We start from the raw sequence: 55910 nt of genomic DNA, 5'->3' as shown, positions 1-55910 counted from the left end.
GGCGGAGGCGACGAAGCTGTAGACACCGATGGCCTTCGCCCGCTCCGCGGGCTCGGGGAACATGGTGACGATCATGCCGAGAACCACGGCCGAGGTCAGAGCGCCGCCCACGCCCTGCACGAACCGCGCGACGACCAGCATGGCCTGGCTCTGCGCCACGCCGCACAGGATCGACGCCACCGTGAACACCGCCAGGCCAATCTGGAACACGCCCCGTCGCGAGGTCAGATCACCGATCCGGCCGGCGAGCAGCAGCAGACCGCCGAAGGCGATCAGATAGGCGTTCACGACCCAGGCCAGGCTCGACTGGGTGAAGCCGAGGTCGTTCTGGATCGCCGGTAGCGCGACATTCACCACCGTGGCGTCCAGGACGATCATCAGTGTTCCGGTGCACAGCACGCCCAGGGCCAACCACCGGGACCGGTCCCGGGCCGAGCCGAATCCCTGGATCTTGCCGGTCGATGAAACGATCTCCTGTACCACGATGACCTCCGTTGTCGATGGTTCGTGGGTAGGACTGACCCCGCCCGGCCAACTCATCGGTCGAGTGACGGCGATCACCCTGCACCCGTGGTCGCGCTACTGCGCAACGATGTGGCGGGAGCCGAAGGGGTGGTCCGACGTGGACGCGCAACTGGGCGCCCGCCGGGCTCCGACCCGTTGCCCGGCGGATCAGTCTGACGCTTCATCCGCGCTGACCTGACCCGGCTCAGAGCACGACGCTGACGATCTTTCCGGGTACGACAATCACCGTGCATGGCTCCCGTTGGCCCACGACGGCGGCGACCGCAGCCAGCGCCCGGGCCCGCAGGTCCGCCTCGGACGCCTCGGCGCGAACGGCGCCACTCTCAGCGAGATGGTGCTCGCCAGCGTGCGGTCGACCTGCGGGTGACGCAGATCGCCAACAGGCTGTGGGCCCTGCTGCGACCCGGCGCGCTAGGAACTGGATGAGCTGGACCCGCACGACGAACTCGACGAACTCGACGAACTCGAGGAGCTGCACGAGCTGGAGGAGCTGCTGCACGAACTCGACGAGCACGAACTCGACGAGCTGCTACAGGAGCTGCTGGAGCCGCTCCAGTCCGGCGACGGGCTGTACCCGCCGCTGCCCGGGTCGTAGTACCAGGTGCCGCCGCCGTGGTGGGTCCCGCCGTGGTGGGTCCCGCCGTGCCCCGCCCCGCTGCGGACAGCGACCACCACCAGCACGACGACGAGCGCGAGCAGCACCACCGCGAACATCGCGCACATGAGCACCGCGAACAGCTCCATACCCGCACGATAGCCAGCGGACGCTACGACCTGTGGCTATGACGAACCGCCCGCCGTCGACACTGCCGATCCCGCCGACTCGCGGTCGGTGAATGGCGGCTGGGCGGGTCGGATGGCCTGCCACGCGTCGACAGCCTGGCCGAGGACCGGGTCGACGGGCTTGGTGAAGGCGGTGCCGGTCTTGTGGGTGGGCATGTCGAGCAGGCAGACGGCGTCGCGTCAGGTTGAGCCCGGCCCAGAGCAGCTTCGCCCAGATGTCATCGGCGATCACGCGTGGGTTCGGGCCGAGTAGAGCGGTGATGCTGCGCGGGACGGCCAGTGCGCGTTGCGGGTCGGTCGGAAACCCGGGCGGATCGCCCGCAGGTGCACCCGCTGAAAGCAATGTGGCATACGTGTGAAAGCGGTCGGCTCTAGCGTCGGTCGGCACTCGACAGGAAGGTACTTCACAATGCTCGGCCGTCTCAAGAAAGCTCTTGTGTGTGCCACGCTGACCGCTTCCGCGATCGGATGGTTCGCGGCCCCCGCGCAGGCCGCACCTGCTCGTCCCGAGTACTTCAAGAACCAGTGCGACAGCGGGCGCGCCTGCATCCTGCTACGGGGAGTCGCGTCGACCTGGTGGAACGCGGACCACTGCGGCGACAACGGGATCCACGACTATTACCAACTCGCGGTCGCCAACGGCAACCCCTTCAGGGTCTACTACGACAACGGCACGTCGGTCTACGTCCCGGCGTGGGAGCAGCGGGGTCTCGACCGGAACTACCTGGTCGTGGGGATGCGCGTGTACTGCTGAGCAGACCGAGGCTCAGACCAGGCCGGCCCGCACGGCGTGCAGGGCGGCCCGGGTGCGGTCGGCCACGCCGAGTTTGGTGAAGATCGCGCTCACGTGGGTCTTCACGGTCTTCACCGAGACGTTCAACACGCGGGCGATCTCGCGGTTCGAGCGCCCGCGCGCGATCTCGACCAGCACATCGCGTTCACGGCGGGTCAGGGCGGCGTGTGGGCGGCGCGCCGTCGCCGGCGGCACGGTCTCCGCACCGCGCAGGGTCTGGGAGTCCATCAGCGCCGCGGTCGGGTCGGGGGTGCGGAGTTGGCGTTCGCGTTGTCCGGTGGTCCGGAGCGGCCGAGTGCCCGCCGCGCCTACGCCGTGGCACGGCGGATTAGCCTGTACCCGCCGACCGCGAACGCGGCGGCCACCAGGACCGGCCAGCCGGCGAGCAGCGCCGTGGGGGACTGGTCGAGCAACCAGCGGCCGATCGCGTTCCATTGCCGGGTCCACGTGATCAACGCGGCGGCCAACCCGAGCGCTGTGATCGTCAGGGTGAGGCTGGCGAGGACGCCGGTGGTGCCCCAGCGCAGGTGCACCGTGCCGAGCAGGATCCCGAGGTGGATCACGACCAGCATGGGTACCGCGTACCCGAGCAGGAGCAGCACCGGGTTGGCGTCGTCCATGAACGGCAGGCTGAAGTAGCGCATCCCCACCCCCCAGTAGCCGGTGGCCTGTTCCACGGCGCGCAGCAGGCAGAGCACCAGCGCGTAGGCCATCGACTGGACGACCGCGAGCAGCGACCAGGCCAGGTAGAACTCCCGGCGGGTCACGCTCATGCCCAGCGCGTACGGGAAGATCTGGGTGACCGAGACGGTGGCCATCCCGATCGCGATGCCGTACACGCTGGCCACGCCGCCGGTGGTCGTCACGCCGTCGCCCGGGTCGTGGTTCGCCATGACGCTCAACAGGTTGATGCCGAATGTGACGGCCGTCATGCTCCACGTCCAGCCCAGGATGTGCGGCCAGGCCGGTATCTGGAGACGGGCCACCTCACGGATGCGTTTCATCGGGCGGCCTCCCGGTCCGCCGGCGCCGTTGTTGGCGGCGCCGTTGTCGTCGTCGGTGCGGTCAGGCGGACCACGAGTTGCTGCAACGACAGTGGCTCCAGCTCGACGTTCAGCGCCTGCGCGAGCGCCTTCGCGTGCGGTCCGAGCCCACCGACGATGGTCGACCGGACCAGGCCGCTCAACCGCTCGCGGTGCAACTCGGTGCGTCCGGCCGCGAACCCGTCCACGGCCTCCGCCCGACCGGTGGCCGCCACCGCCCGCCCGCGCAGGTCGTCGGCGTCCTCATCGAGCAGCAGCCGGCCACGGTCGATGAGCAGCACCCGCTCGATCAGATCGCTGACCTCGTCGATGAGGTGGGTGGACAGCACCACGGTGCGGGGATGTTCGGCGTAGTCGGCCAGCAGCCGGTCGTAGAAGAGCTGCCGGGCGGCCGGGTCGAGCCCGAGGTACGGCTCGTCGAAGAACGTCAGCGGCGCCCGCGCGGCCAGGCCGACGGTCACGCCGAGGGCAGACAGCATGCCCCGAGAGAGCTTGCGGACCAGCCGCCCGGCCGGCAGCTGGAAGTCCGCGGCGAGGCCGTGCGCGAACGTGTCGTCCCAGTTCGCAAACAGCCGGCGTGCGGTGCGAAAGACGTGGCGCACGGCGTAGAACTGGGGGTAGCGCTGGCTCTCCCGGACGAAACAGACCTTCGACAGGACGGCCGGGTTCTCCACCGGTGGCGCGTCGAAGACCGACACGTTCCCCGACGACGCGAACGCCTGCCCGGTGAGGATCTGCATCAGCGTGGTCTTGCCCGCCCCGTTACGCCCGAGCAGGCCGTAGATCGTGTGCTCGGCCAGCGCGAAGCTCACGTCGTCGAGCGCCGTGACGTCACCAAAGCGCTTGGTCACCCCGTGTGCGGTTACCACCGCCGTCATCCCAGGTCCCTCCCGACAACCGCACCAAATGAATCGATCATCTTCATCAGCTCGTCGTGGCCGATGCCGAGCTTGCGCGCCTCGGCGAGCAGGGGTTCCACGTACTGTTCGGTGAACCGTTCCCGTCGCCGCTCGCGCAGCCTGGCCCGGGCGCCACCGGCGACGAACATGCCGATGCCGCGTCGCTTGTAGAGCGTTCCCTCCGACACGAGCTGGTTGACGCCCTTGGCCGCGGTGGCCGGGTTGATCCGGTGAAAGGCGGCAAGCTCGTTGGTGGACGGGACCTGGGCCTCCTCCACCAGCGACCCGTCGATGATCGAGTTCTCGATCAGCTCGGCGATCTGAAGGAAGATCGGTCGGTCGTCGTCCATCGTTGGCTTAGCCGCCCAACTGGTTAGCTACATGTGTAACTAACCATGCAACCTTGCGCCGCGACTGTCAAGCCGCCCGGGCATCCCGCGACCTCGGCCGCCGATGCCGGCAACATCTTCGCCACCCGGGACCTCCGTCCCGAACTCCGCAACCCAGTCAGATGCCCTCCGCGCCGTGGAACCCGATCCACGACCTCGAGCATCGCCCAAGATCGAAGACCAGACGGCACAGGCACGCCCCGACCAGCACGAACCGGCCTGGACGCGTCCCGAACAGCCGATCACTCCCGGATCACAACATGTCCACAGTGGACAGACGACGAGAGGCGGCTGATCTACGTTTCCGCAGCTCAATCGCCTCTTGATGTTGAGCGCCCGAAGGGACTCGAACCCTAACCTGCTGATCCGTCGATAATCATGTAGATCGTCCGTCCACTGTGGATCGATTCGTATCTGGCAGATCAAGACGCGCCGATCGTGGCAGATATCCCAGGTTTGGTCTTCGAGGCGCCGTCAAAGCGGATCATCGTATTGGTGGCACCTCGTCGGCGAAGGTGCCGTAGGGAGCGCCGCCGGAGGTGTAGCCCGCAACGAAGAACGGCCTACCGTCCAGCACGATCCACCACTTGTCGTGGACCGGGAGGGTGGCGCGCTCGACGGTACGGCGGGGGATTGTTGATGGGCGATGCGCCCACTGCTGCGCCGAGTCGGTCAACGCGAACCCGACCGCGGTCAGGTCGTCGTAGGCCGTGTACCTGTCGACGCCGTACCGCTTGGCGTAGTGCTTCACCGTGACCGCCGACCCGGAGCGGATCCACACCCGTGCTGAGTCCCGGCATTGCCGCTGGCACATTCGGTGCCGACGCGGTTGCCTGCCGGGATGCTACCGGCGACCGTCAGATCACCCGGCACGGCGGCGACGGCGTCGATCACGGTTTCCGACGACGGTAGGCCACCCGGCTCGACGAACTGCGGGTCTTCGGCGGAGCGCAGGGGAGGTGCATCGGCGCGAAGCGCCGGTGCGGCGCGGGTCAGCACAGATTCCAGTGCGAGTTGAGCGCCAGGCGTCATAGGGTGTGGCGGTGCTCGCGCTCGCCAACGTCGCCATTGAGCTGCCGGTCCTGATCGCCGTCGTCGTCGGCGCGATCGTGGTCCTGACCCGCGGCTCACGGCTGCCCCGCCGCAGCGTGGTGCTCGCCGTGGTCAGCCTTGGCGTGACGGTCCTCAACGTGGTGCTGGGGGTGGTCTGGATGACCGTCTCGCCGTACCTGGCCGCCGACATGTGGGAGTCGTCTGATTCGACGACGTCGATCGGGCTGATGTTTTTCGTGGCATCGATCGTGCTGAACGTCGTCGCTGCCGTCGGTCTGCTGATGAGTTTCCTGGCCGTGGCGGCCGCGGCCAGGCCGGCGGACCCGGCCGCGACGTCGCCGGGGTTCGGTGCGTCGCCGGGATCTGCGCTGCCGCCGCACGCCACGCACCCCGACACGGCCGGTGCGGCGGTCCCGACCGTCCCGGCCCAACTTGGCTGGCCGGCACCGACCAGCCAGACCGGTCCGTATGCGCCGACGTCGCCGCCGCCCGGGTCGGGTTGGCCGAACCCGCCGTCCGCCCGATAGCTACGGGACGGTCCTCGCCACCATCACGGGTGGGAGCTTTGGGCGTGTCCGGGCCGCCGGAAGGTCCAAATCTCCCACCCGTCATTCATGAACTGCGGGTAGGGCGTGACGAGCGGTGCCGTTCGCGTGCACAGTCGAAGCGTCCCGGGACGGCGGCACGCCCCGCGTCGCTGTTCACGGTGCGGAGCGGCACCTGTTCGAGCATGGCTTCCATAGGGTTCAAGGTCGAGGAGCCGGCCGGCATCGTTGCGGGTTCATAGCGACTGGCTCCTCTACGAACGACACGGGCCGGCGAGCCGAACCGTGATCCGGCCGCCTTGGATCACCGACCGTGCTGCAGCTCGGTGGCACGTGCCTGCCGGCAACGTGCCGTCCCTGCCAGGCTGCTCCACCCGCCCGGCCAGCAGGCGATGGGCCCGAGGGCTGACGCGCCCAAGCCACATCGGCATCGGGCCTGGACTGGACGCTCAGTCGGGTGGTATCCGCGCCCGTCGCAAGAGTTCATGGATGAGCTCTGACGACAGGTCAGGGTGGCTGGCGGCGGCGGCCCGGACGTCGGACGACGGGTCGTTGAGCTGCTGGCGTAGCTGGTCAAGCGTCGGCGGTGGGAGTGGGTTGGCCGCCGCGGCGAGTTTTGTGTCCGGGTCGTGGGCGAGTCTGGTCCGCTGTTCTTCGGTCAGGCGTCCTGAGTAGTGCGCAAGCCAGCGATGACGGACCTGCTCCGACCGGCTCAGCTGGTCGACGACGGCGTCCGGGATCCGTGGATTCCGCGCCAGTTCGTACACGCTGTAGCCGTCCCACGTCAGGAGCATCTCGACGAGCACATCGACGGGCACGAGGTCGCCGCTGCGCTCGGCGAGCATCAACCGCACCGCGTAGTCCTCATCGGTGGCCAGATGCTCGACGAGCTCGGCCGCGAGGTCCGGCATGCGGGCCACGGTTCGGCGATAGACGACGTGGCGTGACCGGGCGTACTCAGCGACCAGCGCGCGATTGTGCCGCTGCTCCCACAGCCACTCCACCGGGTATGTCCGTGTGCGTGGATCAAGTTCGTGCTCGATGGCGTCGAGTACCTCCATCGGGATATGGGGGCGGTGGATCAGCGCCCATCGGACATCGAGATCAGGGTCGGCAGCAAGGACGTCAAGCAGATCCCGCGACAGGTCTGGGTTCACCGCTACCGCCTGACGCACCCGAGGATCCGCGTCGGCCACCAGAGACCGCGCCAGTTCGACGCTGAGCGGTATTCGCCTGATGGCTTCAAGGCGGTTGTCGTCGTCGCCGAGCAGGTGAGGAATCAGCCGCGCCGGGGGCCGGAACCGGTCGTTCGTCAGCGCCACACGACGAACCGTGAAATCGCCGTCAGCCACCATGCGTTCGTACGCCGCCAGGGCGTCGGCTTCCTGCCCATACTGCAGCAGCACCCTATCGCGAAGATGAGCGTGCTGAGCAAGTTCGCGTTTGATCTCTACGGGAACGTCCCGGCTGTCCAGGAGCTCACGCTGAATGAACCTGTCCTCGTCTCGGGCCAGGATGGCGTATGCCTCGTCCGGCGCGTAGCGGGCCAACCTCGGACGGTGCAACGGGACGACTACCTCTTCCGGCCGAATCACCACGTGTAGACGCACCCGTCGGTCCGAATCGGCGGCGAGCTTGGTGATGACCTCGTCCGGAAGGTACGTGCAGATCGCCAGCTCACATCGGACCTTCGGGTGTGGGCTGTCCGACAGCACGGTGGCGAGCGGCAGCGACATCGGCAGGTAGCGCCGTGCCTTGATCAAGGCCAGTTGAGTCTGCTCTTCGTGGGTTCCGGCCAGGCAGAGCACCAGGTCCTCCGGGGTGGAGGGGTTTGCGGCGAGGGCAGGTGCGATCCAGTAGTGATCGGTCACGATGAGCCAGCCTAGGCAGCGAAGCCGCAGCCCACGACGGCTGTTCAACCGAGTGATCCCCGATCGGATCTGGCCTAGACTGAGTACGGATCGCTAGTTCGCGGGCGGACCTCAACGGCCGACCACCCCGCCCGTAGTCGCCGTCGGCCGCAGAAAACCACCACGCCGGACGGCCGGCAAGGCGCTGCGGTCCGACCCCTACACCTACGTGCCCAGGTGGGAAGGGTTCGTCTACACCGCGTTCGTCATGGACGCTATTCCAGGCGTGTCATCGGCTGGCAGACCGGTAACCATCTGCGCACCGATCTGCCGTTGGAGGCGTTGGAGATGGCGTTGTGGAACCGCAACGCGGGCGACGGGAAGACCGTTCATCACTCGGATGCCGCCGCAAGTATACGTCTATCCGTTACAACACAAGGCTTCCGACGTCGGTGTGATGCCATCTGTTGGTAGTTGCTGAGCGGGCATCGCGATGTCGGCCGGCGGCGGGATGGTCGCATGAGCGCGCAGGGGAGCGGCCGAGTGGTGCACCTGATCTTGGTCAGGTGGCGTCTGGCTTGGTCGCTCGACGTTGAAGGTGCGACAGGACCCATCCGGCCAACGCGGCAGCGAGGCCGGCCAGCCCGGCCACCGCGAAGCCGCCCGCCGGCGAGGACAGGTCGATCGCGGCCCCGACGATCGGGGATCCGAGCGCGAAACCCGCGCTCTGCGCCGAGGACTGCAAACCTGTCGCCTCACCCCGCACGCTGGCCGGCGCCAGCCGGCTCACCGCGTCGGCCACCGCGGACAGGGTCGGGGCGGTGAGAAGCCCGGCGCCGACAACGGCTCCGCACAACCAGAGCCAGTCGTGGGCGAACCCGATGGGAATCGTCACGAGCCCGAGCACGCCGAGCGGCAGCCACGTGGGAAGGGCCCGGGATGACGCGCCATAGATCAAGCCCCCGGCGACGGACGCCAGACCGGACACGGCGACCACTCCTGCGGCCCACGACACCTGACCCGCTTCCTCAAGCGTGGCAACGATGGCGAGATCGATACCGCTGAGCAGCATCGTGGTACCGAACGCCATAGACAGGACGGCAACCATGCCGGTGCCCAACCACTCCCGACGCGGAGGACGTCCGCCCGCGAGAGCCGCCGGCTCGTCTTCCGCACGCACCGGCGGGTTCAACAAGGCGATCCCGGCTCCGCCGCCCACGATCGCGGCACCGACACCCCATGCCACGACATCAGGGGACATCGTCGCCGCACACAGGATCACCACTGCCGGGCCCACGACGTACGACAACTCGCCCTGTACGGATTCGAGGGCGAACGCGGCCCGACGCTGTCCGGTCGTCGTCATCGCGGCGATCGCCTGCCGGGTCACCGACTGGGCCGGCACCATCAGCAGACCCGCCGGGAAGGCGGCCGCCAGCACGATCCCGTACGACAGGAACGGCACGCTCAGCCAGAACACGACCTGCATCACGACAGTGACCAGCACCACGGCACGCGGCCCCCGCCGGTCGATCATGCGGCCGAGCAGCGGCCCGCCGAGCGCCACCCCGGCCGTCAGGGACGCCGCGACACCACCTGCCGCCGCGTAGCTCAGCTCCAGGTCCAGCACGACATACAACGTCAGGGCCATCACGTCGGCCGTGATCGCGGTACGCGCGATCAGTGACACACCCAGCAGCGACGCCATCCCCGGCACGGCGAGCACCTGCCGGTATTTGGTCACCCGCCGGACGTTAGATGATCTGTCACGCTATAGAAACTGCTAATCTGCTTGGACCTGCCATAATGGTTCCTTATGGCCAGGGATCTTGAGATCATGCTGCTGCGGTCGTTCGTCACCGCTGTGCGGGCGGGCAGCATCAGCCGCGCCGCAACCGCCCTCGGGCAGACCCAGCCCGCGCTCAGCCAGCAGATCCGCAAGCTCGAGAGCGTCGTCGGTCGTCCGCTGCTGAACCGTTCCCAGGCCGGCGTCTCGCCGACCCGGGCCGGCGAGGAACTTCTGCCATACGCCGAACGCATCATCTCGCTGTCCACGCAGGCGCTCATCCAGACCGGACGCTCGCTCGGCGGTCATTGCGGCGTCGGCCTGCTCGAAGACCTCGCCGCGTCCCACCTTCCGCAGGCCCTCGCAGACCTCGCCCAGCTGCATCCCGGCACGACCCTGGAGGTGCTGAGCGTTTCCAGAACCGCGATGCGGGAGGCGTACGACGCGGGCCGCCTCCACCTCGTGCTCGACGAGGTGACAGACGTTCCCGGGCCGCCGCGCTGGACGGTCCGCCGCCCGCTGGTCTGGGCGATCGGCCAAGGGGTGGACATTGCTGCCGATCCGCTGCCGGTGGTGCTGTTCTCCAACCCGTGCGTCTGGCGCACCTCAGTGCTGGAAACGCTGGAACGTTCCGATCGGCGCTTTCGGGTGGCGTTCGAAGGCAACAGCCTGGTCAGTGTCCTCGCCGCGATACGGGCCGGCCTCGGCATCGCGGCACTCATGCCCGCGAACGTCGAACCGGTCATGGCCTGCCACGACGCGGCCGCCCTGCCCACGCTGCCGGACGTCCATCTCGGTCTCGCGCGGCACCCGCGAACCGAAGGCGATCCCCTGGTCGATGTTGTGGAAACCGTGCTACGACGCATGATCTGACTGCATCGGTGCCGATCACCGTGACCTGCACCGGTGGACATCGGTGTGGACCGCCGACGCGGTGCAACCGACCGGCGCATGATGGCGTCGGCGCCGGTCGGGTGGGTTCGATCTACCGGCCGTCGGTGCTGCCCGCAATCGCCTGACGGAGGTCGGGCCGATCACCGAGGCGTTGTTCCAGCGCGCGTAGCGTGGGCAGCAGCCGTGGGTCGGCGAGGGCTGTGGCCGCGTCCAGGCCGTAGGCAACAGCGCCGTGCGGGTCCGGGTTCTGGAGATAGTCGATCAGCGGTGCGATCGCACGTTCATCGCCGAGCCGGGCCAGGCCGACGAGTGCCTCGCCGGCCACGCTGACGTCGGGGTCCCGAACGCGTCGCAGCATGGCGTCGCGGACCTGCGCGCTGTCGACCTCCAGTTCGCGCAGTCCGAAAAGGGCATAGTCGCGGACCGCACCGTCCTCGTCGTCGGACAGCTCGATCAGCGCATCGACCACCCGCTGCTCGTTGTCCCGGGCACGGCAACACGGTAGAGAGCATGCGACGTAGAACCGCACCGAATCGTCCGGGTGGCCCCGCCAGGCGAGCAAGGGCTCGACGGCCCGCGGATCGTGTCGGTAGCCGAACGCCCGGGCCACCTCGGCGAGAACGTCAGTGTTCGGCTCCGTCGCGGCGAGTGCGAGCAGCACCTCCATCGACTCCTCGACGAACGCCGGCCCGGCCGCGGCCACGTCGGCGAGGTCGTGCAGCTCGGCAAGCACCAGAACGCCGAGCCGGCGCTCGTCGGCGTTGGCCGACCGGCACAGGTCACACGCCCGGTCCAGCACCTCACGGGTGGGACGAGCCTGCAGCGCGACCAGCGCCGTCGTCGCCGACCGGAGTTCCTCATTAACTACGCCGATCCACGGCGCAGCGACGAGGTCAGCCGAGGCCGAATCCGGCACGCCCAGACGCGGCGTCCTCGACGGCCGAGCAGAGCCGGGCGTACGAACAGTCACGGGAGCAACGAACGGACCAGCGCCGCTCGGCGGCGCATCAGCGCACAGGATCATGGACTGAGCCACGACTCTTCAGCGGTCCACGATCTCGTCGTGATCGACGGTCTTCCCGGGCCGCCGAGCCTTGGCCCGGCACCGTCAGCGATGGGTGTTCGTTGAACCCGGCATGTGGCGACGGGCTCTGTCCGCGGCGGCGTGGGCCGCCGTGATCATCGTGTTGGGGTCGTCCAGCGGCCGGGTACCGGCCGCGGAAAGCGGGTCGAGGCCTGCGTTCGGTAATCAGGAGGTGGAGAAGGTCGCCGCACGGTTGGATGCATTGACGGTGGCGATCACCGGGGGTGTGGAGGAACTGCGGGCGTCGGAACGGCTGAACTACCACCGGGTCGAGGGCGGTATTGCCGCCTGCATGGCCGCGGCGGGTAGGCCATACCGGAAGCGGCCGTTCGTGAGTCGCTACGACGAGTTCACCGACGCCGATCTCGGCTACGGCACCGGGCGGGCGTCCATCATCGACTCGGTGACCGAGATGGGTCGGCGGCTGGTCCTCAACGAGATCGCCTACACGCGCATGGAGCGGGCCGGGCTCGCGAACCCGGCAGGCGCTGGCGTCGCGCCCGATGGCGTGGACACGTTGAACCGGTGCACGGCGCAGTTCCAGCATCGCGCCTACGGCGACATCGATCCGCCTCCCGGCGCGTACGAACTCGCCAACTCCCTCGATATGGAGCTGGGCGAGGCGGTCGGTGGTGATCGGCGGACGCAGACTGCGTGGGAGTCATACCGGCCGTGCATGCGTGCGCGGGTAGGCGAGGATGTGCAGGACCGCAGCGACTTCCTGTTCCGGCCCAGGCTGCCGCGCGGCGAGGCGCCGATCGACGGTCGGCCTCAGAGTGCGGCCTGGGCGAGGGGTCTTGCTGCTCTGGAGGCGGCGTTCGCGGCGGACACGCAGTGCCGGTTCCCGGCGTACCTGGCCGCGATGAGAGTGGTGGCGGCCCACCTCGACGGCTGGGAACGGCGGCACCGAGCCGAACTGGACGCCATCCGTGAGGCCTGGCGGCAACGAGTGGCAGACGTGGCGCACCTGCCTCGCTGAACACGCGCGCCAACGATCGCACGGCGGCGGATCAGCTCACGTGACCTCTTTGCTCTTGGCGTGCGTGGGGCCAGTCGTCCTGGTCGGTGAGGATGGGTTCTGCCCACGCGGCGTGGGTGAAGTCCCATGTCCAGGTGATCCCGTCGTCGTCTCCGGCGGCATGGTCGACAGCCGCGGCGATCAGGTGCCGGCCGGGCGCTACGATCCCAACCTCCTGGCGAACCCGCCGGCTGTGATGAATGCGGTAAGACAGTCCCTCTATCTCAACAGCGCCGCACTCAGTCCCGGGTTGGTCGAACGAGGTCGACAGCACCGCGACTGCCCAGCCGGCCTTCGTCGCTTTGTGCACCCAAACGCCGAAGGCCCGCTCTTGGCCGTCCGCTTCCCCTACTCGCGCGAAGATTTCTACCGGATCGGTGCGTTCGTCCACGTGCAACCCCTCACATTGGCCCACGGATCCAGGTCCGCATCGGCGCGACGCTAGCAATACGAGGTTGCGATCACGGACGTCCCGCGTCCGCCTGCCTGACGATGGGGCCTTTCGATGGTGGTGAACGGCTGTGTGGTCGGCGACCATGTGTTCATGGACTTCGTCCGTGTTGAGGTGACGCCAACCTGCGGTGCTCCCGACTTCTGGTGACGCTCCGGACGAGTCGCTGCCAGCGCGTACTCCCAGCCGCGCCGGCGGCCCACGTCCCACGCGACGTCGGTATGAGCAAATTGATATCCCGTGGGGCGCATGTCAGCCGCATCGACACCGTTGTATGCCGTGGTGACCTCCTGTATGAAGACGGAAAGCATCTACAGGTGCTGATTCCTGGGGAGGAACGATGAGACATCTGCACTGGCTGCGGACCGCGGCAGTCGCAGGCAGTGCCTGCGTGCTCGGGTTGGGCGTGCTGCCGACGTCGGCCGCCCACGCCGAGGTGCAGCCGCTCACGCCGAACTCCGTGCGCGCACCCGAATTGGACCAGTTCTCGGCGGAGGGCGTCACTACGGTCGGCGAGCTTCGCACCATCGGCGCCGCGCTGTCCAATGTTGCCGCCAGCCGCACACAGATCGTCTCGCACCCCGGCGCGACCTACATCAAGGTCCATGTCAGTGCCCTCCGGCTGGACCGCGGCGAATACGTCACCGTGTCCAGCCCTGACGGCCGGGAAAGCTACCGGTACGACCGCGACCTGAACCGGGACACCGGTGCCGACTACACGATCGACGGGCAGCCGGGCTTCTGGGCGATGTCGGTGGAGGGCGACACGGCGGTGGTGACCGTACACAGCAAGCGCGCGAACGCCGTCACCGTCGACCGCTTCTGGCGGGGCTACGACCAGGCGGAGATCACCCGGTACAACTTCTCCATCATGTCCGTCTGCAGCACCGACGCCCGCCGCGACGTGGTCTGCTACCAGAACAGCCACCCCACCGAGTACGCCCGCGGCCGGGCCGTGGCGCGGCTGCTGATCAGCGGCGGCGGGCTGTGCACCACCTGGCGGGTCGGCAACACCAACCGAATGCTGACGAACAAGCACTGCTTCTCAACGCAGGCCGCCGTCAGCGGCAGTGAGATGCAGTTCAACTACCAGTGCGCCACATGCGGCGGCGGGAACCCGGGAGCCGGCACCAAGGTCAGCGGCGCCACCCTGTACAAGGTGAGCAGCGGCGGCTCGAACCAGCTGGACTACACCCTGTACTCGGTGAACAACTTCGCCAACATCCAGAGTTTCGGCACGCTGTACCTGGCGACGAGCGCCACAACCACCGGCACGCGCATCTACGTCCCGGGCCACGGCGACGGTGGCCCGAAGCGACTGTCGATATTCGAGAACACGCAGAACGGCCCAACCTGCGCGGTGAGCAACGCGAACTACAACACGTGGAACATCAGCTACAGCTGCGACACCTCGGGCGGCAACTCCGGCTCACCGGTGCTGAGCAGCGCCCACCGCGTGGTCGCCCTGCACCACCTCGGCGCCTGCCCGTCGAACCAGGGCGCCAAGGCCCACCTCATCTACAACGAGATCGCCAGCCTGATCGACAACAACGGCTGATGCCGCTCGGCGGGGCTCGTGTTCATGCAGAACTCGTTACCTTCCGGGTCGGCGAGCACGATCCATCCCTGCCCTCGGCCGCGCCGGTCGGCGAGCAGTGTGGCACCGAGGGCGATGATGCATCCACCACGAGGTCTCGATCTTGCTGCGACCGCGCAAGCGTATGACATGACGATCGACCACGCCTGGACATCCGGCGCAGTCGACTACGTCATGCGTCAGCCCGTGCCCGATCGGCGGCCAGATCCGGACGCCAAGATCGTGAGCGGCGTAAATGCGCTCGTCGTTGTCGAGAGCGTTTGCACGATGCGCCGATGACTGCACCCGACTCCATCGAGCTGATCCAGGCGCCGAAACTGACCGACCGAGCGCCGTACGCCTATGCCGCAGTGGCGTCCGACGTACGGCGGTCGGTGTTCACCGCTGGCACCTGCCTGGCCGGGCAGGCTGAAAAGCCGGTGCCGACCTCAGTTCGTCAAGGGTAGGCGCGTGCGCTTCCGTGTCGCCCAACCGCAGCCGGCTCGCCATCGGCACGCGTTGGGACCCGCTCACCGACGCGCAGCGCGCCGCACGTAACGTCGGTCGCGGCCCGACCATGTAGGAGGCATCGTGACCGACCTGGTCACCTGGCTACGCGCCCAGCTCGACGGCGACCAGGAACCCGGCACCATCACCGCCGCGCACCGCGCGATCCTGGAGATGCACCGCGATGACGGGCTCGGCTGGTGCACCTCCTGCGGCGCGATGACCCTCGACGACCACGACCGGGCCCCGGTAGAGACGCCGTGCGACACGCTGCGCGCGCTGGCCTCGGCCTACGCCGGCCGGCTCGGCTACAACCCGGGGTGGGCGCTGTAGCCATCGCCCGCCCGGACGACACACCCGAGGTCGACGCCGTGCCGGTCACGACAGCTGGAAGCCGAACTCAGAGAACCGCTCGATCGGCGGATTCTGCTGGCGGACGGCCCGTGATCGGTCAAGGTGTGTTGCGTGGCTGTTCGATCGCTGGAGACTGTGATCAAGGACGCGGTCGTGGAGGGCTCCGCCGGCGAGGCCCGGCTGGTTGCGATGTTGGGGTCGCTGCGTGGCTTCGACAAGGTCATGGTCGTCGCGGCGTTGGGCGACGCCCAGGGCGAAAGGAGTGTTGCGGCCCTGCGGTCCCTGCTGGCCGTCCGGCAGCGGTCGGTGGACCTGCGCTGCGCGGCGCTGCTGGCGCTAGCCAAACGTCAAGGTGTCGGCGCCTCCGACATGCTGGCGGCACATCTGACCGGTGTGCCAGCGGCGGTAGCCGACTACGCCGTCATAGGGCTGGCCGCGGTCGGCGACGATCGCGCCTGGCCGCAGGTGCTTGACCGGCTACGCCGCCAACTCGATCGGCCGGTTCCGACCGGCCAACCCGACCGCCTGATGCCTGGTGTCAAGGCTTTCGAGGCGATGGTGACGGTCAGCTACCTGGTTCGCCATCTGGACAACCCACTCGGTGAACGGAAACCGCTGCTGATCACCGCCCTGCGGTCGCGATTTGACCGGCTGTACCAGGTTGAACAGAACTGGCTGATCGAGCACTGGCCAGGCGTCGCGCCCGACGGACCCGACATCGCACAGGTCCAAGCACCCGACACCCAGCCGTTCCGGGCACTGATACACGCAACGCGCCTACTCGGCCCGGCGTACTGAACGACGTTCCACCAAGGATCACTCCGGGCTACGGGCGTCGAGCGGCGGAAGGGTGCGCAATGTCGAATGCGGCGAGGGGTTCGGTGCCCGACCATTGACGTCGTGGTGGACATTGCCCGGCTGTCGCAGCTCTGGGAGCAGCGGTGGCCCGGCTGCTCCAAGGTGCCCTATCTACTTCGAGGACTCACGGATCGCTGGGTCCGGTTCCACACCCTGCCCGGCTCCAAACGCTATCCGGAAACCGAAGCCGAGTACAATATCATCCTCGGCCGGCACCACACGGTGCTGACCGAGCTGGTCACCGCCCCCGCCGTCCTGGTCGTCACGCCCGCCTACTCCGACCAGCCGACGCCACCAAGGCAGGGCAGGTCGGCCGAGGCGACGGCCGTGCAGCCGGGCGCGACGTACTGGACCAGCGCCTGCATCGACGACGAGCCGGACTCGACGAGCTGGATTCACTTCTATGTCAGCGAAACGCCATGGGTGGCCGCAGGCCTTGACCCGCTGCTACGCCACGTCGCCGACGACATCATCGCCAACGTCCTGATCACCGATGTGGACCTGCAGTGGCTCTACCACCCGTACGACGGCGGCATGGACGTCATCCTGCCGACCACCGCCGAACGCGACTCGCTCCGCCGCCGGCACTCCGAATGGCTCTCCGCACATCCAACCGGGCTCTAGTCGGCCAGAATCCCAGACCACACCCCAGATACCACAGCGCGGCTACCGAGTGTGACGATCGGTTGCGGCTGCGGTGTGCCGACGAACGGGGTGGAGGCGGTGAACGGTAGAGGTGTCGTCCTGGCCGGACGGCGTGATCGCCATGGTGCCGGGTGTCGTCTGCCTCGCGGCCGTCGCGATCGCCCTGACCCGCTCCCGCCGGGTCACCTCACGGTCCGACCAGCGTGTCCGGCGCGGCTGCCGGACACGCTGGCCATTCGGGTCGGGACGCTACGGAGTGAAGTCCAACTTGAAGTTGAAGCCCTGGGCGTTGTGGCCACCGCCTGCGATGCATCGGCCCTTGTTCGCCTCGCCGTTCCAGAACATCACCCGGCACTTGTCGCAGAACCGCCACTGGTCCTGGCCGGGACCGTTGTGGTCGTGCGGCAGGAAGAACATGAAACCCTGTTTGGTGTGGTTCCCGCCGGCGGGGCAGCGGCCCTGGTTGTTCGGGTCACCGGACCAGAACATCGCGAAGCACCGGTCGCAGAACCGCCAGTCCGGCTGGCCACCGAACGGGCCCGCGTGCTCGTGCGGGAGGAAGAAGACGAAGCCGGCAGCGGCGTGGCCGCCACCCGCCGGACACACTCCTTTGGTGGGGAAGCCGTCGAAGAACATGGTCCGGCAACGGTGGCAGAACCGCCATGCGGCTTGTCCGCGGTCGCGTGCGGCGAACGTGAGCGTGTAGTGGCCCCCGTCGCCCCGGAACTGCAGGGACTTGCGGGCGGTGTTGCCCGTCTCGGCCAGTGCGACGTCGCCCTGCTCGAACCGCAACTCCTGCGGTGCGCCCACCCGGTCGTCGAAGTTCGGCGCACCGGTGACCGTGCTCAGCGCGGAGTTGATGTCCTGAAGGAGCCGGTTGACCTTGGTGCCCCGGTCGGCGCTCAGGGTCGTACTCAAGGTTCCGGCCACCGTCGCCGCGACGATGCCGCGGAGGTTCTCGGGGTTGCCGTCGTCGTTCTCCATCAGGCCGACGATGAAGATCGCGTCGTCGGGGCGCAGGCTTCGTTCCTCGCCGTTCAGTCCCCAGAATGACTGGAAGGGCACCTGATGGGTCTCCGCCCCGTCGACGTCGCCGAAGGCGCCGTAGCGGAACACCCGCGAGGTCGGAATCGGAACCGGGATACCGCTCACCGAAACGGTCGAGGTCAGGTCGACCGCCGTCACGATGACGTACGGTTCGTCCGCCCCCACCTCATCGGTTTCCTCGTGGCAGCGGAAGCTCTCAAGATAGGCGTAAAGCACGAGTCCTCCTCGTGTCTGAGGGCCCGCATGGTGGGCCGGCCCGGTTTGTTCAGCCGAGTCGACCTTCGCGGGTCACCCTGCTTGCCAACCTTGCGCAGACCTTGCGAACCGGCGTGATCTGTGACCGGGTGGCACGATCACGTCGGCGACCGGGCGGTGGCCGCAGTGGTGCGGCGCCGTGCCGTAGCGCATGCTCGCCCACGGCCGACGGCACCGGCTGGGTCTGAAGGCCGAAGTCGACGTTCCGGGCATGCGGCAAGCCATGACCACATGCCACTCATCGGCACGGGCGGAGGCCGATTCCACCCAGACACCGCTACGCTGCGTAGCGCTCGGCTCGCGGCAGATCCGGACACCAAGATCACTCGGCCCGGGTCTGATTCGATAAGCCATCACGATTGCGTGGGCTACCGTGCCGATCATGGTGGAGCGTCGAACCGCCGACGGTTCAGCGCACCACGGATCTTCGCGGGTCTGCGCTGCCCGGACACACCCTTCCAACATTCCCGGTCGACGTTCGACCAGCGTGGTGGCGGACGGCCTCGGGGCGGCGCATCGGGATGGAGCAGGCGAGAGCGAGGACCACGCCGAGGGACGCCCCCAGGGTGGCGAACCAGAGACCGTGCGGCGTGGCGACGCCGAGATCCGGGGAGGGCTTGGGAGCCAAGAAGGTGACGGCTACACCAGCGAGGTTGATGGTACCGGCCACCATCCGCGTCCAGAGGGGGCCACGGCCGGAGACGGCATAGCCGCCGGCCATGGCGAGCAGGGCGAGGCCGATCGGGGCGGGGTCCGGGGTGGCGGTGGCGAGGTCTGGAACCATACCGATCAGCAGCGGAGCCAGGATGAGCAATCGGTACTGGTGGCCGACCCGTCGTTGATACTCGGCCCAGCCGAGGAGGGCGCCGACGGTGGTGCCGGTCGGGATGAGGATTCCGAAGGTGCCGGTGAAGGTGAACCTCGAGTCGGGGCCGGCCAGTTCCTGCATGAAGCCGCGCAGGCTGGCCGCCCAGGCAACCCCGACGACGGCGCCGATCAGGATGAAGCGGATGCGACCCATGGTCAGTGTGCCTGCGGCGGCCGCCGCCGGCGCAGCAGGACCAATGCGACGATCGTCGCGACGATCAAGGATCCTTCGGCGGCTGTGATCCACACCGGCGCGCCGGCGATGAACGCGCCGCAAGCGAGGACGGCGGAGATGACCCGGGCCGTCACCGCGGTGACGAGGGCCGGTCGACTGCCGCGCCGCGCAAGGCCGAGAGCCACCAGGGTGACAAGTCCGAGCAGCGCGAAGACGATGCTGATGGCGAGCGGTGGGGCGATCGAGGAGCCCACAACACCGAGGAATCCGATGTCAAGCAGCCCGAGGAGAGCGAAGATCACAGCCGGAGCGGCCGGCAGGTGCACGGGTCGGACAGCCGTCTGGGATGAGCTCGTCATGGCGTTTCTCCTTGGTTCGACAGTGGTTGGGGACGGCGCAGACGATCACGGCCGGGTACGCAGCATCCGGGTGGAGACGACGAGGACCCAGACCCAGAACGGCAGATACGGAATGACCCACAGGTACGTCGGAAACGCCACGCGGACCACCAGTAACCCGGCACCGACGACCAGCGCCCACCACCCGAGCCAGGCGGGCCAGCCGGGCTGCCCGGGCGAGGAGGGCAGTCCCCGGCCGGCGAGGATGGCCCACCCGCTGGCAAGGCTGAGGCTGCCGAGGGCCACCCACATGTTGGCGAACGTCATGCTGCCGAGGTCGAATGCGAGCTGGGCGACCCGCGCATCCAGCCCGTCGCTGCCGCGGAACGCGGCGGCCTGCGGCGCACCGGCGAGCAGGGGCGCGACAGCGGCAACGCCCGACGCCAGCACGACCGTCGGGAGCCATGCGGGGCCCACGCCGGGCCGGCGCAACGCGGCGGACAGGCCGCTGACGAACCACAACAGCGCGCACAGACCGAAGGCGAACAGGAAGCCGCCCACGGCCACGGCCGTGGGGGACTGGGTCTCCAGGTACCGCTGGATCTCCGCGGACGATCCGTCGAACTGGGGCTCGGGCGCGCCGGTGCTCGACATGAGGATCACGCCGGCGAACAGCATCGCCGTGCCGGCCCAGCCCGCGATGCCGGCCGGGCGGAAGTCGCGCGGAGGCGCAGAAGTTTCGATATGGTCGGTTGTTGACATGGTCGAATACCACCCTTCGTGAAAGGGGTCAGCTGGTTCGGAAGGCGGCCATCATGGCCATGTCCTCGTGCTCGAGGTTGTGGCAGTGGAGCAGGTACCGGCCCGGGTAGTCGGCGAACCGCACGGCCACGTCGACCGACTCGTTCGGTGCCAGGTCCACGGTGTCCTTCCAGCCCTTGTCGTGCGGCCCGGCACCCTGGTTGCGCCGGGACAGCACCTGGAACGGGTCGAGGTGCACGTGCACGGGGTGGTACAGGTCCGAGGTGAACCGCCAGACCTCGATCTCGCCGAGACGCACGTCGGCGTCGATGCGTTCTGGGTCGAAGGGCCGTCCGTCGAGCAGCCAGCCGGGGTGCTCGCCGGTGGCCGCCCGGCGGAAGGCCCAGGTGCGGGTCCGCACCGCCCGGTCCGCCGACAGCGGCTCGATCCGGCTCAGCCGTTGCGGGATCCGGCTGTCGTCGCTCGCGCGGCCGGTGACCCGGAACCGCATCACGTCGGCGGTTCGTCCGCTTCCCAGGCTGTTGCGCAGCGTCAGCTCCGCACCGGGGCCCACCGCGCCGAAGTCGACGACCACCTCGCACCGTTCGCCGGGCGTGAGGAGCACGGTGGAGTGCTCGATCGGCCGTTCCAGCAGGCCGCCGTCCGATGCGATCTGGACCAGCGGCGTGCGCGCCGGATCCAGGCCGAGCCGGTACCGGCGCGCGCTGGACGCGTTGAGCAGCCGCAGCCGGTAGCGCGTGGCCGCGACCTCCAGCACCGGCCAGGGCGCGCCGTTGAGCAGGACGACGTCGCCGAGGACGCCCTCCATGTGCGCGTCGTTGACGCCGGCGCCGTGATGGTTCGCGGGGTAGGAGAACGAGCCGTCCTCGTCGAAGGAACGGTCAGTGATCATCAGCGGGATGTCCCGCTCGCCGGACGGTAGGCCGAGCGCGTCCTGCTCGTCGTCGGTGACGAGGTGGAACCCGGCGAGCCCGCGGTACACCTGCGGACCGGTGAAGTCCATCCGGTGGTCGTGGTACCAGAGCGTCGCGGCGCGTTGCCGCATCGGGTAGGTGTAGTCGCGGCGGCCGCCGGGCTCGACGAGATCGGTCGGGTAGCCGTCGCTGTCCGCGGGCGTATGGCCGCCGTGCAGGTGCACGGCGACCGGCACCGGCAGGTCGTTGCGGTGCGTCACCACCGCTCGGCGTCCACTGCGGGTGACGAGTGTGGGGCCGGGGAAGGTCCCGTCGTAGGTGAGGACGGGCGTGCGTACCCCCGGCAGGATCTCCTGGTCCGTCTCGCGCTGGACGATCTCGAAGAAGTCGGTGGTGGCGTCGGTGCGGACGGGCCGGGCGACCGCCGGGATCGGCAACGGCACCCGGAACGGCCGGGGCGGCCGGACCCGGCTGTGGACCAGCTCCCCGGTCTGCCCGCGCGGGAACGACAGGGCCAGGCCGCCGAGGCTGGCCGCGCCGAGCGCGGAGCCGCCGAGCACGCCGAGGGCGTCGCGCCGCTTCACCGGTCACCGTCCGCGCGGGATTTGCGTCGACGGGGGTGCGCGGCGGCCGCGCGGAACAGCCACACGGTGATCAGGATCTGGGTGACCGTCAGCGAGACGCCGAGTGGCAGGTGGACCACGAGCAGGCGCTCGAATCCCGTGCCGACCTGGACCTCGACGGCCAGGGCGACGGCGAGGCTGGCCCAGATCGGCCACGCCCGCCCGCGTCCACCCCAGAAGTAGACGATCGCGGCGACCAGCTGCACCACGTCCAGGCCGGTGATCACGAAGGCGTTGAGGTCGTGCAGGGTGAGCGAGTCGACGTCGCCCATGAGGTACCCGCCGGCGAACACCGGCTGGCCGAGGAAGGCCAGCGAGTGCAGTACCGCGACGACCCGCAGCACCTGCAACGAGGCGCGGGGACCGCGATCCGGCGGCGCGATGGATCTACCGGTAAGGGTCTCGGTGGTCATGTGGTCGCTCCTTGCGTTGGGCCGGCGCCACGACGCTAGAAGCGGACGTCGCCCGTCCGACACCAGGCAGACCACCCGCCCGGGTGCGGATTACCGCAACCGCGGTTGCGGTGTTCCTCCTTCCCCGACGGCGGCCGGCGTCGCAGACTGTGGCCATGCGGCCCGGATCCCTCGCGCTCGCGACCGTGGGAGGCCTCGCGCTGGCCGCGGCGGTGGCGATCGAACTGACGGTCGGCGACCCGCCGAGCGCCGGCTGGGCACTGCTCGGGCCCGGCCCGTTCTACGCGGTCGGGCTCGTCGCGACACTCCGGCGGCCCGACCACCCCATGTCGACGTGGTTGCTCGCGGTGGGAACCAGTTTCGCGATCGAGGGATGCCTGGGCGACAGCGTCCTGCCGGAGGTCAGCGGTTGGTCGCTGGCGTGGACGGTCGCGCTGGCGCAGGCCTGGGCCGGGAACGCCCAGGTGGTCGCCACCATAGGGATGATCGGACTGTTCCCGACCGGCACCGCCGACCGGCCCGGCGTGCGGTGGACCCTGCGGATCTCGGCTCTCGTGGGCCTGTTGCTTCCCGTGCTGCTCGCGGTGTCCCACCCCACGATGCCCGCGGGTCTGTTCCCGGACTCCCAACCGGCGATCGTCAGCCCGCTCCACTGGCCGGTCGCCGGTGCGCTGGGCGGCGCCGGCGAGTTCACCGACAAGGCGTTCGCGGTCTGGAGCGCGGGCGGGCTCGTCCTGCTCGCCGTGCGCTACCGCCGGTACGGGGAGCCCGAGCGACGCCGGATCCGTTGGTTGCTGCTGGGCCTGGCGGCGGGGATGAGCGTCTGGCTGTGGTATCTGGTGCTCGTCTGGGTGGCGGATCCGTCCCTGCTGGAGCTGCTGTCGTTTGTCATGTGGCCGGTGGTGCTGGTGCTCACGCTCGGGTCGATCGTGGTCGCGGTGTTCCATGACGGCGTCTTCGCGATCGACCGTCCGGTGCGGTACCGCACGCTCATGGGTCTCATCGCGGTCAGCTACGTCGCGGTCGCGGCCGCGCTGGGTGCGTTGGCCGGCGAATACCTGCCGACCGGGGTGGTGGTGCTGTTCGCGGTGTGCGCCACCCTGCTGTTCCAGCCGGTCTGGCGCCGGCTCGACCGGTGGGCTGACCGGTGGGTGTTCGGAGCCCGGCTCGACGGCTACGAGGTGCTGGCCCGGTTCGGGGCGATGCTGGAGTCCTCACCGGCCGAACTGCTGCCCGAACTCGCCGGCGTGGTCCGCCACGGACTGGGACTGCATTGGGCGCGGGTGGTGCTCGACCCGCCCGGCAGCGCGCCGCTGGCCGGAGAGGCCGGCACCGGCGGTGAAGAACCGGCCCTCGTGGTTCCGCTGACCCAGGCCGGGATCCTCCTCGGCCGGATCGAGTGCGGCCCGCGCCGCGACGGCCCCCTGCTGCCCGAGGACCGCACGCTGCTCGGCCACCTCGCCGGGCAGGCCGCTACGGCGGTGCGGAACCTGTACCTGGCCGCGGAACTGGCCAGTCGTCTTGACGTCATCCGCCAGCAGGCCGCCGAGCTGACCAGGTCGCGGGCCCGTCTCGCCCGCGCCCAGGACACCGAGCGGCAGCGCATCCAGCGCGACCTGCACGACGGCGTCCAGCAGGATCTGGTGGTGAGCAGCGCGAAGCTGGCGATGGCCCGGGAACGCCTGCGCCGGGGCGACTCCCGCGCGGGCGAGGCGCTCGAGGAACTCCAGCGCGACCTCGGCACGCTCCTGGCCGGCCTGCGCGAGTTCGCGCACTCGATCCACCCGCCGGTCCTCGCCGACCAGGGCCTCCTCGACGCGCTGGAGGGCCATGCCGGCCGGCTGCCGCTCGAGGTGGTGATCGAGGCCGAGACGAGCCTGCGCGGCGTGCGGTACGCCCCACACGTCGAGACCGCTGCCTGGTACCTGCTGTCCGAGGCGCTGACCAACGCCGTCAAGCACTCCGGCGCCGGACGCGTCACCGTCGGGCTGGCCCAGCCGAACGGGCGGCTGGTGGTCGAGGTCCGCGACGACGGCCGGGGCTTCGACCCGGCAGCGCCCCGGGGCCTGGGGCTGTCGGGCCTCGCCGATCGGATGTCGGTCGTGCACGGGACGCTTGCGGTGGCCAGCAGGCCGGGGCTGGGCACGACGCTGCGCGGCGAGATCCCGCTGGCCTGGCAGGAGGACGCCGATGACTGACGCCATACGCATCGTCATCGCCGACGACAACTATCTGGTCCGCGAGGGCACCCGCCGCCTGCTGGAGGACTCCGGCGAGGTGACCGTGCTCGCCGCCGTCGGCTCCGGCCCGGAACTGCTCGACGCGGTGCGGCGGGCCGGCCCGCAGGCGGTGCTCACCGACATCCGGATGCCGCCGGCCGGCCAGCAGGGCGGCGCGCCCGCGATGGAGGGCATCGACGCGGCACACGCCATCAAGGCCAGCGACCCGCAGGTGGGCGTGGTGATCCTGTCCCAGTACGCCGACGAGTCATACGCGTTCGAACTGTTCCGCAACGGCACCGCCGGGCTCGCCTACCTGCTCAAGGACCGCGTCGGCGACCTGCACCACCTGCTGTCGGCGCTGCGCGAGGTGACCGCCGGCGGATCGGTGATCGACCCCCTGGTGGTGGAGGCGCTGGTCGCGCGGCGCGCCCGGCTGCGCGAGTCACCGCTGGCGAAGCTGACCGCGCGCGAACTGGACGTGTTGCGGGAGATGGCCCAGGGACGCGGGAACACCGGCATCGCCGCCCGCCTCGCGCTGTCGGAGTCCTCCGTCGAGAAGCACGTCAACGCGATCTTCTCAAAGTTGGAGCTCGGCGGTGAACAGTCGATCCACCGGCGCGTCGCGGCCGTGCTGACCTTCCTCCGCGACGCCGGCCTCCGTCCACCGGTGTAACACCGCAGCACCGGCGGTACCTTCAGTCGGACATGAAGTTCCACCGCGCCGGCAGGACGCTGTCGCACAGGGCGCACGTAAAGTCGTCGTCCCGCACGATGTTGCGTTCGCCGCAGGTTGGGCAACGGCGGAAGATGATCTGGTTGGTGAAGCCATCAGGATGGGGTAGACCGACCCGGTCGAGGGCCTCGGCCACCGCAGGCCAGCAGTCCGGATCGGGGCAGTACCCGGTCGACTGGTTGGTCACCTCCGTAACGCGCCAGCCGGTGCCGGTGACGCCGAACGCCATCTCGCCGGCGGCGAGAACGCTCTCACCGCTGGCCAAGGCGACATGTTCGCTACGACGCGGCGCGAGCCTGAGCACGCCATCGAGGACAACGACGAAGGTGAACGGTTCCGCGAGGTCTCCGCGGTCGCGCGCGGCCAGCCACCTGTCGAGCGAGGCAGGCGTGTCCACTTCGACGGCGTCCGCCGCGATCGCCCGGCCGTAAACCTCGGCCGGACCAACGTAGCGGTATCGCCTGGTGTGCTCCACGGCGCGAAGATATCCGTCTGAGCCGGGATACGGCGACGCCATTCCAGGCCTATCGATGCGCCGGGCTACGCCCTTCTGGAAGTACGGCAAACAGCAACCACGTGATTGATATGACCTATTGAGCCGCCGGCGCGTGCAGCCAACCGGCATGCAGCCACGCGATGAGGTCGGGGCGGGCCAGCTCGGCCAGCCGCTTGTCGAAGCGAGCCACGTCGTCTGGGCTGAGCAGGGTCTTCCACTGCCCGCTGGTGCCGGAACGGAAAAAGGCGCGGTTGTCGCGCCACAGTCCGCTGTCGACACCGGGGGCGAGCTCATCGGCCCGTTGGCGTACCTTGTCGAAGGCGGCCGCGGCGGCAAGCTCCGCGATGCGTGCGGGGGGCAGGTCGATGCCCAGCACCTCGGCCAGGCGCTGCAGCTGGCCGGGCAGGTCGGTCAGCAGGTCGTGGTAGTGAAACAGCACGACCCGGGGCTCGTCGCGCTTGTCCCAGAACGTTTGCAGGTGCTGGATCAGGTTGGCCAGGCTCCCGATCCCGGTCGGGCCGTTGACGAACTCGCCGTCGGCCCATTGCCAGAAACGCTCCCGCAGGTCCTCGGGTGGCGGTGGCATTGCACTGCGATCGATACCCTTCTTGACCGTCAGCGCCGCCCTGGTCTGGTCGCTGATGTTGGCCACGGCGTGGTCGAAGGAGACCCCGACATCGCGCGGGTCGCGCCCGAGGCAAAGGTAGGTCACGCCCTCGACCAACGGCAGCCCGTCCAGCGGGGTGTGGGTCTTGATGAAGCGCCGGTGCTGTTGTGCCTGCAGGGCCGCGAGCGTCTCGGCGAAGTCATAGGTGACGGCGTCGAGCCACGGCGAGATCTCGGTCAGCCGGCGCGGGAACCGGACGGAGTTGAAGATCAGCAAAGCGCACAGCAGCTGCATCCAGCTTGTGCCGCATTTGGCCGGCGGGCTTATCACGACGTCGTCGTCGCGGAACGGGAATCCGGTCCACAGTGCGCTGTCCGACATCATCATCTGGTATCGCCGCATGCCGCCAATGTATGCCGACATGCGCGCCCGCCTCGCGCCGCTGATGGCGCCGCGGCCGGGGCGCCTGCCCCGGCCGCGGAATCGCGACTACCGGCTCAGGTCCCACCAGCCTCGGCCTGCGCCCGCATGTTGGTGAACCGCGCGATCTCTTCGGGGCTGACGACGACCGCGCCGAACACGACAACCGCCTGGTAGTACGTCCACGCGATGCCATCGCATACCTGCTCGACAACCGGTATCTCGCCATCGCAGACCCGCAGCATGTCGGCGAGGAACGACCCGTCCACTCTGGACTTGTAGGTGTCGAACGCGTCGAGATCCCGGAAGTTGCGGTATCCGAAGTCGTGGCGGCGGCAGGGCAGGCGGAAGTCGAACCCCGAGGGCTGGTCGGGGCTCGACGAGCAGTAGTCGGTGGACCAGTCGAATTCGAACTCGGTGTAGAGGCGCTGACGGTCCACCGCGTAGTGCCAGCCGTCGAAGCTGGACTCCGACGCGGCCGTCCAGCTCAAGGTCCGGGCCATCTTCATCGCGTACGGGACCGGCTTCGTGCACTTCTGCGGTGTTCCCAGCCGAGCATTGGCACCGACAACCCACACCGTGTAGCAGCCACCAACGCTGGTGTGGGGCAAATTGTTGATCCGGATGGTGACGCCGGTAGCGCCCGGTTGCGGCGAACGGTGGTCGCGGTAGGTCCGCACGACGCTCCATGCCGTCGTGCCGAGTTGCTTGTACTCGACCTGGAACTCGATCTCAGCGTTCGACATGTCGACGAACGTCAGGTCTACGTGGTCGTTGGCGATCTCGACGAACCGCACGTCCTCCGGGGCGCCGGGGAACGCTGCGTGCGCCGGCGTAGCGGTCAGGATCGCGCAGGCCGCCGCTACGGTTGCGCAGGCCGCGGCGAGCCGGTGGGACAACGTCATGGCTCACTCCTTCGTGGCGGGTTGAATCCGTCGCACTGAGAATGTCCCGGCGGGTTGCAGCGCGGTTGCGCTGGCGCCCGTAACGCCGGCCGGGTTCGGGAGACGCCGCATGAACGGCCCTGAATGGGACGGCTCTGCCCGGCCGTCAGGTCGCAGAGCTGGAAGAGCGTGCCGAAAGGGCAACTCCCGGACCTTGCCGCTGACGACCCGCCAGCACGCGATACGCGGCCGGCGACCGCGACGCGGCCGACAACGTCCTGTCAACGCGGCGACAACGGCGCCGTTCGACGCTCGTCCCGGTGGCCGGCCACGGCCACGTGACAGAGAGGGACAAGTTCATGGCAGGCAATCGCATCCGTCGGGGAATCCTGACCACGCTCGTACTCGTAGCCTCGATCGCGGCCACGCAGGTGGTCGCCGCGCCGGCGTACGCGCACGACCGTACCGAAAGCGTGCTCCATCCGGTCTGGCTGTATTTCGCCGGCGACGGCGGGGTCACGAACAACCACATGCGGGTATTCGCCAGCGACCGGGTCGCCGACGGCCTGGGCGTCATGACCTACTACCGGTACCGGCATCCCGGCGGCTTCATCGCGACGAGCGTCGTCGGGGACCCGGACGGATCCGGCCCGGCCGTCGGTGCGGACTGGCCGCCCGGCGCCGTCACCCAGTTCCAGGTATGCCTCCAGCCGTACACCAACGGGTACTGCACCCGGTGGTTCGACGCGTGAGGCGATGACCGGCGCGCGGCCTGTGCGATCGTCCGACGCACGCGGCAGCGCAGAACCGCGCCCCTTCCCGAGTCCCGGGAAGGGGCGCTTCATCGTGACACCACACCGCCGTCATGCGGGTCACCCGGTTTGGCCGTGCCGGGGCCGGGAACACGCGCTCCCTCTGACCGTTATCCGTCAGTGGCCGGAAATCCGAGGCGTGGCCTGGCCAACGGCAACCGGCTGGGTGTCGGGTCGCGGAAATGGCGTCGCGACCGCGGCGGCGGGCGCCCTACCGTCATCGCTCGGTTGAAGTCGATGGCATGGGGGCGACGGAGGTGGAGATCCGCCTGTTGGGACCGGTTGAGGTGGCTGCCGGCGAGGCCCGCTGGCCGGTCGGCCCGCCGCAGCGGCAGCTGGTGCTGGCGATCTTTGCGGCCCAGGTAGGCCGTCAGGTGAGCGTCGACACGCTTGTAGACCGAATCTGGGAGGACCGGCCGCCGCCGGCTGCGCGCCGGGCGGTCCAGGCGCACGTGACCAGGCTGCGGCAGACCCTGTCCGGCGCGGGGTTCGGCGCGGCGCTCACCGGCCGGTCCGGTGGGTACCTGCTCGACCTCGAGCCGCTCCGCGTCGATCTGTACCGGTTCCGACAGGTGGCCGCACAGGCCCGCGACGACCACCGGGGCGGTGCCGAGCGGGTAGCGCTGCTGGAGTCGGCGTTGCGGTGCTGGCAGGGACAACCGCTGTCCGGGCTGGACGGCTCGTGGGTCGATACCACGCGCGAGGTCTGGCGACGGGAACGGGTCGACGCGATGGTCGCCTGGGCCGAGACCGCTTTCGCCGTCCACGGCGCCGAACGGGTGATCGCCCCGGTGGCGGCGCTGGTCGCCGAGGAGCCTTTGTGCGAGCCCCTGGTCGCCGTCCAGATCCGCGCCCTGACCGCCGCCGGTCGCGCGGCCGAGGCCCTGGAATGCTACGCCGGCATCCGCACCCGTCTGGCCGAACAGCTCGGCACCGACCCGGCGCGGGAACTGCAGGAGGCCCACCTGGCGGTGCTGCGTGACGGTGCCGGCTCCCGCCGGGCGGTGTCGTCGCCCGCGGGTCTGGAACCACAACGGGCGATCTGGCTGCGCCGGCAACGCATCGCAACGTCCAATGTGGACGAAGCGAAGCTGCGGTACCTCGACGAGGCGGTCAGGCAGGCCGTCGCCGACAGTGAGCGGCGTCCGCCGGCGGCGTTGGTGCCGCACGTTCGCGACCTCCGTGACCACGTCGACCAGCTGCTCGGCGGTCGGCAGCATCCTCCGCAGCGGGCGCGCCTGTTCACCGTCGCCACGTACCTGTCCGGATTGCTCGGCGCGCTCGCCCTCGACCTGAGTGCCTTCCCGACCGCCCGCGGGTACGCCGCCGAGGCGTTCGACCTCACCGACGCCCTCGGCGAGCCGGACGTCCAGGCCTGGGCGCGGGGCGTTCAGAGCCTGATCGCCTACTACGCCGGCGATTTCCACGACGCGTTGGCCTACGCGCAGGACGGGCGGCGCCGAGCGCCGCGGGGGCAGCAGAGCGTCCGGTTGACCATCAACGGTGAGGCGCGGGCGTTGGCCCGGCTCGGTGACCGCTACGGCGTCGAGGCGGCGGTCGATCACGCACTCACGTTGGTCGAGGAGCTGCCGCCCCAGACGGACGTGAGCGTCAGCCTGGCGACCGCGCCGTACTGCCGGGCACGGACCGCGGCGAACGCCGCCACCGCGTTCCTCTGCGTCGGTGCGCCGGAGAAGGTCGCCGGCCTGGTTGCCGACGCTCTCACCGTGTTCGACCGGGCGGAGCTGCGCGGGCCGCAGGCGCTCAGCCGGCTGGACCTGGCGACCGCGACCCTCCACGGTCGGGGTCGCGATGTCGAGCGGGCCTGCCACCTCGCGGCGGAAGCGCTCGCCGTCACCGTCGACCAGCGGTTCTGGTCGGTCCACCAGCGGGCCAACCAGTTCCTGGCCGCCGCGCGGCCGTGGGCCGGGCACGCGCGGGTGCGGCAGGTCGCGGCGCTGGTCGCCGAGCGCGACCGGCGGCCGCCGAAACCCGCCGGCCACCTACCATCGCGGCCATGACCAGCCGGGAGCTGCGCAGCCTGCGCGATCGGTGGACCTCGTACGAGCGGCTGCCGACGCTGAGCCCGCACTGGTACTGGCGCCCCGGTTGGCGGCCGGGACGCACCTTCTACACCTGGCACCTCACGTTCGTCGGTCAGGCGACGCTGCACGGCCTCGTCGCCGACCTGCAGCGGAGCCTGCGCGGCCCGGAACTGGACCCGGTTCCGCCGGACGGCCTGCACCTGACCCTGCAGGGCGTCGGGTTCACCGACGAGGTTGACACCGAACGGATCACCGCCGTCCGGCGGGCCGCGGTGAAACGGTGCGCACGGCTGACGCCGTTCGACCTGACCCTCGGTCCGGTCGATCCGGACCCGGAGGGCGTCGGCCTGCTCGTGCGCCCCTGGGACGCGGTCGAGCGCCTCCGTCACGCCCTCCGGGCCGCGACAGCGGCCGCGTGCGGCACCGTGCCCGAGCCGGCCGACGGCTTCCGGCCACACGTGACGATCTTCTACAGCGGCGCGCCGGCCGCCGTGCACGCCGTCCGAGAACGGCTGCGGCCGTTGCGCGACCGCCCACCGGTCGACGTCACCGTCCGGCACGTGTCGTTGATCGCGCTCCGCCGCGAAGAGCGCCGGTACAGCTGGGACACCGTCGCGGACGTCCGGCTCGGCGGTTAACCGGAAGGCGCTGCCGGCGGGTGGCCCCCTCATCGGTCCCGGCGTCCCCGCCCCGGCGACAACGCGCGCACAACACAATCGCAACGGCCACCCGCGACGCTGCCTCCCATCAAGGCGCCCGCCGGTCGAACCGTGGTACCGGCGACGCACCATCCACCGCGAGCGGAGGCGCTCATGTACCGACCTCGACTTCTGGCCACCACGTTGCTCAGCGCACTACTGGCTGTGCTGCCCGCCGCTGGTGCCGGCGCGGATCCCATCCCCAGAAATGGGCCGGGCCTGGCGGCCGTCTATCCGTGCAACACCGGCTGGATCGACAATCCCGAGATGGGCAGCGGCTACTACGGCCGGCCCGACCCGCCCGGCCCCTACTCCTGGACCTGGACGGAGGAGACACACTACGGGCACACCGGCCCGCGGGTCATCGAGGTCCAGTGCCTCCTGAAGTACCTGGCGTCGACCGAGGGCTCCCTGTACGACCCCGGAACGGTCGACGGCCAGTTCGGTACGAGGACCCGGAACGCCGTGGTGAACGCGCAGATCCGCTGTTACTGGGAGAAGGAGTACTGGGACGGTGCGGTCGGTCCGATCACCTGGTACTGCCTGCGCCAGCAGTGGAGCAAATGGGGTTAGCCGTTCAGCACCTGCCGGCGCACCACGGAGCAGGCCCCCACATCGAGAAAGCGCGGCCGGCGTTCATCGCCCGGCCTACGGCCTCCTACGAGGCGGGTCAGAATGCCAGGCCGGTGACCGTGAGCTCGTAGGCGGCCGTCCATCCGCCGCCGGACGCGCTGGCGGCGACGGTGAAGGTGTACGTGCCCGGTCGGCTGTTCGGCGCCGCCAGCAAGGTGAGTGTCGCGGGGTTTCTGGCGCTGACCGGGCCCGGTGCGAATGTTGCCGTGACGCCGGCCGGGAGTCCCGTGGTGCTCAGGGTCGCCGAACCGCTGAAGCCGTTGAGCGGAGTCAGGTGCACGGTCGTGGTCGTGGAGGCCCCCGGGGCAATGGCGCCGGACGTCGGGCTCAGTGCGATCATGAAGTTGCCGGCCGGGGCCACCGTCAGTTGGAACGTGGTCGTCTGCGCGGTAACGGCCGCGGCTTTGTCGGTGGCGGTGACCGTGATCGGGTAGGTGCCGGCAGGGCTGCCGGCCGGGTTGTGGAACGTGAGGGTGGTGGGGCTACCCACGCCGACTGTGTCGGACGTCAGGGAGGCTGTCACTCCTGGCGGCAGGCCGTTCACCGTGAGGGTGGCCGCGCCGGTGTAGCCGGTGTCCGTAGCGAGGCTGACCTGGGTGCTGATGTCACCGCCGGCGGCGACGGTGCCCGTGGTCGGGCTCAGGCGGACGGTGAAGGGCGGCTTGACGAGTGCCAGGTAATGGAAGGCACCCGCAGCGATGGCGGTCACCTTGGCGAGGCCCGCGACCGTGAACGGCACGCCGGTGTCGACGGTCGGGTCGCCCGCCACGCTGCCCCACGTCCACACCGCGCCGGTGGAGTCGAGGGCCACGCTCGACGTCGCCGCGCCGGCAGCCTGGACGATGCTGGGCAGCCCGGGTACCCGCACCGGCACGGGTTGCTTGACCAACCCGCCGTCGATGACCTGGTGGTCGGCATTCGAGCCCCACGCCCAGACCGAGCCGTCGGCGCACACCGCCAGGCTGTGCTGGCGGCCGGCGGAGATGTGGACGACCTGGGCGACATTCGCCGCGACCGGCAGCAACTGCTTCAGGGGAGTCTGGCCGTTTCCGAGCTCCCCCTCGGCGCCGGCGCCCCAGGCGTACACCGTGCCGTCGGCCCGCAGCGCCATGGCGTGCCCCGACCCGGAGACGATCTGGCGCACCCCGGTCAGGTCGTGCACCGGCGCCGGTGTCCGGCGGTCGATGAGTGTGCCGTCGCCCAGCGCACCCGAGCGGTTGAAGCCCCAGCCCCACACCGTGCCGTCGGCGCGCAGCGCCAGACTGTGCGCGTTGCCGGCGGCAACCGCCAGGACGGAGCCGACGCCCGGGACCGTGACCGGGGAGAGCACGTCCGGGCCGGCGAGGATGCCGAGCTGGCCGAAGGCGTTGTCCCCCCATGCCTTGACCGTGCCGTCAGCCAGCACAGCCAGGCTGAACATGCCGCCGCCGGCGACCGCGACCGCGTTGTCGATGCCCGGCACCCGCGTCGGCAACGGGTGGTTGTTGCGGGTGCCGTCACCGAGTTGCCCCCGATCGTTGCTACCCCACGCCCACACCTCACCGTTCGGGCCCACCGCAAGGGTGTGCTCATGGCCGCCGGCGATCTGCCGGATGCCGCCGGTGAGCCCGGCCGCCCGTGCCGGCACGGACGTGTCCCGCGTGGTCCCGTCACCGAGTTGCCCGTGTTGGTTGTCGCCCCAGGCGACCGCGCCCATATTCGCCGGCACCGCGGCCGTGGCCGGCCCGGCACCGATCAGCGACCCGGCCGCAGCGGCAACAAGGCCCGCGAGCGCCAGGCGCGCACCACCTCGACGTTCTCTCCACACCATCGTCACAGCGCGTTTCCCTCCGAAGCATCGAGCACGCCAGCCCGCTAGCCGCAGACGCGGACGAGCATGCAGTTACGTCCTGTTCAGCCGATCGACCGTGCGGACGGTCGGCCAGGTCCCGGCGGGGGACCGTTCCCCACCGATCCGGTGCGATGACGTCCGGCACCCGCCCCTCGGCACCGCGGATCAGCTGTTGACAGCGGACATGACCGGTGGCAGCGCGGCGAGTGCCTCGACCTCCGCGCCGGTCGCCGCGTTGGCCTGGCGGAGCAGATCGGGGATTTCCTCGTCGGTCCAGCCGTGCCCGGCGATCACGTCGGTGATGGCGAAGAAGGTGGCCGACAAGGCGTCGCGGGTCTGCTGGTACCGGGCGAGCGCATCGCGTTCGTCGGCGCCGTCGATGACCACGGCGGTTACCGCCCGGGCGAGCAGTTCGGCGTCGCGGAGCGCGTCGGTCATCCCGTGAGAGGTCAGCGGGTCCTTGAAGTAGGCCGCGTCACCGACCAGGGCCCATCCCATGCCCCACGACCGCCGGATGTGGCCCGGTCGGCCGGTGAACGTGCGCAGCGCCCGGGGCGGCGAAGCCGCCGCGAGTCGTTCGGCGAGGCCGGGCGAGGACTCGGCGACGAGGTGGTTGAGCGTGTCCATTCCGCCGCGGCCGATCCGGCGCGGGGTGGAACTGGCGTACACACAGGTCATGCCGTCGTTCGTCGGGATCGCCCCGGACGCGGCGCCGGACCGGAAGTTCCATTCGAAACCCTCGGTCGCGAGGCCCATCCAGTAGCCGTACGTGAGGGCCGCCACCGACCGTCCCATGGACTCGGCCGCGGCCCCGACACACTCGGCGACCGTGGACCGTGCCCCATCCGCGCCGACGACGACGCGGGACCGGGCGGTGAACGCCCGTCCATCGCCGGTCCGCCCGACGACGCCGGTGACGGCGCCGTGGCGGTCTCGCTCGACGCCGGTCACGGTGGTGCCGAACCGTACCTCGACACCGGCGGCCACGGCCGCGTCGACGAGGATCGGGTCGAGGACGGTGCGGCGCGGGGCGTACAGAGCGTCGACACCGTACGAGGACTTGACGGCGACCCTGACGTCGGCACCGGCGTAGCGGAACGTCGTGCTGCGTACGGCCGGAGTTCCAGCGGCGACAACCCGGCCGAGCAGCCCCCACCGCGTCAACTGCAGGACGCCGGCGCGCAGCAGCGCATGCGTGGACATGGTGTCGGCGCCATATCGTCCGCGTTCGACGAGTAGCACCCGCAGCCCGAACCTGCCGAGGAGATGCGCCGTGGCCGCGCCCGCCAGCCGGGCACCGACGATCACCACGTCGTAGGTCTCCATGAGGACCCGTCAGCCGGTCGGACCGGCGGCGTCGACGTCGATCGACACCGGCACACCGTTGGTGATGACGTCGAACACCGCCGAGCGGCGGCGGGACTGCTCCACCACGGCCCGCAACTTCTCCGGGTCATCGCCGCGAAGCGTGAAGGCGACCTTGATTTGCTGGTATCCGTTTCGGACGTCCTTCGACAGCCCGAGGATGCCCAGCAGATCGATGTCGCCGGTCACCGTCGAGGAGACCTCGGTCAGGGTGACGCCCCGCGCCGCCGCGACGTTGGCAATCCCCGCGGTGAGGCACGCGGCCAGGGCGTGCAGCAGATACTCCACCGGGGTAGGACCGTTGTCGGCGCCGACCAGCACCGGCGGGTGGTCGGCGTCGAACGTGAACGGCTGGTGGTGGGTCATCTCCTGCTTGGCGCCGTGGAAGTCGTGGATCGTCGACCGGTTGTGCGTTCCGCGCACCCATTGGTTGGTGACCCGGAACTGGAACTTGGCGAGTTCGGCGTCGTTGCGGACGGCGTCGAGGGTGGCGAACAGGGTCGCGGTGTCGACGCCGTTGCGGGTGGTGTCGTCGGTGATCGTCATGGAATCGCTCCTCAGCAGTGGTTTGACGAACTGACGTCCACGATCGCGGCCGCCGGGCACGGCCACATCCGTGCCCGACACGGATCCCGGTCCTCGGTGCCGACCACGGATGTCCGGTCCGCGCTACCCAACTCCTCTGGATCCGATCAGACTGATCGCGTGACGAGGGCGGACGCGGCGGGCGTCGACCTGACGGCGCGGGAGACAGAGGTCCTCGCGCTGATCGCCCACCATCTGACCAATGCGCAGATCGCGGAGAACCTGTTCATCTCGCAACGGACCGTCGAGACCCACGTGTCCGCGATGCTGCGCAAGCTCGGCCTCCCCGATCGCCGCAGCCTGGCCAGGCACGCCGAGGCGGCACCGGGCCGGTCCGGCCGGTCCGGTCGGGACAGGCTGCCGGTGGCCGTGACGCCGTTCGTCGGGCGCGCCGCCGAGCGGGCCAGCCTGGCCGCGGCGCTGGCCGAGCAGAGACTGGTCACCGCGACCGGTCCCGGTGGCGTCGGCAAGACCCGGCTTGCGCTGAGCGTCGCTGGCGACCTTGCCCCGGGACGCCGTGACGGCGCGTGGTTCGTCGACCTCGTCCATGTGGCCGACCCGGCGCAGGTGACGGCCGCCGTCGCGGAGGCCGTCGGCGTGCCGGAGCAGCGGACGATGTCGGTCGACCGCGCGCTCGTCGCCTCGCTAGCCGATCGCGACGCGCTGCTCGTGCTGGACAACTGCGAGCACGTGCTCGACGGCGTCAGGTCCTGCGTCGGCCGGATCGTCGCCGGCTGTCCCGGCGTCACCGTGCTGGCGACGAGTCGTAGCCGGCTGCTCGTCCCGTACGAGCGGGTGTTCGTGGTGCCGGGTCTGTCGGCCGGGGACGCGGTCGAGCTGTTCACCGCGCGGGTGGCGGCCGTGACCGGTGACGAGGCGCCGCCGGACGCGGTCCGGGTGGCCGCCCTGTGCCGTGCCCTCGACGGCATGGCTCTGGCGATCGAACTGGCCGCGGCCCGGTTCCCGGTGCTCGGGCTGGACGGGTTGGCGGCCGGTCTCGACCACCGGCTACGGTTCCTCGCCGCCGGTGGCCGAGCCGCCGACCGGCACGCCTCGCTGCGCTCCGCGATCGACTGGAGCCACGACCTGCTGACCGCCGAGGACCGTGCGTTGCTGCGGCGCGTCTCGACCTTCGCGTCGTGGTTCGACGTCGACGCGGCCTTCGCGGTCGCCGGGACCGACCGGGAGCGGGCCGGGATCGCGGACGGGCTGGCCCGCCTGGCAACGGACAGCCTGCTCGTCGTCGAACGGGGCGAACCTACCCGCTACCGCGCGTTGGAGACGATCCGCCAGTATGGCGTGGAGCGGCTGACCGAGGCCGGCGAACTCGGTCCGGTCCGGGCGGCCCACGAGCGGTTCTGCCGTCGGGCCCTCGCCGCGTTGCGCGAGACCGCCCCGCTCGACACCGACGAGGCGTGGTGCGCCAGGTTCGACCGCGTCGTCAACGACGTCGGCGCCGCCATCGCGTGGTCGGCGGCCGGCCAGGACGGGCGGGCGACGGCGGCGTCCCTGGCCGCCGAGCTGGCCGGGCTGTTGTTTCTGCGTGGCCGCCCGGCACAGTCGCAGCGACGCTACGAGCAGGCCGCCGACCTCGCGACCACGGCCGCCGGACGGGCGGCGCACCTGCGAATGGCCGCCGGCGCCGCGGCGAGCCGCTACGTCGGCGACGAGGCACTGCGGCTGTACCGGTCGGCCGCCGATGCCGCCGTCTCGGACGGGGACGGTGCCGCAGCCGCGCGGGACCTCGCGACGATGGCGATGTACATCAACCGCGCACCCGGAATCATGGCCACCCGCCACCCGCGTTCCGAGGCCGACGAGTTGATCACCGAGGCTGTCGCCGTGTCGGGCGGCTCACCGGGGGGCAACGCGGCACTGGCCATGGCGGACTGGGGCCAACTGCCCGCACACGGCACTGCCATGCGCCTCGCGGAACTGGCCGAGCGGACCGGTGACGGCATCCTGCACAGCATCGCGTTGGACATGTCGACCGCCGCCGCCCTGATCGACAACGAGATCGGCGACGCGGTGCGCGTCGTCCGGCGGCGGCTCGCATTGCTCGACACCGTCACGGTCGACCCCCTGGCCGGGTTCGAACTCGCCGACGGCCTTCTCATGGCCGCCGAGGTCGGCCTCGCCGCGGGCGACCTGGCCGGCGCCGCCACGCACGCACGGACGCTGGCCGCGCTGCCGTTCTACCGCGATGAGGACCACCTGGCCATTTCCCGGCTCGTTCTCGTCGACGCCCTCTCCGGCCGGCACGACGACGTGGTCCGTACCGGGGAACGCTTCCGGGCCGGCTGGGAGCGGGCAGGTTGCCCGGTAGCGCCGAACCTTGCCCGCGCGCCTTATGCCGTGGCGATGGTGCACGGCATGCGAGGTGACGAGGAGCGCCGCGCGGAGTGGGTGCGCGTGACCATCCATCTTGGTGTCGATCCCGATACGCTGGCCGGGTGCGGGCTGGGTTGGCCCCCGGTGTTCGACGGCCTGCTCGCCCTGCACCGCGACGACCCGGACGCGGCCATGGAGCGGCTCGACATGGACATCGACGACTCCGTACGGAACCGGTACTGGGCAGTCGGACCCTGGCTGCCCTGGTACGCCGCCCTGTGGGCGGAGGCTGCGGTGCTGGCCCGACACCCCGAAGCGAAGTCCCGCGTGGCGCGGGCCCGGCACGTCGTACGCGGCAATCCGATCGCGGTCGCGATCCTCGACCGCGCCGAGGCAGTCGCGCGGGGCGACCAGACGGCTCTCACGCGCCTCGCGGTCCTGTTCGCGCGGCTTGGCTGCCCCTACCAACAGGTGCGTACCGGCCGGTTGCGCGGCGACGGCGTCGAGAACGGCAAGTAGCGCGGCGACGGTTTCCTGCGCCTCGGCCGTCGCCGCGCCGGCTCGCACCGAGCGCAGCGCTGAGCTACGACAACACCGGCCGGTCGCTCACCATGACCGGTATCGACTCCTACATCTCCAACACCACCTACGACGTGCGTGGCAACCTCATCGGACGCACTCTCGGCACCGGCACCAAAAGGGTCCAGCTCGACACCGTCTTCGACATCTACATCAACCGGCTCGCCGAAAACCGCGTCTCCACTGAGAACCAGACCACCCGGGCACGTGGGTGCCGCAGCTGATCGAGCAGTACAGCTACGACAACGCCCCGAGCCAAGCAGTCGTCGGCGGACCGGACCCGTACTGGACCAGCTACACCTACAACAGCATCGGCAACCGCACCAGTGACACCGTCCATACCGCCGGCGGCAACACCGTCCGCACGTACGCTTACCCGCGGTCGGGCGCAACCTCAGTGCGGCCGCACGCCACCACCGGGGTGACCGTCACCGGCCTCAACCCGGGCAGCCACAGCTACGGCTACGACAACGAACCATTGCTCCCCTCAACGACACCAGCGGATGTAAGTATCTACCGCAATGGACTAACCTCGGTCTTTCGCCAACTGTTGATCAAGGTCGCCGGGTCACTTGTTGATCTTTCGATGCGGTGGGCCGACCGGTGGGCGTGGTGATGGGCCCGGCCCTTGGCCGGGTTGCTCCGTCGAGAATTGTCGGGGCGGGATGCCGCGTTTAGATGACCGGTCGGGGTAGGGCGGCGAGTCGGTTGAACGCGTCGGCCAGTTCTGTTGCCCAGGGCCAGGATTCGGCGATGCGTAGCCGGGTTCGTCGCGCTGAGCGGGTGATCCGGGCGGCGACATGCAGGAGTCGGTAGCGCAGTTTCTTGGGTTCGGCGGTGGCGAGGTTGCCGTCGAGCAGGAGCATCTGGGTCCAGGCGAGCAGATCGACGCCGGTCAGGGCGATCTGCAGCCAGGCGGCGTTGATGGCGAAGTGCCGGGACGGGAAGCGGCCGAAGCCGGTGTCCTTGCCCGTTCTGATCCGGTCCTCGACGCGGGCGTGGCCGCGGTGGCGAGCCTCAAGAAACTGGATCGAGCCCTGTCCTGGCGGGGTGTCGGTGGCCATCACCTGGTGGCGTAGGCCTTCGACGGTGTCGAATAAGGACAGTTGCGCGCCGGGGTGCGGGTGTTCACGGCGCACGATGAATCGGGTCCCGGCCGGGAACTGGTCGTCACCGATGAGGCCGGTCAGTTCGCAGATGTCGGCGCCGTCGCGGGGCTCACCGTGACCGTCGAGGGCCGGCACCCACTCGCCGGGCGGTTCTTCATGGCCAGGATGGCCTGCCGGATCGGTTCGGTGATCGCGACACCGACGGAGAACCGGGCGTCGACACCGGCCCCGCGCAGGTTGCGGATGTGGGCGAGGGGTCGGCCGTCGTAGCGCCATCGGAAGGGTTTGGCGTGGCGGCTGTAGTGGGTGATAAAGCCGAGGATCTTGCCAGCGAGGTGGTCGCGGGAAGTGAAGTCGTCGCGGCGTAGCAGCCGCCGGGCGAGGATGGAGAAAGTGGTTCCCCTCCGATGGTGGCGGTCTGACGAGCGGCGCGAGCGCCTCCGTCGGGAAAGCGTAGCCGAACCCTCTACCAGCAGCTTCGTCCGTGTGTACCATCCGTCGGCGGCACCCGTCGAAGACGGCATTTCACATGACCTCCACCGCACAGAGCTGCCCCTCGCGGCATGCAAGCTCGGCCAACTGCGGGCGACAGCATCGACTCCGCAGCAACGAGCAGCGGGGTCCCCAAGCCCGACGAAGTCCCTCGGGGCCTTGATCACGTGCACTGACATCGGGTGACCAAGACCGGACCTGAGCTGTTGGCGGCGTCAACGTCGCCGACGTCGTAGCGGTAGCCGTTCCCGAGCACCGCCCCGGTCCTGTTCGCCGAGCTGGCCGCCGGCAAGCTCGAACTCAGCCATGCTGCCCTCGACGCACGAAGCGGTCGCGTGGGTCTGTGGACGCGCCGACAACGCCGACCAGTTTCTCGACCGGTTCGACGCGGTCTTTCTTCTCGACATCGACCCCGACACCGCGCCGCGCGGATGCGGAACAGCAACCGCGGCAACGACTTCGGCCGGGTCGGTGACACCCTCACGGTCGCCCGGAAAGAGCATGCCGCATTCGTGCGGCGATCCCCGCGACCTCGGCGCCGTGGTGGTCGATGCCCGGGACGACGTCGACAGCGTCGTGCGCCGGTTGCTCTACGCCGGTGGCGCCGTGCGGTACATCATGGAAGACGGCAACGGCCGGCGAAGGTCCCTAGAGCTGCCAGATGTCGGCCCAGCTCGTGCCGGTCTGGCGCCAGTTGGCCAGCAGGTGCTGCCCGTCGGCGCTGAAGGCCGCGCGCACCTGCGTCGCCACGCCGTCGGCCCGGAATACCTCGCGGTCGGTACGGACCTCGCGCACGACGATCGCCGCCGAACTCGCGGTGGTCTGCAGCGTCGACGCGCGGAGCCGCCCGTCCGGGCTGGTGGTTTCGGCGGCGAAGCCGTCGCCGCGCGTGCGTCCCGTGTAACCGGGCCGGCGACGGCGCCAATCGTCACCGACCAACCGCTCGATGCGCGCACCCGTGCCGAGATCCCAGACGTTCGCGACCGGCCGCCGGTAGCGGCCGACCTGCATGCCGTCGCCCGACTCGGCGAGCAGCCGCCAGTCGGTCTCGTTGACCAGCACACTCACCGGCGGTCCGGACTCGCTGAACGTGCACATGAGCCGCCCGGCGGAGACGTCCCACACGTTGAACGTACCGGCGCGGTCCCACGCCACGTAGGCCATCGCCCCGGACGGCGCGAAGAACACATTGCCCTGCCCGGGCTGCGGCAGGCGCAGTTCGTGCACGACGGCCGCCTCGCCGATCGTGCGCACCCGTACCCCGTCGCCGTCGCACTCCACCAGAAGCCGCCGGTCCGGGGTCAGGATCCAGTCACCGTTCGCGGCCATGTGGTGCCGTCGCTCCAGGCCGTCTCCGGTCGTGTCGGACGCGCGTGTGAGCGCCGCGACGTCGCCTACGCGCACGGGTGTGCCGGCGGTGACGCGGTGCTCCATCAACACGCCGGCGCGCGCCGCGGTCAGGTCGAACACCCGGTCGTCGGCGGTGCGGACCTGCGCCAGCGGCGCACCCCGCGCGTACGGCTGCCCCTCGGCGACGAGCCAGCGCAGCAGCCGCGCGGCACTTCCCTCGGTGGTGACCGGCACGTCCCACGTCAGCGGTTCGAGCCGCCACGCCGCCGGCTCGGCCCGGACCCGGCGGGCCGACACGCCCGCGGCCCACCGCGCCGCACCCCGGATCACCGCGAACTCGGGCTCGGACGGCTGCAGCACCGGACGGCCCAGCCCTTCCCGCAACCAGTACGCCGTCTGCGGCAGCACCCCACCGCCGACGAGCAGCACCCCCGCCACCTCCGGCAGCGCCACCCCGGCTCGGGCGACCACGGCCCGGCAGCTCGCGATCAGCCAGCGCAGCGCCGGCTCCGCGCACCGGTCGAGCATCACGCGAGTCAGCCGGAACGGCGGTTCGACAACCTCGTCGAGGTTCTGCTCGTAGAGCCGCATCCGCAAGCCCCGGACGAAGTTCTCGTCGGGCGCCCCCAACTGGGCGAGCAGCAACCGGTCGACGTCCTGACGCTCGCCGGACACCTCGTGGCCCATCGTCCGGACGCCGACCTGCACCAGGCTGACCGTCCACGTGGCGCCGAGGTCGCAGACGAGCACCAGGTCGCCCTCGGCGAACTCGCTCCCGTCGACCGCGGCCACAGCGTCGGTGACCAGTTCGGCATCGGGGAACCCCAGCCGGGCGGCGACGTCGAGCATCGTGTCGCGGTACCGGCAGCCGGGCGGCACGGTCAGCGTCAACCGGTCGACCGGCCGCTCGCACCGGCGCTCGGCCTCGGCGCGCACGGTGCTCAGGTAGCCGGCCAGCACGTCACCCGGTTCGGCCCGGCCGACACCGAACACGACCGACCGACCGGCGTCGAGGGCGGAGCGCAGGCCGTCGGAGTACCGGTCGGGCGCCTGGTCGCGACGCAGTTCGGCCGCGCCACCGGCGTACAACCGCTCGCCGTCGACGAACACCAACGTGCGCCACCGCGCGGACCCGGCCACCGGATCGGCGACCGGCACCGCCTGGCCATCGACGACAACCGCTGCCGCCGTTGCGAAGGTTCCGCAGTCAACCACCAGGATCGCCTGCGACATCTGCGATCTCCAACCGTCGGGGGGCATCGATGGATTGGGGTTCGGGCGACATGCTAGGGCGCCGTGATTTCGGGCCAGTTAATTCCTGGCAGCCGGTGACCGGTTCCAACAGGGCGACCGTCGACGGTTGGCCGAGGTGGCGGGCCCAGTCCAGAACCGAACGGTTCGCGGCATGAGCGCGCACCCGATCATGTTCGGTGTGGGCAGGAAGACGTTGCCGGCGTCGTCTCTGGGCCGGTCGCCGTCACGCCCGCGGGACCTGGTCGATGAGGGTGTCGATCGCGTTGGTGAGTCGGGCGGTATCAGTCATGACGAGGTATCGCTGCCCGCGTTCGCCTGGCACCCATGCGTTCGTGCCGTCGGCGGCGACCGTGTTGTGGCCGCCCGCTCCGGCGAGGGTGTAGACGCGGTCCGTCCCGGCGACGGCGTAGTAGGCGGCCGTGGGGTCCCAGGTGCCGTCGGTCTGGCTTGTGCCGCAGCCGTAGAGGAGGTCGAACACCGCCCGGACGGGGCTGCTCGCCGGGTGGGTGGCGCAGACATGGTTGCCGACGAACACGTGGGCGCCGATCTCGTATCCGTCGTAGACGGTCGGCGGGGCCCAGGTCGCGACCACTCGCCGCGTGGCGGGCAGGTCGAGGCCGAAGTTCCACTCCGGTGTGCTCGCCGCCGGATATTCGCCGCCCATGATGACGGTACGGGCGACCTTGCGAGCAATGAGTTTCGCATCGGTACGGGCGAGTTGCGCGAGGTTGGTGAGTGCGCCGATCGACAGGATCGTGACGCTGTGATCGGGCTGGGACCGAAGTAGCCGGCGGTACAGCCCGACGGCGTCGACCGGGTGGCCGGCGTGGGGGTAGCGCACGGCGAGTGGGCGGCTGTAGGTCTGGTCGACGACCGCGGCGCCCGATGGCACGCCGATCGGGATGTCCGGTCGTCCGTACCAGGTGTTGAGGGCGTCGATCCCCGGCGCGTTCCACGGATTGTCCACGTCGGACATGACGCCGAGAATGTCGACCCGGCCGGTGCTGGCAGCGGTGTGTACCAGGGCCAGTGCAGCGACGTCGTCCCACCACTGGCCGAAGTCTGTATCGACAATGAGTTTGACCGGCCCAGAGGGCGGCCCGTCAGCATGCGCGGCCGGACTGGCGGCGGCGGGCTCGGCCGCGACCAGGAGGAAGGCGAGGACCGAGGCGAGGGCGGCGGCGAGACGGGGCAGGCGCACGGGAACTCCCGATGGTCGACGGGGATCGCTTCTCCCCACCATTCCAGGCTTGGTGATCGTTCGACAGCGTCAGGTAATCGATCGAAGCTCAGACGAGGTTTACCAGGCTCTGACGGACCGGACCCCTCTCACGACGCCGATTGGGGCGGCGAGTTCGGTGGAGACGTGCAGCCGGTGAACGGTGCTGGCAGGCAGATGACACATCCCGGGGCCGAGCGCCTGGCGGCGGATGTGCGTGTCGGTCGGATCATGGCCGAAGACCCCTGAGCATCCGCACAGATCCTGGGGCGTACCGACCGCTGACGGTTGAGCAGCCCAGCTACGAGTGGGTTGGTCATTACCGCCGGCAGATCAGCACGGCCGAGCGGTTCGCGGCATAGAAAGACGCCGCGCTGTCGAGGCGCGTCGCCGGCCGAAGGGTTGTCACGATGTTGCGGTGGACGAGATTCGTCGCCTATGTGAATCGCCGCCGAAGACGGTGGACGGCTTCACCGACGCGGTCTTCGAGGCCGAGGGCATGGCCGACATGAGCTACACGGATCGTCGCCGTCAGGTGCGTCAGGTCGTCGCGCGGCATATGAGCGGTTGGCCCGGCGAGCGGGTCGCCGAACGGTAGACCCGTCGGCACCCGCGTTCCGTGCCCCATCCCCACGACCGGACATCTCGGGGAGCCGGCGACCGAACGGATCGCGGCTAATGTGCGCGCTTACGTGCGGCCCGGCCAGCGGCTCTCACGTCGGATGACCGCATGGCGGCGCTGAATGTGATCAGCCGGTATTGGTCGACCGAGTACCACGGCGAGAGTTCAGTACGGCAATCGGATCGCGGTCAGCAACCGATGGCGTGCCGCATCCACCGCTCTTCATCCGTCACCACTCGCCACGATGACGGCTGACGGCGATCGAAGGTTGCGGGTTTGCCCCACTTGGTGATGCAACCCCGGCGGCGTTGCCGGCATTTGGATGGGTGGCGGCGCCGGCCGCCGCGACAGAGAGGGGTGACGCCGATGGTGCAACATTCCCGCGACGCCGAGTTCACCGATTACGTGACCGCCAAGGCGGCGTGGTTGCGCAGGATCGCCTACCTGCTGTCCGCGGACTGGCACCGGGCTGATGACCTGGTACAGACAGCGATCACCAAGCTCTACATCAACTGGCACCGCGCCGGGCGGGTCGAGGACGTCGACGGCTACGCGAGGAAGACGTTGGTCAACACGTTTCTTGCCGAGCAGCGGTCCCCGTGGCGCCGGCGGATCACCTTGCCCGGTCGTACGGCCGATCGGGCCGGGTCCGGCCCCGACCTCGATGCCGCACTCGACCTGAGAACCGCACTGGCCGCGCTGCCCGAACGCCAGCGGGCCGCCGTGGTGCTGCGCTACTACTGCGACCTTTCGGTGGAGGAGACCGCGCACTGCCTCGGCTGCGCGCCGGGGACCGTCAAGAGTCAGACCGCACGGGCCCTCGCCACGCTGCGGCGCGGCCTCGACCACCACGTTCCCGTCCCGTCTTCCGAGGGGAGTCAGTCATGACCACGGACCTGACCGCAGCACTCACCGACCTGGCGCAGGCGTCCGCCCCGCCGAGCAGCATCGACGCCGCCCGGGCCCGCGCGGCGGGGCGGCGGCGGATGCGCCTGCGGAAGGCCGCTTGGACGTCCGGCATTATCACCGTCGCGCTGGCCGCCACGCTGACACCGGCGGCCCTGATGATCCCGGTGGATCCGTCGCCGGCGGCGAGTGACCCGCCGGCCGTAGACCGCAGCCGCAGTCCGCTCGTGTCCCGGGTCGAGTTCGGCTGGCTGCCGTCGTACTTCGGGGCGGTGAGTTACAACGAGGGCTACCACGGAGTCTTTGCCGACGCCCGCGGGACCGAACCGACCGGGCACGTAGGCGAGTTCGGGCTCATGCCGACTGTCGTGCTCTCGGCCTACCCGCGCGGCACCGAACCCACGCCGGACCGTCTTGTCAACGAGTCCCTGGATCTACCCACACCGAACCCTCCCCGGTGGCATCAGGTTCCGGCGCCGGCGGTCAACAAACGCCCGGCGTACTGGGTCACCGAGGACGCGGCCGACCCGCTGAACGGCGGCGACATCCACCTGCGCTGGCAGGTGGCCCGAGATCAGTGGGTCGAGATCCACGCGTACTACCTGCCCGACGACGCGCCGAAACAAGAGGTCGTTCTCCGGATCGCCGCGGCCGCGAGAGTCGGGGACCGTGCGGTGCCCATGCCGTTTTACATCACCGGCATGCCTGCCGGGTTCGAGTTGGACGAGGCGAATCTGTTGCGCCGACCGTTCCTCCCGGGTGGCCCGCCGTGGTCCGCTGGACTGCTCTACTTCGTGCCCGGCACCACGTACACGCTCGGCATCGGTGTCAGTCCGACCGCACCGCAAGAACCCAGCCGCGGCAAAACCTGCTGGACCGTCGACGCTTTCGACCTGTGCATCACGGCGGTGAACGGGGTGCCCCCGGCACTCGACGCCATCGGCGGGCTGGAGGGCCTGCGCAGCCGGATCACCATCCTCGGTTCCGACGACCGCAACTGGACGACTGACGTGCTCCGCTGAGCCTGGGGCCACTGTCCCGTTGATCTTGCAGCTGTGGTGCCATGACTCGACGTTCCTGGTGGCGTTCCGCAGCACGCCGATGCCGCGTCGACGCGGCGCCGGAAGTCCAGGCCAGGCCGGCCGATACGCCAAAGGGTTGCTCGGGAAAGGATGTACAGGATGATGATGCCGTTGTGCCGGCCCTTGGCGGACCGTCGGTGAACCTCGATTGGATGACGAGTCCATTGGCCGCGGCCCTGATCGTGTTCGCCCTGCCAGTCGCCGCGGTGGCCGTCTGGACTGTGGTCAGCGTTCTCCGGCACGGCGACCGACGCCGATAGGCTGCGGCGGCTCGTCGCGCTCGCGGCGAAGCACAGCTTCGAATTCGACGACTGACTGCTGATCGAGAGCATGGCGGGTCTCGGTGACCTTGACGTGGGCGATGGTGGATTCGGTGAACGCGGAGCAGCCGTAGCCCTCGCCGGCGCGGGCCTGCGGTGAGTTGTCGGCCAGCATCGGAGTGACCAAGGTGATGCCGTAGTCGGCGCGGCTGGACACCAGCAGGTCGGCCGACGGGTAGCGGAGTCCATGTAGTGCTCGGCGGGCAGTACCCCGCGGCGGGCCCGCTCGGCGTGGATCGGTTCGGTCATCGCCACGTCCGGCACGCTGGCGTCGGTGGTCGAGATGGTCCAGAGCAAACTCGTACGGCGCACGGAACTCGACGGTATCGGCCAACAGCCCGGCGTTCCGGGGATTCGGCAAACGCGTTCGCGGACGCATGCAGCAGATCAGCACGGCCGCGCTCGCCGCGGCTGACTCAAAATCTTCGGTGAGTGGGCGGGCGGCAGGATTGGGGCGGAGCTTCGACGAAGTGCGGATCATGCGGTGGCGAGGATGACCTTCTGGCCGGTGATGCGTTCGAGTCCACCCCGGGAAGCACCTTCGGGTACGTCGCGGTGTCCTCCGTGAGCACCGGTGCCGGCAGCGCGTCCGGCCACCCCAACGACACGTCGCCCCCCCGTCACCAGTCAACGTCAGCAGCGGTCCGCGCCCACCGCCCGACAGGCGCGCCCTCAGCGGCGACGCCACCGCGCCGATCGACCCGTCGGCATGCGCCGCAGCCGCGTGTCGACCGCTGACCACGACCCGTCGCCGTTGCGCACCCGCACCGGATGTCCGGTCAGCACCGCCGTCAAAGTGCCCGTCGGATTAGCGAACACCTGGGCCTTCTCGGACCGCAGCCCGGTCACCTCGACCCGCTTTCCCGCGACCCGCAGCGCGCCAGCCTCGTCCGCACTTCGCTCGCCATCCCGCCCGACGGGCTCAGGCGCCGGGCGCCCGCACCGGACACGCCGACCAGGGCCGGCAGCAGGGCTGCGACCACGGTCAACACCCCGATGGCACGCCACCGCAAACGGATCCCACCAGCACGCATCGGCGTTCCAGTCTGGTCAGTTGACAGGTTTGTGAAAGGCCCGTTCTCGTATCCTTCGCACCGGTCGAACGATGCCGTCGCGATTCGCCCGACACGAAGGGGAATTCCATCGGCGCCGATAATGAGGAGTCTGAAGGCGACTCTTACGCCTCGTGGCGACCCGGAACCGACGCAGCATGACGGACGGTGTTGAGCTGAAGGTACTCGGGCCGTGGGAGGTTCGGGTTGGTCAGGGGCCCGTGACGGTTCCGTCGGGACGGCTTCAGGCCCTCCTCGGTGCCCTTGTCCTGCCCGAGGGCCGGCCGGTTCCCGTTCGCACCCTGCCGACCAGCTGTGGTCCGACGAGCCGCCGCTGCGGGCGGAGGCGACGGTGCACACCTATGTGATCCGGCTGCGCAAGCTGCTCGGTTCCGGGGTGATCCACACGGTTTCGGGTGGCTACCTGTTCTGCGTAGCGGCCGAACGCATCGATCTCTACCGGTTCCGTGAGCTGGTGCGGGCGGCCGCGGATACCGGAGCGGAGGAGTCGGAGCTGGAACTGTTGCAGCGGGCACTGTTGCTGTGGCGGGGCCGCCCGTTCGGTGATGCGCGGTCGAATTGGCTGGACTGGGAGGTCGTTCCCCGGCTGATGGACGAGTGGTTCGCCGCCACCGAACGGCGTATCGACCTCGAGGTTGCCGTTGGCCCGCTTGCGGGTGATCGCCTTTCATGCCGTTGTTCGGTGAGTGCCCGCACGCGAGGGACCAGATCGCGGCCACGCGCCAACGAACCGCAGCGCAGAAATTCTTCGCTGCGTGGTGGACCGCTCGCGCCTTAGGTCGCGTCGTACCGGTGACACCGCGGCGCGATGTGTGAACGCCGTGACCTACCACATAGGGGAGAAGACCCGTGCCTGTCGACGGACGGATCGGCTGGATGGTGGCAACCTTGACCTTCGGATCGATGATCATCTCGGCACCGACCCAGCCGCGGCCCGATCCGGCCGCGGCGCAGGATCCGCCGACCGCGTGCGGGATCAGTCGGTTGGCGGAGTCGTCGGACTGGTCGATGAGCATCGCAACGGCCATGGATCCCGGTGGCCGCTACATCGCGGGCCGGGGCTATCCCGATGACCCGAGCGACGAGACCCGCTATCCGGCGATCTGGGACCGCGGTGTGCTGACGTCGGTCCCGATCCCAGGTGTCGACCAGGGCTGGAGAGATGTCAACTCCGCCGGCGTCGCGGTGGGTAGTAGCTACGACCCCGACTCGGGGAAGGAGTTGACCCCATGGGTGTACGCCGACGGACAGGTGCGGCCACTGCGGGGAGTTACCTCGGGCGAAACCAACGCGATCAACGAGCACGGCGTCATCACCGGCACCAGGTCCGACCGCGTTCCCATGCGGTGGCCGTCTGTCGACTCCGACCCGCAGAAGCTGCCGCTGCCCGCCGGTGCCCGCGGAGCCTTCGCCCGTGACATCGACGACGACGGCACGATTGTCGGCATCTACTGGGGGGCGGACGGTTACGAACATGCCGTCGCCTGGCCATCCCGCGGAACGGTCGAGGTGTTGCCGCTTCCGACGGGCGGTTCGATTAGCTCCGCCCTGACCATCCGCAACGGGTGGATCAACGGCTGGGTCGCCGGCACGTTCGGACTGGTGGCCGTACGGTGGCACCTCCCGAGCGGCGCGGTGGATGCGTTCCCGCAGTTCGCGGGCACGGCCAGTTACGTCAACGCCGTGGGTTGGATGGTGGGCAAGGATCAGTCCGGCGCTGGTCTGTTCGTCTCCGCCAACGGTGATCTGACCCTTCCAGGTCTGGGTGGTCAGCCTGACGGCCACGCCTGGAGACTCAGCGACAACGGCCATGTGATTGCGGGCAACGCGACGGACAAGGAGGGCCAGCTTCGGGCCGTCCGCTGGGACTGCGAATGACGTTCGAGGAGTAGGCGCAGACCCGTGGTGCCCGGCTGGTTCGGTTCGCACGGCTGATCAGCCGTGATCCGAGCATCGCCGAGGACCTGGTCCAGAAGGTGCTGCGCGATGCGGGCGATGGCCGCGTTGCGGCAAGCAAGCCGCGCTACGCAAACCTGGCCCACGGGCGTCAGCCGGACAGGCACCTCGCGATTCGGCGGGCGGCGCGGGCGATGTGTGTGGCGTCGCCGAGGGCGGAGGCCTGGGCTGCAACCGTTCTGAGCAGAATCCGGGCGCGGACGCGGTCGTTGCTGGCGAGTGCACGCGCAGCAACGTTGACCGTGGGCGACAGGATCCGGGCCGTGGCGGGCCGGCCGCCACGTACGCCTGCAGCGCCGTTATCTGTTCGGCGGGGAATACGGGGTCGGTGGGGGGAGCAGGTGACCTGCACGCGGTCGTCGACGGTGTCGAAGGCTGTCGCGTTGTAGGCGACTGGGGTGCCGGTCGGCGTCGTGGCGTCGGCGGTCAGCGTCGCGGGCAGGGTGAGCATCGGCGGCGTGCGGTCGGAGACCGTGATGGCGAATGTTCCCGTGGTCGGGCCGGCGGTGCAGGTGACCACGGTCCGGCCGAAGGGGGACTGGCTGCCGGACGTGGGCGAACAGGTGACCGGCGCACCGCCTGCCGACACGGTGTAGCCGATCCGTGACACGCCCAGCGACGCCGCGATCGCGGCGTTGGACTCGCCCGCGGCGGCGTACGCCAACACGATCCGCGACCGCACCGCCCTGTCCGATGCCGGCCGACGCGACCACGCGTGCAACTGCGCACGCTCGTGATCAGTGGCGCGATCGGAACAGCCACCGGAAGGCATGAACCACCCCCTACTTGCTGACCTTTGCTGACATTGAATTGACCACTCACGACTCTCCGCGGAACAGATCGATTGATTGTGATGGGTGCGGTTCATCCAGTGGGGGTACTGAGGGTGAAGGTAGCGGGCGAGAATCATCGCGGTCGGTGCCTCGGCCGGGCACCGACGGAAGGCGATGGCATGACGACCACATCAAATTGGGTACTGCTCGGAGCTCCGTGGGACTGCTCCGGCACGGGACGCGGAGAGGAGTCCGCTCCGCAAGCTCTCCGCTGTGCCGGCCTCGCGACCCTGATTCGGCACGACGCGGGCGACGTCGACGCAGCGATAGCGAACCCTTGGCGGGATCCCGAGACCGGGGTTCTGGCACTCGGTGAAACGGTGCGCGCGGCGACCCAGCTTGCCGGCACCCTGACCGACGTGCTTACCGCGAGGCCGCACGACCGTCCTCTCGTTGTCGGTGGGGATTGCAGCATCCTGCTCGGGATCGTCCCCGCACTCCGAAGGGCTATAGGCCCCGTTGGGCTGTGGTTCGTCGACGGGCACCCCGACTATGTCGACGGCCCTGGCTCGGAAACCGGCGAGACGGCCGATATGGACCTGGCCATTCTCACCGGGGACGGGGCTGAACCGCTCGTGACACTGGACGGACCTCCGCCCATGATCGACGTGACGGACGTGGTCCTTCTCGGCCACCGGACCGAGGGCCTCGGAGCAGAGTCGGTGGCCGAGTTGGCCCGCGTGCCCAAAGACCTGCGTCGCATCGACGCTGGCACCGTCATGGCTGACCCGTCCGCGGCGGGCGAACAGGCGGCACGATGGTTGGCCAATTCCGGCAACGGCGTGTGGCTCCACATCGACCTCGACGTCCTCGACGAGACTTCGCTCCCGGCTGTGACCTATCCCCAGTCGCACGGACCGGACTGGAGCCAACTGTATGAGGCTCTGCTGCCGCTGGCGCGGTCACCGCGTCTGCTCGGCATGAGTGTCGCCGACTTCCGACCTGACCTCGATCCGACGGGCGAACTGGCCGCCGCAATCGTGCGCATGCTGGAGGCTGTGCTGCGGTGAGCCGACATGGCGGCGGCATTGTGCGGCTTCAATGCATCCGGCTACCCGCTGCAGGCCTGTCTGAATTAGCTACATCAAGACGCGATACGGCTCACCGTGTACGCCTCGTCGCATCTCGAAGCCACAGAATGGCACTGACATACGCAGCCGGGCCGCTACAGGCGGTCGGGCTTTGTCGAATCGAACACCCGTTGGGCTCCGGCCGGCATTCGCCTCAGCGCAACTTCCTGTACGGGCCGCCGCACAATGGTTCATGCTTGGACCACATGCCGACCCCGGTCCTGCCGCTCCAGGGTCCCGGCACTTCGCCGACCCGTGCACGCACGACACCTTCGCTTTCATCCGTCTGACGCATTTCGTCCGTTGTGTGAAAGGCAATTCGGTCTATATTGTCTCGACTCTCGAAGGTAGGCCACCGTCAACTCCAAGGAGTCGGTTGAGAATGAGTGTGCGCATCCGCGCGACTGTCGGCGCATTGGTTGTCGGCTTGGTTAACACCCTGTTCGTCGCGCCGGCGAACGCCGAGCCGGCCCCGGGCGCACCGGGGTTGGGCGATCCGATCCGGAAAGGAGCTGGAAACGGTGGATACACCGTCGACCACTACGACATCCGACTGACGTATCAGCCGGACACGGACCACCTGTCCGGGCGGACGACGATCAGCGCCGTCGCGACTCAGGATCTCTCCCAGTTCAATCTCGACTTCGCGTTGAAGGTTACGGCGGTGCGGGTGGCTGGGGCAGACGCCACGTTCCGGTACGACGCGGCGGACAAGACCGAACTGGTGGTCGCGCCGAGCGCGGCGGTTGCGAAGAACCAGCGCTTCGAGGTTGTCGTCGACTACGCAGACACCCCCTCCACGGTAACGGTCGACACCGTCCAGGTGTGGGTCCGGACCCCCACTGGGGGAGTCGCGTACGGTCAGCCTCGCAGCGCCGAGACTTGGTTTCCGTCCAACGACCATCCGTCGGACAAGGCCACCTACACCATCTCGGCGGCGGTGCCTGACGGCCACATCGCGTTGTCCAACGGGACCGTCACCAGGACCCCGGAGCGGCCGGGCTGGACCCGCTGGAACTGGCGCACGCAGAAACCGATGACGACGTACCTGCCGTTCATCGCCCTCGGCAAGTTCGAGTTTAACGAAGGCACCAGCCCGAGCGGCCTGCCGTGCTATACCGCGTACGACAACTCGCTCGGTGACTTCCTGCCGGTCGCGAAGCAGGCCATCGAGCGCACGCCGGAGATCGTCGATTACTTCGGTTCCACGTCGGTGTTCGGGCCGTACCCGTTCGAGTCCATTGGTGGTGTCGCCGTCCCCAAGCAGCAGTTCGCCATCGAAAACCAGACCCGTCCGGTGTATGGAACGTACTTCTGGGACAAGCCGGACGACCCGATCTGGGTCGTCGCGCACGAGCAGGCGCATCAGTGGTTCGGGGACTCGGTGTCGATCGGCAACTGGGCACACATGTGGCTGAACGAGGGCTTCGCGACCTACGGCGAGTGGCTCTGGGCCGAGCACAGCGGGCGGGCAACGGCCGACGAGATCGCAGCTGGCTTCTACAACAAGTACTCGGCCGCCGACGACTTCTGGAAGCTCCAGGTCGCACCGTCGACCCGGTTGTTCGACCCGCCGATCTACGAACGGGGCGCCATGGCGTTGCACGCCCTGCGCACGGAGGTCGGCGACGACGCATTCTTCCGAATCCTCCAAGGCTTCCACCTCGCACACCGCGACGCGAACGTGGTTACGGACGACTTCATCGCGCGCGCCGAGCGGGTGTCCGGTCGGCAACTGGACGCACTGTTCAAGACCTGGCTCGTCGACCCGGTCAAGCCCCCGGTCGGCCCCAACGGAGCCCCGGTAGCCACCACGGCCGCAATCCCGTCGGTGGTCGAGGAGATGGCGGAGATCCACAAGAACATCCACGCCCCGGCTCACTAAACTAGAGCGTCGACGCCAGCCGGGTGAACGCCGAGCGGGGTGCCGTCGATACGGCACCCCGTGCGGCAGGATCATTGCCGCACCGAGTTGAAGCCGGTGCCTGGGCAAAGCCGCCAACGTCGACAACGCGGAACGGGACGACCAGTGGCGTGCTGTCAGCGCGGACCGAGCGGGCGATTCTCAGCATGTCGTCGCGGCTCAGTCCCAGTCCGTTTCCGTTGATCTGGAGCGCCGTGTGTGGGTCGGGGTGCCATGTCAGGCACGAAGCCGGTCCCGCCTGCCCGAGAGCGAAGTTGTATTTCCCCGGGACGTCGTTGATGGCGACGTTTTCGCCGTGGGGACAGTCGCCCCGGTCTCTGGAGTCGACGGAGACGCTCATGCTGACCGACAGGCTGCCATCCCAGGGTCGGGCCGTGGGGCTCTGCCACGCCCGCCAGTAGGTGAAGCTGTTGACGGGGCCGCCGCTGAGGCTCCGGGCCGATGCTACCCCGCGTTCGCGTTCCACGATGCCGGGCGGCAGCCACGTCGGCGCATAGCGCAGCGGCACCCGGATGTCGTACGCGGTGGCGCCCGGGCCGGAAGCGATCCCGGCGTGGAATCGGCTGTTGTGACCGGCGGAGCCGGCGACGACGCCGAGTACCGCTACGAATACGAGGATGGCGGCCGTAGGCATCAACGCGGTCCGCATCCTGCCGACCGTAGCGGCACGGCGGCGCGGCGCGTCGTCGAGGTCTGACCGGGGCCGGCCGGGCGTGCGGCAAGCACCTGGCGGGCGACGGTCAGGTGCCGACGTAGTCAGATGCCGGCGAGGCTGCGAGGTGTTGGCCGGTGCGGGTGGATCGGGCGGCGACCAGGTCGGCCCGCCGAGAGTGGTGAGAGCGCCTATTCAAGTGTCACGAGTTCCGCTTCGAGAACGGGCCCTACGCCATCCGGATGGTCACGCTTCGTGACGCGTTCCCGCCAGGCGCGCCACGGCTCAGACCGGCATGGCCCGTTCATGTTTCTCGGCAAGGGCCCGTAAACGTTCGGCATCGCCGAGGGGTGAGATGCCGGCTGGTCCGACTTGGAGGTCCCGCGGGTCGAGGGTGGGCGTGCCTGTCAGCGCTGGAACGCTGCGTTCGGCGCGTTCGACCATGACGAGGGCGGTGGCGGTGAAGCCCTCCAGCAACGATCTGAGGATGGTGTGGCTGGATGAAAGGTAGCGATGTACAAGTGCGTCGGCGAAGGCGGTAAAGGTGTCGAGGTCGATCTCGTACTCGTCTGCCACCACTGGGGCGATCCCGGTCGGTAGTCCCACCGTGGGAGCGATGGCCTCGCTGGTGCGGACGAAGAGCTCCGCGACACGACTGGTGGGATGCCACAGGACCAAGTCACCGACCTGAAAGCACTGGCTCATGGAACCCATGATCACGGATGGGTGCAAGCAGGCCCTGAGCATTATCCGTGCTTTGCCAGGGGGCGTAGTTGGCCCAGGTGGTGCCTGCGTCGGCGGCGAGGCGGGCGGCGGTGATCTGGTGGTAGCCGGGCGCGGTGGCGACGATCGGGGCGGGCATGTCGAGGACGTGCTGGCGGATTGCGGCGGTGCGTCCGGCGGTGGTCGGGATGCCGAGCTTGTGGATCAGCGGGGACAATGTGGGGCTGGAGTGGTTGGCCGGCGCGGCGTCCGGGGAAAGCCAGCGTGAGTCGCGGTTGGTGGCGGTGCGCATGTTGGTCCGCTGGCCGAGATACTTGAGCAGCAGCGAGGCGACCGGTTCGGGCACCGGTGTGGGCGGGTCGCCGAAGCGCAGCAGGACCTGTTCGCTGTCTCGGATGATGTCGTCGATGGTGAGCTCGGTGGACCGAAACCGTGCAACATGAAGTAACGAAGGGGCTCGCTGCTGCTCCGTACCTTCAACGTGTCCTTGACGCATCATGGCTTGGAGCGCCGGTCGAGGTCCGCGGCACGTCGCGACGTGCCCGGTTTACCCCCGGGCAGTACAACCACTCGTCATGGCGTCAGCGGTGCAAAGCCGATCAGTCCTTCGGGGGTGACGCCAGGTCCCTCGCACTTT

Annotated in this window: 57 protein-coding genes and 2 pseudogenes (1 of these 59 running past the window's edge); 26 read left to right on the top strand and 33 right to left on the bottom strand. The window is 69.5% G+C overall.

From position 1 onward, the window contains the following. The 3 genes from Vau01_RS49210 to Vau01_RS49200 all read right to left on the bottom strand — a co-directional run. A protein-coding gene (locus tag Vau01_RS49210) for a DHA2 family efflux MFS transporter permease subunit (protein ID WP_239152538.1) crosses the window boundary here: on the bottom strand, nucleotides 1-483 show its 5' end (the start). The gene continues 1044 nt to the left of window position 1, outside the view; only the first 483 of its 1527 coding nucleotides appear in the window; it begins with the start codon at nucleotides 481-483; the stop codon falls past the left edge of the window. A 453-nt stretch (nucleotides 484-936) separates the two neighbouring features. Then, nucleotides 937-1269, bottom strand: coding sequence for a hypothetical protein (locus tag Vau01_RS49205; protein ID WP_204007945.1), 333 nt, complete (start codon nucleotides 1267-1269; stop codon nucleotides 937-939). Nucleotides 1270-1305: 36 nt separating this feature from the next. Continuing rightward, a complete protein-coding gene (locus tag Vau01_RS49200) occupies nucleotides 1306-1464 on the bottom strand; it encodes a hypothetical protein (protein ID WP_204007944.1) in 159 nt (52 codons plus the stop codon). Nucleotides 1465-1717: 253 nt separating this feature from the next. Between Vau01_RS49200 and Vau01_RS49195 the strand changes: the two genes are divergently transcribed. Further along, nucleotides 1718-2062 carry a hypothetical protein gene (locus Vau01_RS49195; RefSeq protein WP_204007942.1) on the top strand — a complete coding sequence of 115 codons (345 nt, stop codon included), beginning with the start codon at nucleotides 1718-1720 and terminating at the stop codon, nucleotides 2060-2062. 12 nt (nucleotides 2063-2074) lie between these two features. Here Vau01_RS49195 and Vau01_RS64005 read toward each other — a convergent pair whose 3' ends face one another. From Vau01_RS64005 to Vau01_RS49175, 5 genes are all read right to left on the bottom strand, one after another. Continuing rightward, nucleotides 2075-2329: a response regulator transcription factor gene (locus Vau01_RS64005; protein WP_275424038.1), complete on the bottom strand. Its 255-nt coding sequence runs from the start codon at nucleotides 2327-2329 to the stop codon at nucleotides 2075-2077. Between the two features lie 80 nt (nucleotides 2330-2409). Next, the gene (locus Vau01_RS64000) at nucleotides 2410-3105 is read right to left on the bottom strand and encodes an ABC transporter permease (protein WP_239152536.1); all 696 of its coding nucleotides are present in this window, start codon (nucleotides 3103-3105) and stop codon (nucleotides 2410-2412) included. Then, complete coding sequence (locus tag Vau01_RS49185) at nucleotides 3102-4022, bottom strand: ABC transporter ATP-binding protein (RefSeq protein ID WP_204007938.1); 921 nt, start codon at nucleotides 4020-4022, stop codon at nucleotides 3102-3104. Before Vau01_RS49185 ends, Vau01_RS64000 begins: the two co-directional genes overlap by 4 nt. Then, on the bottom strand, nucleotides 4019-4393 hold the full coding sequence (locus Vau01_RS49180; RefSeq protein WP_189140698.1) for a GntR family transcriptional regulator: 375 nt from the start codon (nucleotides 4391-4393) through the stop codon (nucleotides 4019-4021). The genes Vau01_RS49185 and Vau01_RS49180 overlap by 4 nt, the downstream gene beginning before the upstream one ends. Nucleotides 4394-4916: 523 nt before the next feature. Beyond that, a complete protein-coding gene (locus Vau01_RS49175; RefSeq protein WP_204007936.1) occupies nucleotides 4917-5213 on the bottom strand; it encodes a hypothetical protein in 297 nt (98 codons plus the stop codon). 262 nt (nucleotides 5214-5475) lie between these two features. Here Vau01_RS49175 and Vau01_RS49170 point away from each other — a divergent pair, with 262 nt between their 5' ends. Next, complete coding sequence (locus tag Vau01_RS49170) at nucleotides 5476-6012, top strand: hypothetical protein (protein WP_204007934.1); 537 nt, start codon at nucleotides 5476-5478, stop codon at nucleotides 6010-6012. Between the two features lie 467 nt (nucleotides 6013-6479). Here Vau01_RS49170 and Vau01_RS49165 read toward each other — a convergent pair whose 3' ends face one another. Beyond that, on the bottom strand, nucleotides 6480-7901 hold the full coding sequence (locus tag Vau01_RS49165; RefSeq protein ID WP_204007932.1) for a hypothetical protein: 1422 nt from the start codon (nucleotides 7899-7901) through the stop codon (nucleotides 6480-6482). A gap of 541 nt (nucleotides 7902-8442) precedes the next feature. After that, entirely contained in the window at nucleotides 8443-9624 is a 1182-nt protein-coding gene (locus tag Vau01_RS49160) for an MFS transporter (protein ID WP_204007930.1), read from the bottom strand. 93 nt (nucleotides 9625-9717) lie between these two features. On the opposite strand from Vau01_RS49160, the gene Vau01_RS49155 reads away from it, so the two are divergent. Beyond that, complete coding sequence (locus Vau01_RS49155; protein WP_204007928.1) at nucleotides 9718-10539, top strand: LysR family transcriptional regulator; 822 nt, start codon at nucleotides 9718-9720, stop codon at nucleotides 10537-10539. Between the two features lie 112 nt (nucleotides 10540-10651). Here Vau01_RS49155 and Vau01_RS49150 read toward each other — a convergent pair whose 3' ends face one another. Next, complete coding sequence (locus Vau01_RS49150; protein WP_204007926.1) at nucleotides 10652-11476, bottom strand: HEAT repeat domain-containing protein; 825 nt, start codon at nucleotides 11474-11476, stop codon at nucleotides 10652-10654. A gap of 202 nt (nucleotides 11477-11678) precedes the next feature. Here Vau01_RS49150 and Vau01_RS49145 point away from each other — a divergent pair, with 202 nt between their 5' ends. Then, nucleotides 11679-12623: a hypothetical protein gene (locus Vau01_RS49145; protein ID WP_204007924.1), complete on the top strand. Its 945-nt coding sequence runs from the start codon at nucleotides 11679-11681 to the stop codon at nucleotides 12621-12623. Between the two features lie 31 nt (nucleotides 12624-12654). On the opposite strand, the gene Vau01_RS49140 is transcribed toward Vau01_RS49145, so the two are convergent. Next, the gene (locus tag Vau01_RS49140; protein ID WP_204007922.1) at nucleotides 12655-13053 is read right to left on the bottom strand and encodes a hypothetical protein; all 399 of its coding nucleotides are present in this window, start codon (nucleotides 13051-13053) and stop codon (nucleotides 12655-12657) included. A 400-nt stretch (nucleotides 13054-13453) separates the two neighbouring features. Here Vau01_RS49140 and Vau01_RS49135 point away from each other — a divergent pair, with 400 nt between their 5' ends. Next, entirely contained in the window at nucleotides 13454-14671 is a 1218-nt protein-coding gene (locus Vau01_RS49135; protein ID WP_204007921.1) for a trypsin-like serine peptidase, read from the top strand. Here Vau01_RS49135 and Vau01_RS49130 read toward each other — a convergent pair. Continuing rightward, nucleotides 14632-14790 (bottom strand): annotated as a pseudogene (locus Vau01_RS49130) (VOC family protein); the annotation flags it as partial. The gene Vau01_RS49135 and the pseudogene Vau01_RS49130 overlap by 40 nt on opposite strands. A 49-nt stretch (nucleotides 14791-14839) precedes the next feature. On the opposite strand from Vau01_RS49130, the gene Vau01_RS49125 reads away from it, so the two are divergent. The 5 genes from Vau01_RS49125 (at nucleotide 14840) to Vau01_RS49105 (ending at nucleotide 17032) form a co-directional block, all read left to right on the top strand. Continuing rightward, complete coding sequence (locus Vau01_RS49125) at nucleotides 14840-14989, top strand: hypothetical protein (protein WP_204007917.1); 150 nt, start codon at nucleotides 14840-14842, stop codon at nucleotides 14987-14989. Beyond that, nucleotides 14986-15156 (top strand): hypothetical protein, encoded by a 171-nt coding sequence (locus tag Vau01_RS49120; RefSeq protein ID WP_204007915.1) that lies wholly within the window; start codon nucleotides 14986-14988, stop codon nucleotides 15154-15156. The genes Vau01_RS49125 and Vau01_RS49120 overlap by 4 nt, the downstream gene beginning before the upstream one ends. A gap of 124 nt (nucleotides 15157-15280) precedes the next feature. After that, nucleotides 15281-15529 (top strand): DUF6221 family protein, encoded by a 249-nt coding sequence (locus tag Vau01_RS49115; protein ID WP_204007914.1) that lies wholly within the window; start codon nucleotides 15281-15283, stop codon nucleotides 15527-15529. A 156-nt stretch (nucleotides 15530-15685) separates the two neighbouring features. Then, the gene (locus Vau01_RS49110; protein WP_204007912.1) at nucleotides 15686-16348 is read left to right on the top strand and encodes a hypothetical protein; all 663 of its coding nucleotides are present in this window, start codon (nucleotides 15686-15688) and stop codon (nucleotides 16346-16348) included. Between the two features lie 105 nt (nucleotides 16349-16453). After that, on the top strand, nucleotides 16454-17032 hold the full coding sequence (locus Vau01_RS49105; protein ID WP_239152534.1) for a DUF3885 domain-containing protein: 579 nt from the start codon (nucleotides 16454-16456) through the stop codon (nucleotides 17030-17032). Between the two features lie 270 nt (nucleotides 17033-17302). On the opposite strand, the gene Vau01_RS49100 is transcribed toward Vau01_RS49105, so the two are convergent. The 6 genes from Vau01_RS49100 to Vau01_RS49075 form a co-directional block, all read right to left on the bottom strand. Next, entirely contained in the window at nucleotides 17303-18265 is a 963-nt protein-coding gene (locus Vau01_RS49100) for a hypothetical protein (RefSeq protein ID WP_204007908.1), read from the bottom strand. A gap of 499 nt (nucleotides 18266-18764) precedes the next feature. Continuing rightward, nucleotides 18765-19376 (bottom strand): hypothetical protein, encoded by a 612-nt coding sequence (locus Vau01_RS49095; protein WP_204007906.1) that lies wholly within the window; start codon nucleotides 19374-19376, stop codon nucleotides 18765-18767. Nucleotides 19377-19378: 2 nt separating this feature from the next. Next, complete coding sequence (locus Vau01_RS49090; RefSeq protein ID WP_204007904.1) at nucleotides 19379-19756, bottom strand: hypothetical protein; 378 nt, start codon at nucleotides 19754-19756, stop codon at nucleotides 19379-19381. A gap of 45 nt (nucleotides 19757-19801) precedes the next feature. After that, the gene (locus Vau01_RS49085; protein ID WP_204007903.1) at nucleotides 19802-20497 is read right to left on the bottom strand and encodes a hypothetical protein; all 696 of its coding nucleotides are present in this window, start codon (nucleotides 20495-20497) and stop codon (nucleotides 19802-19804) included. A 28-nt stretch (nucleotides 20498-20525) separates the two neighbouring features. Next, a complete protein-coding gene (locus Vau01_RS49080) occupies nucleotides 20526-21995 on the bottom strand; it encodes a multicopper oxidase family protein (protein WP_204007901.1) in 1470 nt (489 codons plus the stop codon). Continuing rightward, nucleotides 21992-22447 (bottom strand): hypothetical protein, encoded by a 456-nt coding sequence (locus Vau01_RS49075; protein WP_204007899.1) that lies wholly within the window; start codon nucleotides 22445-22447, stop codon nucleotides 21992-21994. Before Vau01_RS49075 ends, Vau01_RS49080 begins: the two co-directional genes overlap by 4 nt. A gap of 155 nt (nucleotides 22448-22602) precedes the next feature. On the opposite strand from Vau01_RS49075, the gene Vau01_RS49070 reads away from it, so the two are divergent. Further along, complete coding sequence (locus Vau01_RS49070; protein WP_204007898.1) at nucleotides 22603-24645, top strand: sensor histidine kinase; 2043 nt, start codon at nucleotides 22603-22605, stop codon at nucleotides 24643-24645. Next, nucleotides 24638-25342: a response regulator transcription factor gene (locus tag Vau01_RS49065; protein WP_239152532.1), complete on the top strand. Its 705-nt coding sequence runs from the start codon at nucleotides 24638-24640 to the stop codon at nucleotides 25340-25342. The genes Vau01_RS49070 and Vau01_RS49065 overlap by 8 nt, the downstream gene beginning before the upstream one ends. Nucleotides 25343-25364: 22 nt before the next feature. Here Vau01_RS49065 and Vau01_RS49060 read toward each other — a convergent pair whose 3' ends face one another. From Vau01_RS49060 to Vau01_RS49050, 3 genes are all read right to left on the bottom strand, one after another. Further along, nucleotides 25365-25877, bottom strand: a complete 513-nt coding sequence (locus tag Vau01_RS49060; RefSeq protein WP_204007896.1) for a DNA polymerase III subunit delta — start codon at nucleotides 25875-25877, stop codon at nucleotides 25365-25367. 115 nt (nucleotides 25878-25992) lie between these two features. Beyond that, a complete protein-coding gene (locus Vau01_RS49055) occupies nucleotides 25993-26907 on the bottom strand; it encodes a sulfotransferase domain-containing protein (RefSeq protein ID WP_204007894.1) in 915 nt (304 codons plus the stop codon). Nucleotides 26908-27002: 95 nt separating this feature from the next. After that, nucleotides 27003-27830, bottom strand: coding sequence for a phospholipase A2 (locus Vau01_RS49050; protein WP_204007892.1), 828 nt, complete (start codon nucleotides 27828-27830; stop codon nucleotides 27003-27005). Nucleotides 27831-28168: 338 nt separating this feature from the next. On the opposite strand from Vau01_RS49050, the gene Vau01_RS49045 reads away from it, so the two are divergent. From Vau01_RS49045 to Vau01_RS49030, 4 genes are all read left to right on the top strand, one after another. Then, the gene (locus tag Vau01_RS49045) at nucleotides 28169-28561 is read left to right on the top strand and encodes a hypothetical protein (RefSeq protein ID WP_204007890.1); all 393 of its coding nucleotides are present in this window, start codon (nucleotides 28169-28171) and stop codon (nucleotides 28559-28561) included. Between the two features lie 302 nt (nucleotides 28562-28863). After that, nucleotides 28864-30642: an AfsR/SARP family transcriptional regulator gene (locus Vau01_RS49040; RefSeq protein ID WP_204007888.1), complete on the top strand. Its 1779-nt coding sequence runs from the start codon at nucleotides 28864-28866 to the stop codon at nucleotides 30640-30642. Then, nucleotides 30639-31304: a 2'-5' RNA ligase family protein gene (locus tag Vau01_RS49035; protein ID WP_204007887.1), complete on the top strand. Its 666-nt coding sequence runs from the start codon at nucleotides 30639-30641 to the stop codon at nucleotides 31302-31304. Before Vau01_RS49040 ends, Vau01_RS49035 begins: the two co-directional genes overlap by 4 nt. 174 nt (nucleotides 31305-31478) lie before the next feature. Continuing rightward, nucleotides 31479-31937, top strand: a complete 459-nt coding sequence (locus tag Vau01_RS49030) for a peptidoglycan-binding domain-containing protein (protein WP_204007885.1) — start codon at nucleotides 31479-31481, stop codon at nucleotides 31935-31937. Between the two features lie 97 nt (nucleotides 31938-32034). On the opposite strand, the gene Vau01_RS49025 is transcribed toward Vau01_RS49030, so the two are convergent. The 3 genes from Vau01_RS49025 to Vau01_RS49015 form a co-directional block, all read right to left on the bottom strand. After that, nucleotides 32035-33807: an RCC1 domain-containing protein gene (locus Vau01_RS49025; protein ID WP_239152552.1), complete on the bottom strand. Its 1773-nt coding sequence runs from the start codon at nucleotides 33805-33807 to the stop codon at nucleotides 32035-32037. Between the two features lie 186 nt (nucleotides 33808-33993). Continuing rightward, nucleotides 33994-35154 carry an NAD(P)/FAD-dependent oxidoreductase gene (locus tag Vau01_RS49020; protein ID WP_204007881.1) on the bottom strand — a complete coding sequence of 387 codons (1161 nt, stop codon included), beginning with the start codon at nucleotides 35152-35154 and terminating at the stop codon, nucleotides 33994-33996. A gap of 9 nt (nucleotides 35155-35163) precedes the next feature. Then, the gene (locus tag Vau01_RS49015; protein ID WP_204007879.1) at nucleotides 35164-35739 is read right to left on the bottom strand and encodes an OsmC family protein; all 576 of its coding nucleotides are present in this window, start codon (nucleotides 35737-35739) and stop codon (nucleotides 35164-35166) included. Nucleotides 35740-35898: 159 nt separating this feature from the next. Between Vau01_RS49015 and Vau01_RS49010 the strand changes: the two genes are divergently transcribed. The 3 genes from Vau01_RS49010 (at nucleotide 35899) to Vau01_RS49000 (ending at nucleotide 39304) form a co-directional block, all read left to right on the top strand. After that, the gene (locus Vau01_RS49010) at nucleotides 35899-38628 is read left to right on the top strand and encodes an ATP-binding protein (RefSeq protein WP_204007878.1); all 2730 of its coding nucleotides are present in this window, start codon (nucleotides 35899-35901) and stop codon (nucleotides 38626-38628) included. 92 nt (nucleotides 38629-38720) lie between these two features. Continuing rightward, nucleotides 38721-38912 (top strand): hypothetical protein, encoded by a 192-nt coding sequence (locus Vau01_RS49005; protein ID WP_204007876.1) that lies wholly within the window; start codon nucleotides 38721-38723, stop codon nucleotides 38910-38912. Then, a complete protein-coding gene (locus Vau01_RS49000) occupies nucleotides 38900-39304 on the top strand; it encodes a hypothetical protein (protein ID WP_204007874.1) in 405 nt (134 codons plus the stop codon). Before Vau01_RS49005 ends, Vau01_RS49000 begins: the two co-directional genes overlap by 13 nt. 58 nt (nucleotides 39305-39362) lie before the next feature. On the opposite strand, the pseudogene Vau01_RS48995 reads toward Vau01_RS49000, so the two are convergent. The 3 genes and pseudogenes from Vau01_RS48995 to Vau01_RS48985 all read right to left on the bottom strand — a co-directional run. Continuing rightward, a pseudogene (locus Vau01_RS48995) lies at nucleotides 39363-40147 on the bottom strand (transposase); the annotation flags it as partial. Nucleotides 40148-40937: 790 nt separating this feature from the next. Then, nucleotides 40938-42872: an acetate and sugar kinases/Hsc70/actin family protein gene (locus Vau01_RS48990; protein ID WP_204007873.1), complete on the bottom strand. Its 1935-nt coding sequence runs from the start codon at nucleotides 42870-42872 to the stop codon at nucleotides 40938-40940. A 244-nt stretch (nucleotides 42873-43116) separates the two neighbouring features. After that, nucleotides 43117-44094 (bottom strand): nucleoside hydrolase, encoded by a 978-nt coding sequence (locus Vau01_RS48985; RefSeq protein WP_204007871.1) that lies wholly within the window; start codon nucleotides 44092-44094, stop codon nucleotides 43117-43119. 436 nt (nucleotides 44095-44530) lie between these two features. Between Vau01_RS48985 and Vau01_RS48980 the strand changes: the two genes are divergently transcribed. From Vau01_RS48980 to Vau01_RS48970, 3 genes are all read left to right on the top strand, one after another. Continuing rightward, a complete protein-coding gene (locus Vau01_RS48980) occupies nucleotides 44531-44710 on the top strand; it encodes a hypothetical protein (protein ID WP_204007869.1) in 180 nt (59 codons plus the stop codon). A gap of 390 nt (nucleotides 44711-45100) precedes the next feature. Further along, nucleotides 45101-45622 (top strand): SigE family RNA polymerase sigma factor, encoded by a 522-nt coding sequence (locus Vau01_RS48975; protein WP_204007867.1) that lies wholly within the window; start codon nucleotides 45101-45103, stop codon nucleotides 45620-45622. Continuing rightward, a complete protein-coding gene (locus tag Vau01_RS48970; RefSeq protein WP_204007866.1) occupies nucleotides 45619-46662 on the top strand; it encodes a hypothetical protein in 1044 nt (347 codons plus the stop codon). The genes Vau01_RS48975 and Vau01_RS48970 overlap by 4 nt, the downstream gene beginning before the upstream one ends. Nucleotides 46663-46947: 285 nt before the next feature. Here Vau01_RS48970 and Vau01_RS48965 read toward each other — a convergent pair whose 3' ends face one another. Next, nucleotides 46948-47523 (bottom strand): hypothetical protein, encoded by a 576-nt coding sequence (locus tag Vau01_RS48965; protein WP_204007864.1) that lies wholly within the window; start codon nucleotides 47521-47523, stop codon nucleotides 46948-46950. Between the two features lie 923 nt (nucleotides 47524-48446). Between Vau01_RS48965 and Vau01_RS48960 the strand changes: the two genes are divergently transcribed. Together Vau01_RS48960 and Vau01_RS48955 are read left to right on the top strand one after the other, a co-directional pair. After that, nucleotides 48447-48893: an AfsR/SARP family transcriptional regulator gene (locus Vau01_RS48960; RefSeq protein WP_204007862.1), complete on the top strand. Its 447-nt coding sequence runs from the start codon at nucleotides 48447-48449 to the stop codon at nucleotides 48891-48893. A 71-nt stretch (nucleotides 48894-48964) separates the two neighbouring features. Beyond that, nucleotides 48965-49993, top strand: coding sequence for a hypothetical protein (locus Vau01_RS48955; RefSeq protein WP_204007860.1), 1029 nt, complete (start codon nucleotides 48965-48967; stop codon nucleotides 49991-49993). Nucleotides 49994-50162: 169 nt separating this feature from the next. On the opposite strand, the gene Vau01_RS48950 is transcribed toward Vau01_RS48955, so the two are convergent. Beyond that, nucleotides 50163-50939, bottom strand: a complete 777-nt coding sequence (locus Vau01_RS48950; protein ID WP_204007858.1) for a hypothetical protein — start codon at nucleotides 50937-50939, stop codon at nucleotides 50163-50165. Between the two features lie 84 nt (nucleotides 50940-51023). Here Vau01_RS48950 and Vau01_RS48945 point away from each other — a divergent pair, with 84 nt between their 5' ends. Beyond that, a complete protein-coding gene (locus tag Vau01_RS48945; RefSeq protein WP_204007856.1) occupies nucleotides 51024-51914 on the top strand; it encodes an arginase family protein in 891 nt (296 codons plus the stop codon). A gap of 442 nt (nucleotides 51915-52356) precedes the next feature. Continuing rightward, a complete protein-coding gene (locus Vau01_RS48940; RefSeq protein ID WP_204007854.1) occupies nucleotides 52357-53859 on the top strand; it encodes a M1 family metallopeptidase in 1503 nt (500 codons plus the stop codon). Nucleotide 53860: 1 nt separating this feature from the next. On the opposite strand, the gene Vau01_RS48935 is transcribed toward Vau01_RS48940, so the two are convergent. The 3 genes from Vau01_RS48935 to Vau01_RS48925 all read right to left on the bottom strand — a co-directional run bounded on the left by Vau01_RS48935 (nucleotide 53861) and on the right by Vau01_RS48925 (nucleotide 55772). Further along, nucleotides 53861-54547, bottom strand: a complete 687-nt coding sequence (locus tag Vau01_RS48935) for a hypothetical protein (protein WP_204007852.1) — start codon at nucleotides 54545-54547, stop codon at nucleotides 53861-53863. A 288-nt stretch (nucleotides 54548-54835) separates the two neighbouring features. Further along, nucleotides 54836-55255, bottom strand: coding sequence for a DUF6086 family protein (locus Vau01_RS48930; protein WP_204007849.1), 420 nt, complete (start codon nucleotides 55253-55255; stop codon nucleotides 54836-54838). Further along, nucleotides 55230-55772: a hypothetical protein gene (locus tag Vau01_RS48925; protein ID WP_204007848.1), complete on the bottom strand. Its 543-nt coding sequence runs from the start codon at nucleotides 55770-55772 to the stop codon at nucleotides 55230-55232. The genes Vau01_RS48930 and Vau01_RS48925 overlap by 26 nt, the downstream gene beginning before the upstream one ends. Nucleotides 55773-55910 lie beyond the last annotated feature (138 nt).

This window comes from Virgisporangium aurantiacum, assembly GCF_016863635.1.
Taxonomy (GTDB): domain Bacteria; phylum Actinomycetota; class Actinomycetes; order Mycobacteriales; family Micromonosporaceae; genus Virgisporangium; species Virgisporangium aurantiacum.
Note: the sequence above shows the minus strand (reverse complement) of the source record. Positions and strands in the feature narration are given on the sequence as shown.

Excerpts from the sequence above, each read along its gene's own strand:
- Vau01_RS49205 (WP_204007945.1), bottom strand. The coding sequence starts at position 1,269 with ATGGAGCTGTTCGCGGTGCTCATGTGCGCGATGTTCGCGGTGGTGCTG.
- Vau01_RS49200 (WP_204007944.1), bottom strand. The coding sequence starts at position 1,464 with ATGCCCACCCACAAGACCGGCACCGCCTTCACCAAGCCCGTCGACCCG.
- Vau01_RS49195 (WP_204007942.1), top strand. The coding sequence starts at position 1,718 with ATGCTCGGCCGTCTCAAGAAAGCTCTTGTGTGTGCCACGCTGACCGCT.
- Vau01_RS64005 (WP_275424038.1), bottom strand. The coding sequence starts at position 2,329 with ATGGACTCCCAGACCCTGCGCGGTGCGGAGACCGTGCCGCCGGCGACG.
- Vau01_RS64000 (WP_239152536.1), bottom strand. The coding sequence starts at position 3,105 with ATGAAACGCATCCGTGAGGTGGCCCGTCTCCAGATACCGGCCTGGCCG.
- Vau01_RS49185 (WP_204007938.1), bottom strand. The coding sequence starts at position 4,022 with ATGACGGCGGTGGTAACCGCACACGGGGTGACCAAGCGCTTTGGTGAC.
- Vau01_RS49180 (WP_189140698.1), bottom strand. The coding sequence starts at position 4,393 with ATGGACGACGACCGACCGATCTTCCTTCAGATCGCCGAGCTGATCGAG.
- Vau01_RS49155 (WP_204007928.1), top strand. The coding sequence starts at position 9,718 with ATGCTGCTGCGGTCGTTCGTCACCGCTGTGCGGGCGGGCAGCATCAGC.
- Vau01_RS49135 (WP_204007921.1), top strand. The coding sequence starts at position 13,454 with ATGAGACATCTGCACTGGCTGCGGACCGCGGCAGTCGCAGGCAGTGCC.
- Vau01_RS49125 (WP_204007917.1), top strand. The coding sequence starts at position 14,840 with ATGACGATCGACCACGCCTGGACATCCGGCGCAGTCGACTACGTCATG.
- Vau01_RS49120 (WP_204007915.1), top strand. The coding sequence starts at position 14,986 with ATGACTGCACCCGACTCCATCGAGCTGATCCAGGCGCCGAAACTGACC.
- Vau01_RS49095 (WP_204007906.1), bottom strand. The coding sequence starts at position 19,376 with ATGGGTCGCATCCGCTTCATCCTGATCGGCGCCGTCGTCGGGGTTGCC.
- Vau01_RS49090 (WP_204007904.1), bottom strand. The coding sequence starts at position 19,756 with ATGACGAGCTCATCCCAGACGGCTGTCCGACCCGTGCACCTGCCGGCC.
- Vau01_RS49085 (WP_204007903.1), bottom strand. The coding sequence starts at position 20,497 with ATGTCAACAACCGACCATATCGAAACTTCTGCGCCTCCGCGCGACTTC.
- Vau01_RS49075 (WP_204007899.1), bottom strand. The coding sequence starts at position 22,447 with ATGACCACCGAGACCCTTACCGGTAGATCCATCGCGCCGCCGGATCGC.
- Vau01_RS49070 (WP_204007898.1), top strand. The coding sequence starts at position 22,603 with ATGCGGCCCGGATCCCTCGCGCTCGCGACCGTGGGAGGCCTCGCGCTG.
- Vau01_RS49065 (WP_239152532.1), top strand. The coding sequence starts at position 24,638 with ATGACTGACGCCATACGCATCGTCATCGCCGACGACAACTATCTGGTC.
- Vau01_RS49055 (WP_204007894.1), bottom strand. The coding sequence starts at position 26,907 with ATGCGGCGATACCAGATGATGATGTCGGACAGCGCACTGTGGACCGGA.
- Vau01_RS49050 (WP_204007892.1), bottom strand. The coding sequence starts at position 27,830 with ATGACGTTGTCCCACCGGCTCGCCGCGGCCTGCGCAACCGTAGCGGCG.
- Vau01_RS49045 (WP_204007890.1), top strand. The coding sequence starts at position 28,169 with ATGGCAGGCAATCGCATCCGTCGGGGAATCCTGACCACGCTCGTACTC.
- Vau01_RS49040 (WP_204007888.1), top strand. The coding sequence starts at position 28,864 with ATGGGGGCGACGGAGGTGGAGATCCGCCTGTTGGGACCGGTTGAGGTG.
- Vau01_RS49035 (WP_204007887.1), top strand. The coding sequence starts at position 30,639 with ATGACCAGCCGGGAGCTGCGCAGCCTGCGCGATCGGTGGACCTCGTAC.
- Vau01_RS49030 (WP_204007885.1), top strand. The coding sequence starts at position 31,479 with ATGTACCGACCTCGACTTCTGGCCACCACGTTGCTCAGCGCACTACTG.
- Vau01_RS49025 (WP_239152552.1), bottom strand. The coding sequence starts at position 33,807 with ATGGTGTGGAGAGAACGTCGAGGTGGTGCGCGCCTGGCGCTCGCGGGC.
- Vau01_RS49020 (WP_204007881.1), bottom strand. The coding sequence starts at position 35,154 with ATGGAGACCTACGACGTGGTGATCGTCGGTGCCCGGCTGGCGGGCGCG.
- Vau01_RS49015 (WP_204007879.1), bottom strand. The coding sequence starts at position 35,739 with ATGACGATCACCGACGACACCACCCGCAACGGCGTCGACACCGCGACC.
- Vau01_RS49005 (WP_204007876.1), top strand. The coding sequence starts at position 38,721 with ATGACCGGTATCGACTCCTACATCTCCAACACCACCTACGACGTGCGT.
- Vau01_RS48990 (WP_204007873.1), bottom strand. The coding sequence starts at position 42,872 with ATGTCGCAGGCGATCCTGGTGGTTGACTGCGGAACCTTCGCAACGGCG.
- Vau01_RS48975 (WP_204007867.1), top strand. The coding sequence starts at position 45,101 with ATGGTGCAACATTCCCGCGACGCCGAGTTCACCGATTACGTGACCGCC.
- Vau01_RS48970 (WP_204007866.1), top strand. The coding sequence starts at position 45,619 with ATGACCACGGACCTGACCGCAGCACTCACCGACCTGGCGCAGGCGTCC.
- Vau01_RS48965 (WP_204007864.1), bottom strand. The coding sequence starts at position 47,523 with ATGATCCGCACTTCGTCGAAGCTCCGCCCCAATCCTGCCGCCCGCCCA.
- Vau01_RS48950 (WP_204007858.1), bottom strand. The coding sequence starts at position 50,939 with ATGAACCGCACCCATCACAATCAATCGATCTGTTCCGCGGAGAGTCGT.
- Vau01_RS48945 (WP_204007856.1), top strand. The coding sequence starts at position 51,024 with ATGACGACCACATCAAATTGGGTACTGCTCGGAGCTCCGTGGGACTGC.
- Vau01_RS48940 (WP_204007854.1), top strand. The coding sequence starts at position 52,357 with ATGAGTGTGCGCATCCGCGCGACTGTCGGCGCATTGGTTGTCGGCTTG.
- Vau01_RS48935 (WP_204007852.1), bottom strand. The coding sequence starts at position 54,547 with ATGCGGACCGCGTTGATGCCTACGGCCGCCATCCTCGTATTCGTAGCG.
- Vau01_RS48930 (WP_204007849.1), bottom strand. The coding sequence starts at position 55,255 with ATGAGCCAGTGCTTTCAGGTCGGTGACTTGGTCCTGTGGCATCCCACC.
- Vau01_RS48925 (WP_204007848.1), bottom strand. The coding sequence starts at position 55,772 with ATGATGCGTCAAGGACACGTTGAAGGTACGGAGCAGCAGCGAGCCCCT.